Source organism: Actinomyces minihominis, from assembly GCF_900187855.1.
Taxonomy (GTDB): domain Bacteria; phylum Actinomycetota; class Actinomycetes; order Actinomycetales; family Actinomycetaceae; genus Scrofimicrobium; species Scrofimicrobium minihominis.
Genome location: NZ_FYEG01000001.1, coordinates 1 through 57,671 on the forward strand (window position 1 = coordinate 1; position 57,671 = coordinate 57,671).

Consider the following 57,671-nt stretch of genomic DNA (forward strand, 5'->3'; position numbering starts at 1 on the left):
CCGGACCCCAACAATGGGACACCCAAACCAGCCCCGAAGACGGACTCTGGACACGAAAAGGCTGGGCAGGAAGATGGCAACCCTAACGACACGCCCGGCTAAAACACCACGTTCTGGCCATTAACCCGCAACCTAGCCCCCGGAGGGGCCGGGGAAAGCAAAAGACCCAGTCCAGATGGACTGGGTCTTTCTTTTAGTAGCGGGGGCCAGATTTGAACTGACGACCTCTGGGTTATGAGCCCAGCGAGCTACCGAGCTGCTCCACCCCGCGTCGGTAAATACAAGTCTACGTGGGGTGAAGAGGCAGTCGCAACCGCCGCAAGCGTGTTATCCCTCACCAAGGTTGGACGCCGAACTATCACTGACATGTGCAAACACCTAGACAGCAGAGGCGGGCAGTTCCATTGGAATGGCCCTGCCCGCCTCTAGCTTCTAACTGTTAGTTGCCGTCAGTTGCTGTCTCGGCATTTTCTCCGAGGGTACCGAAGGACTCATCTGCGCCACTCTGGGCGCCCTCGCCGGCTGCCGGCGGGTCGTTAGCCAGCTCCTGGAGGCGAACCAGCTCATTGAGTGCTGCATCGAGAGCTTCCTGAGCCTTGCCGTAGGCAGTCCAGTCACCGGCCTTCATCGCAGCATCAGCGGCGAGCATCGCATCCCGGGCCTTGAGAATCGCATCGTTCAGAGCCTGTTCGCTCGTTACAGGGACTGTTGGTTCTGCACCCTCTTCACCCTCTGCACCTGGCTCAACCTCACCGTCACCGGTGGTTGCTTGTGCATCACCCGCGAAGGTCTGATCGAGTGCTTCGTTCAGGGTGGCGGCAAAGCCCACCTGTTCACCGAATGCTGTGAGGACGTAGCGCAGGACGGGGTACGAGGTGGATCCGGTTGACTGAACGTAGACCGGCTGAACATAGAGCAGGCCGCCGCCCACAGGAAGCGTCAGAAGGTTACCTCGGATAACCGAAGAGCCCTGCTGGCTCAGCAGGTTTAGCTGAGTGGCAACAGTCTGGTCAGTGTTGAAGTTGTTCTGAACCTGTCCTGGGCCCGGAACGGTCGTGGAGGAAGGCAGTGCCATCAGACGCAACTTGCCGTAATCCTCCCGGACTTCTCCCGGGGTGTTGCCGGTCTCAGAGTCGACCGCGAGGAATCCTGCCATTGCCGCACGACGTGATTCCCCACCACCCGCGGGCACGTAGACCGAGGTCAGCGAGAACTCCGCGCTCTCCTGACCCGGCATCTGCATGGTCAGGTAGTAGGGAGCTTGAACCTGCTGAGTACCGGTAGCAGTATCTGTTGCGGTAGTTGTGGGGTCCTCTGAGAGACGCCAGCGGTCACCACCGGTGTAGAACTCAGCGGCCTCTGTGACGTGGTAGGTCTCAAGTAGAGAACGCTGAACCTTGAACAGATCCTCCGGGTAGCGGAAGTGGGACATTAGGTCACCCGAAACCTCTGACATGTCCTGAATCATTCCCGGGTAAACACCCTTCCATGAGGCAAGGATGGGGTCTTCAGAATCCCAGGTGTACAGGGTCACTGAACCGTCATAGGCGTCAACCACGGCCTTCACCGAGTTGCGGATGTAGTTCACGGTGTCTGAGCTAAACATTGACGCTCGATCGGTCCTCGAGTCAATCGTTGCCTGTCCCAGGGAGACCCGCTCCGAGTACGGGTAGTTGGCCGAGGTGGTGTACGCATCAACGATCCACACCAGGCGCTTAGGCGTCGACTCATCGCCATCCATATCGACGACTGCGGGGTACGCCTTCTGCTCGAGGTTCAGGTAGGGAGCAACCTTCGCAACGCGCAGCATCGGGTCGCGGTCATAGAGAATCTGCGACTCAGAGTTAGTCTGCTGCGAGAAGAAGATGTCCGTGGAACCGAACTTGATGGCGTAAAGCAGCTTGTTCCAGGGGTTACCGACCGAGGGTCCACCATCTCCGGAGAAGGTTGTCTGAACCTGACCCGAAGGGGCGTTGTCATCCGGGTAGTCAAGTTCCTGAGGTACGGCGCCTTCAGGAGCACCGACAATAGAGTACTCAGGCGAGGTCTTAGAGAAGTAAACCCGTGGTTCGTAGTCGCCCATTTCTCCGACTGACGGAATGGAGGACTCCCAGAACGCGGGGGTGCCATCGGGACGAACCGTGTTGCCATAGGCCGCTACGACACCGAAACCATGGGTGTAAACAGTGTGCATGTTGACCCATGTCTGCTGCTCCGGCTGGAGGCCGCTCTGGTTGATGTCACGGACTGCAATGACGGTATCCCGTCGATCACCATCAATGGTGTAGCGGTCAACTGAAAGCTTGGAGTCGAACGTGTAGTAGGGGCGCGACTGCTGCAGCTGACGCACCGTCGGAGAGATGACCATAGGGTCAAGGAGACGAATCTGCGAGGTGGCCTCAGCATCTCCGCGAAGCTGTCCGGGGGCAACATCCGTCTTGGCCGCATAGGTCTGGTAGTCGACCTCATCCAGCCCAAAGGCCGCAAGCGTGGCATCGATGTTGCGCTGGATGTAGGGGGTTTCCATCTGGCGGGCGTTCGGAGTGACACGGAACTGCTGGATCAACGCCGGGTAAGCCCCGCCTACGACAAGCGCTGAGACCACCGTGACGGCAACACCAACAGCGGGAAGGCGCCACGTACCTCGGAAGGCAGCGATGACGAAGAGGACGGCAACCAGCAGGGAGATTACCGCAAGGATCATCTGTGCTGGCAGAACCGCATTGACCTCTTTATAGAGTGCGCCATCCACCAGTTCCCCGTTTTTGAGGACGAGGGAGTAGATCCCAACCCAGTAGCGCAGCGCAACGACCAGTGACAGACCTGCACCGAGCAGACCAATCTGCATGCGCGCACTGTTGGTCATGTTGAATCGGGGGCTGAAAGTGATTCCACCGTAGAGGTAGCCGATGACGATGACGGCTAGAACAGCAACCACCAGTGTGTTCAGCAGGAACGACAGAACGATCTCGAGGATCGGAAGGGTAAAGACATAAAAGCTAATGTCTATGCCGAACTGAGGGTCGACCTCACCGAACGGGGTACGGTTCCACCACACCAGGAATGTCTGCCACTGGGAGGCCATTCCCGCCGCGGTCATGAAGGAAATTACCGCCGGAATACCCCAGAAGACCACCTTGCGGAACGGCTCCAGTGCCGCCTGGTACTCACGCAGGTTCGAACCGCTCTGGCCAACGAGCCGCTGCGGCCTCGTCCGATAAGCCCATGTCACAGCTCCCATGAGGGCTGCGAACTGAATGGCAAATGTGATCACAAACAGGCCTGCGGTTGCACCCCAACGGGTCCAGAGAACGCGGGCCGCCCCCAGCTGGTCAAACCAGAGGACCTCGGTCCAGATCTGTGAGGCCGCGTAGATGAGAACACCGAGAATGACGATGATCCCGATCGTGATTGTGAGCGGGTTGCGCAGTGCAGCCTTGATTGAAACTTGCTCACCACTTGGAGGTCGTGGTCTCCGGTTGGCGTCGTCTGGTTCCGGCGTTGCCGTCGGGAAGAATGTCACCGCTATCCTCTCTTTGGGGCGCGATTCGAAAGATGTGCTCTAGAGAATCAGGGCCATTCTACCCCTGCTCTCCCCTGCCACCAGCAAGCAGATACTATTGCCGCCATGAGCGAAAACAAGCAACCAGAAGAGCGGCACGACGAATCCGTCAACGTCGAGTTCGTGCTCCCCCCTGCCTCGGCAGCACTACGTAAGGTGACGGAAGAGATTGAAGCCGGGGCTGCCCGCCTCGGCTGGGATCGTCCCCCGGCTGTCTACGCCCTTGTTCCCACCCGGCAGCTTCTTGAGACTCCCGATATTCCCGAGGACGTCCTCAACGACCTTCGTGAGGCGTGGGACGGCACGTCAGAGCACCTTTCAGCTATCCTTCAGGACTCGATTCCGAACGATGAACTTGAAGAGACCCTACCCAAGCTGGCGTGGCCCGAGACGGTGTTCGGGTCAGCCCTGACGGTTGAGCGCATCATTGTTCCCCCCGAGGTCGAAGACGAGGCGCCTGAGGATCCGGAGGCCGCGCTGGAGTTCATCAGCAGCCACCCGGCCCGAACCGATGTTCGCCTCACCATAGGCGTGACCCGTGATGGTGACTCGTGGTGCGCCGTCCGAGCCCGCACCTTTGATGATCCAAACCGCGTTGGTAAGGGGGAGAACCTGGTGCCCGCGCTGGTGGAGGCCCTGAAGATGGGCTTTGCACCCGACGAACGCTCAGCCTGAGATCAGGTTGGGTATCGACCTAACTGACCGATATGGGGCAGCCCGGTAGATCAGCCCCCTGCCCCGCGGCGATTGCCTCCACGGCTCCCACGGCCTCAGCCAGTGTCCTCACGGGCACAGCGCTGAGGCCGTTTGGTTCCCGACCGGCTGCTTCCGCACAGTTCTCTGCGGGAAGCAGGAACCACTCCGCCCCGTCACGTTGCGCCCCATACATCTTCTGCACCACCCCGCCGATGGGAATGACGTTGCCAACGAAGTCCAGTGCGCCGGTGGCAGCAACCGTCTCACCCCCAGTTATTCCGTCGGGTGTCAGGCGGTCGATGATCCCGAGGGCGAACACGAGCCCAGCCGAGGGTCCACCAACACGTTCCAGGTGGATAACGACATCCATGGCCAGCTCTGTGTTCGCACCCAGATAGATTCCCATCTTTGAACCTTCAACAGGCTCTTCGCCCTCGGGAACGACCGGTGCACTGGTCACGATGTTCACGGGAAGAACTTCACCCTCACGCAAAACGGTGACCACGAGGGTTGTCCCGGGCTCGGTCTCCTCGAGCAGCGAAAAGGGTACCGAGGGCTTATCGACCTCGTGGACAAACCCGTCCGAGGTCTCAATAGAAACCAGGATGTCGCCCTCAAGCAGTTTGCCTTCAGCGTCACTTCCCTCGGACGTTCCCACCACAATCATCTCGGTCACCATTGGGGCACCCAGGTAGTCCATGGCCGCGATTGCTGCCGCAGAATGGGAGGACTCCATCTGGGCTGCGCCCGCACTGGCCACGTCCTCGGCGGTAGTTTGAGGCGCGTAGAGGTCGGAGTACTTCCGTACCGTCGCCCCGGGGGTGAACCACGACTTCACGATGTCACCAACGCGAACCGTGGTCCCCGGACCGCCCAGGGTTGAAACCGTCACCATTCGAAGTTCGCCATCATCCTCGCCTTCCACGCGGACAGCCAAATCGTCAAAGTCACCAGACTGAGAGAACTCGAGGATGGTGGTGTCGCCCTGGTCCCCCAGAACGTTGATTGTTGGTCCCGGATACTGGATGACGTATCCAACCGGAACCAGCGACACCAGCACCAGGAAGATGATTACAGCGAACGTCGCCGCGACTATCTTGGTCCAGCGGGTCACCCACAGCTCTTGATGGTCCTGCGATGATGGTGCGGAGATCGTTTCCATTCGGCAATTGTGCCCCATGGAGGTGATCCGTATTTCGGCCGAGGGCGTAAGGCCCGCTATCCCCGGTGAAGATAGGCTTTAACCATGGACCAGAACCCAAACTCTTCTTCGGATAACAGCAATGATCCCCTCCGGGAGTTCCTTGAGTCACTCCTGGGTGAAGGTGCGGCCTATGATGCCCTTGAGGCGATGCGCACACAGGGATTCGACCTCTCCGCATTTCCAGGACTAGGTTCGCCCCAGGAACTTTCTCAGGCCCTGGGCCAGATGCGTTTCATGATGAACTCCTCCACCGAGCCGGTGAACTGGCGCATGGTGGATGAGCTGTCACGCCAGCAGGTTTTCCAGTCCGGTGATCCGCGCCTTACAGCAGCCCAAGCCCAGGGCGTGCGCCAGGCTCTTTCAGTAGCCGATCTCTGGCTGGACCCGGTCACAGCTTTCGCTGTTCCCGGAGTAGCTCGTGAGGCATGGAGCAAGGTGGAGTGGATCGACCAGACACTACCCGCCTGGAAACGGATCTGTAATCCAATTGCTGAGAATGCCTCGAGGGCGATGGCCGACGCGATGCAGACCGAACTCGGAGACGGTCATGGCCTGCCGGAGGGGATGGATGGGTTGGCCCAGTCAATCTCCTCCATGCTGCCCAAGATGGCGGCCATGGCATTTGCCGCTCAGATTGGTTCCGCGCTTACAGAGATGGCAAAGGAGGCGCTGGGCACCACGGACTCCGGGCTGCCCCTCACCGAGGGAAACGTGACGGCTCTGATCCCTGCCAACCTGGGTGAGTTTGCGGATGGCCTCGACGTTCCCTTTGAAGAGGTCGAGCAGTTCATGGCCGCTCGGGAATGTGCCCATGCCCGACTCTTCGCCTCCGTCCCCTGGCTCAAACACGATCTTCTCCTCGCTATTGAGCGCTACTCAAGTGAGATCTCTATCGACCAGGAAGCCATCATGGACGCGGCTCGTTCGGTTGACCCAAGTGATCCTGAGTCCATCGAGCTGGCCATGAGCGACGGGGTCTTCTCATCTGTTCCAACCGAGGCTCAGAAGAGTGCTCAGGAGAGGCTGGAGAGCCTGCTCGCCCTCATCGAAGGATGGGTCGAGGTCGTCACCACAGAGGCAATCAGCCCCTACCTTCCCCATGCAAATCAGATGCGTGAAATGATGCGTCGCCGCCGCGTTACAGGATCTTCCGGTGAGATGCTCCTGCGTCGCCTCGTGGGCATTGAACTTCGTCCTCGACACACCCGCAGCGCCGCAACCATCTTCCGCAGGATTCAGGAGGCCGACGGAGCTGAGGCCCGCGACGCACTCTGGTCCCACCCGGACCGGGTCCCCTCTCCCTCTCACCTTGCCGAACCAGAGACGTTCTTCGATGAGAAGCCCACCGATCCCGAACTGAGTGAACTGGACAGCCAGCTTTCAGCTCTCCTCGAAGGAACCCTGGGTTTTGACGACTCCGTGCCGAAGAGTATGCGAGGTGAGGAACCCGGTAGTCCCGCGGGCTCAACTGAAGCGGACTAACTTTCCACAGCCCACCGCAAAAGACGAGTTATCCACAGGCTGGCAAATTCTCGGACAGAACATTGCTTTCTGGGTCAAGGTTAGGGAACGAGAACTTTCCTAACCTAATTATCCGGGCGGTGATTTGATGAGGACGCTACGTCCCCAGACATTTATCGGAGAGATTGAGCCGGGCAAACTCCAGGTGGGCTCGGCCATTCCTCGAACCGTTATCTTCTCTGACCTGTCTAAGTCAGAGGTCGACTGGGTCCGCGGCCTTGCTTCACCCCCTTCCCGGTCCAACAGAAACAGCTCGCCAGCAGGGACACCGACGCTCCGTCTTTCTGAGCGTCAGCATGAGATCCTCACAATGCTGGACTCCGTGGGGCTTCTCGCAGAGAAAGTCAACCCACTCGCAGACCTGCGTATGCGTATCTCGGGCCTGGACCGCATTGGCTCAAGGATTGCCATCCTGCTCGCTGAAGAGGGCGCTCGAGAGATTGAGCTGCGGGACCGCAGGGTCGTTGATGAGGTCGCGCCTCCGGCATTCACAGAGTCCGAGTTCGGTAAGAGAAGGCAGAGTGTCCTCTCCCGCTACCTGCGAGAACGCTACTCGGGTCTGCGGGTCGGGGGTCTCGGAACCCCTGACCTGGCAGTGATCTGCTCCCCCGGTGTTTGGGACCACGGAGTTCTGGGTCGGCTCCTCTCTGAAGACACACCCCACCTTCCCGTAGTCCGTCGTGACCGTGAGGTACAGGTGGGTCCCCTGATAGTTCCGGGAGTCACGGGATGCGCGGTGTGCGTGGACCTAACGGTGCAGGACTCCTACCCGCTGTGGGCAATGTCGGCACTGGCAATCGCGGCTGCTCCCCCTCCGTACACCCCGGCCCATATGTGCCTCACTGCGGCCGGCCTGGCCGTGATGCTCATTAACAGTGCCGCCACCGGGGATGCTCCTTCCGGCGCAAAAACACCCACGGGGGTGCAGAGCGTTTCGCATTCCTTCACGGTTGGACCGACGGGGGTTGAGGTACGCGAGTGGTACCCACACCCGAGGTGTTCCTGCGGAATCGGTCCCATCACGATCCCGGCACCGGCGCCGGTGGCCGCCTAAACTACTGGGATCCACCCTCCTGCCTAATCTGGCAGGTAACCGCGAACCATTCTCAGAAGAGGGGTACCCCAGTTCTCAAGTTTGACGGCGCCTATCCCCCTCAGTGCTCCGAGCTGTTTCAGTGTGCGCGGCTTCGCCTCCGCAACACCACGCAGGGCGGCGTCCGTGAGGATCGTGTAGGCGGGTTTGCCCACCTCACGAGAGACTCCCAACCTCCACTGCCGTAGTTCTTCGAACAGTTCTCGGGTCTCTTCGTCCGCACTGTCAAGGAACAGCTTGTTGAGGTCGCTGGTCTTCGGCTTTCCGATAGAAGCAGGCTTGCTGCCAGAGGCTGTCCACCTCCCGCGGGATGCATTCTCTCGGGGCCACATTGGACTGAGGAAGCGACTAACGGCGCGCTTGCCCTTGCGGTCAGCTGACCGCGCTAGGGAATAGGAGATACAGAGGTGCTCGCGAGCCCGGGTGATTCCCACGTAGAGAAGGCGGCGCTCCTCCTCAACCCCCTCGGCTGTCGTTGCGAGCGAGATTGGCATCAGCCCCTCTGAGAGCCCGGCAAGAAACACGGCGTCCCACTCAAGCCCCTTGGCCGCATGGAGTGTCGAAAGAACCACTCCTTCAACCGTGGGCGCCGCCTTAGAAACCGAGCGCTCTTCAAGCTCCGAGACAAACTGTTCTGGAGACCTGTCGGGATTGCGTCGAGCGAGCTCAAGCAGTGCGTCAAGGTTGGCCCAGCGGTCGCGCACAGCTCCCGCCGTCGCGGGGGCCTTCTTTTGCCACCCCAGCGTCCCAATCACCTCGGCTACCATCCCCACCAGGTCTGAGGTTTCCTGTCCTGCCAAGGTACGGACTCGGGCTTGCTGGCGGATGAGGAGGATGGCGCGCTTGACCTCTTCTCGGTCAAAAAAGCGACTGCCACCGTGAACTTGAAACGGAATCCCGGCATCGGAGAAGACCTCTTCAAACGCCTCGGACTGCGCGTTCACCCGGTACAGGACGGCGATCTCTGACAGTGCCACACCCTGCTGGCGCAAGCCCCTAATCTTCTCAGCAATGCCCTCGGCTTCCGCGAGGTCGTGATCGTAGCGATCGTAGGTCACAGCCGGTCCCATGGGTCTTTGAGCCTGCAGCCTGACGGCCCCGGGGAGCCCGGGGGAACGGGACTTACCATCCATTCCTTTAGCGCTGGCAACCACCTGGTTAGCCAGCGCTACCACCTGCGGGGTCGAGCGGTAGTCACGGACCAGCTGCACCACGCGAGCCCCCTTCATCCGCTTCGGAAACTCTTCTAGGTACCTGGCTGACGCGCCTGTAAACGAGTAGATGGTTTGGGCGACATCACCGACCACACAGATGTCAGTGCGCTCCCCTCTCCAGAGGTCGAGCAGGTGCTGTTGGACAGGGGAAACATCCTGATACTCATCCACAACGAAGTTGCGGTAACGCGCCCTTACCGACCGGGCCACATCCTCACGATCTTCAAGCATCCCGCACTGCAGCAGCAGAACGTCCTCGAAATCAATTGCGTTGCGATCTGACTTGGCCTGCTCATACGCCTCATAGAACCTGGAGAAATCAGGCAGGTCGAGGTCCGCAGGAGGGGTTCTACCCATCTTCCTCGCGTAGTCCTCATACCCTTCTGGACCCACCATCGACACTTTGGCCCACTCAACCTCTGCAGCCAGGTCCCGGACAACCAGACGGTCAGCCCGAACCCCAACCCTGCTGGCAGCTGAGGCAACAACACCAGCCTTATGAGGCATCAGGTTCGGCAGCGGCCCACCGGTGACCCGGGGCCAGAAGTACCCCAGCTGCTTCAGTGCAGCGCCGTGAAATGTCATGGCCTGGGCGCGGCCAGCACCGAGCTCTCGAAGTCGCACCGCCATCTCTGCGGCGGCCTTCGACGTAAAGGTCACGGCTAGAACGGTGCCTGGATCAACGGCCCCGACAGCATTGCCATAGGCGATGCGGTAGGTGATAGCCCGCGTCTTTCCGGTCCCCGCACCGGCTCGAACGCAGAGTGGGCCCGAGACCTGCAGTGCGACCTCCCGCTGCTGTGGATCAAGGGCGTCAAGCAGCTCTTCAGGACTGCCCTGGCCGATCATCCCAGACCACCTTCCAGCCAGGCATTGATGACGGTGTGGGCCACCGCGGCTGGACCGGGCAGCACAACGGCCCCCTTTGCAACCGCTTCTCGAAGTTCTTCGCGGGAGAAGAACCGGGCCCGATCTATCTCTTGCATATCAGGCGTCGGTTCTGTCATGTGCGTCTGAGCCGTGTAGGTGAGCATCAGGGAGCGGGGCCTGGGCCACGGTTGAGAACCAATGTACTGCAGGTCAAATACCTCCAGCGCCACCTCTTCTCGCAGCTCTCTCACGACGGTTCGTTCGGCACTTTCACCCGGGTCGACGTAGCCGGCGGGCAGCGACATGCGCAGTGGAGACCAGTTGGTGTTGTGAACCAGGAGAAGGCGGTCATCGGGGTCCAGCACCGCCGCGATGATTGCCGGATCCGTCCTCGGGTACTCAAGGTGACCGCATTTTCCACACTGGGCTGTCCAACCAGCCGAGCGAACCTTTAGCCCACCCCCGCAACGGATGCAGAACCGTGTCGCACGGTGCCAGGCCAGCAGGGCGGTGGTCTGGGTGGCAAGCAGCGAAAGTTCATGATTCGCGAGGTGAGGGGCGAACTGCATCAGTTCCATCCACCTCACACCCTCTGGCAGGAGACGTACTAACCCACCCTGGTCCAGGTCCTCTTCCGAAAGTGTGATCGCAACTCTGGGGGCTCCATCAAGATCCCGTCCCATGAACCAGATCCGATCTGGCGCCACCGTGGAAACTAGATCCCGCAACCCCTCCCCTACGGGAGTCCACAGCACCGTCGCTTCGCCCTCACCAAGAACCGCAAACTCACCTTGCTCGCGCGCCACCACGACCATCGTCATCCCGGTTAGTTCCATCGCGTCCGTTGCAAAGGAGTCGCGATGGTAGGTCGCAGAGTCAAAATCTCCGCGGGCGAGGGCAAAGTCAAACATCATGGATCCACCGTATCGTCTCCCTCCGACAGTTCGGCACCACCGTCCTCATCCTCGGGATAGAGGCGTGACACATGAACTGTGAGCCCGGCACCAAATGCGCAACCGCCTAGGATGAACCCATGACGAAGACAACACGTAAAGACGGCCGCGCGGTCGATGAAGCACGTCCCGTAAAGATCACCCGGGGTTGGACCTCGACCGGAGAGGGTTCAGTCCTCATCGAAACAGGTGGCACCCGGGTACTTTGCGTCGCCTCATTCACCGAGGGTGTTCCGCGCTGGCGCAAGGGTAGCGGCCAAGGGTGGGTAACCGCCGAGTACGCCATGCTCCCCCGCTCAACCAACGAACGTAACCAGCGCGAGTCTGTCCGCGGCAAGATCGGTGGCAGAACCCATGAGATCTCCCGACTGATCGGCCGAAGCCTGCGTAGCTCGGTCAACCTTCAGGCACTCGGTGAAAACACGGTGGTTATCGACTGCGACGTCCTTGTTGCCGACGGGGGAACCCGCACCGCTGCAATCACAGGCGCCTGGCTCGCCCTCCATGATGCCGTCACCTGGGCTGTTGACCGGGGAATCATCCCCAAGAGCAACCAGCACAGGGTCCTCACCGACTCTGTCGCCGCTGTCTCGGTTGGCATCGTTGACGGACGACCCGTCCTCGATCTGCCCTATGTAGAAGACGTGGCAGCTGAGACAGATATGAACGTGGTTGGACTCGGCAGTGGCGGACTTGTTGAGGTGCAGGGCACAGCTGAAGGAACCCCCTTCAGCAGGGGTGAACTGACGCAAATGCTGGACCTGGCTGAGAAGGGTCTCCATCGGCTCAACTCGCTCCAGGCCAGGGCCATCCTCACTCCGCTGGGCATTGAGATCTCCAGCGAAGAGCTGGGCCTGTGAGCACACCCACCCTTGTCATCGCTACGGCCAACTCCCACAAAGTAGAAGAGATCACCGCTCTGCTGAGCTCGCTCCTTCCCGGGTTCAGCTCAGCTTCCGTCGCGACGATGGCGGACTTTGACGTTGACTCTCCGGTGGAGGACGGGCTCACTTTTGCGGACAACGCCCTCACAAAGGCTCGTCACCTGGCCCAGCAGACCCAGCTACCAGCCCTCGCCGATGACTCCGGGATCTCCGTCGCTGCCCTCGGCGGATCCCCCGGGGTGTTCTCGGCCCGCTGGGCAGGCAGGCACGGTGATGACGAAGCAAATCTCAACCTACTTCTAGCTCAGCTCAGCGACGTTTCGGACGAACATCGTGCGGCCAAGTTCGTCTGTGCTGTCGCCCTCGCCCTCCCGGACGGAACCGAGGTGGTTACAGAGGGAACCGTCGAGGGCAGACTAGCCCGCTCACCTCGCGGCAAAGGAGGGTTCGGTTACGACCCAATCTTTATTCCCCGGGGGTTTGACAGGACGACGGCCGAGCTAACTCCCGCTGAGAAGAACAGTATCTCGCACCGCTCCCGAGCTATCCGGGCAATGGCACCCCACCTGGCCGAACTGATCGGCTAGATCACCCAGGTGGTGCCCGTACGGGCGATGTCGATAGTTCCTAAGTACGAGGAGCGTGCCTCTGTACGGGCCACCTCGGGATCAGTCCACGGTTGAATATGTGTGAGGACGAGGTGCTTCACGTTGGCCTCTGTCGCTAACTCGCCCGCCCGAACCCCGGTGAGGTGGATTCCCCGGGTCTGGAGCTCTTCGGTGAAGCCGCACTCCGCCAGGAGGATATCGACCCCCTGGGCCATTTCAGTCATTTGCTCGCAGCTGTCCGTATCACCGGTGTAGGCGATCGTCACGACCCCACTATCCTCGGATGACGGCCCCTCAATGCGGAAGCCGTAAGACTCAACCGAGTGGTAGCCGGGGAATGCCGTGATAGTCATCGGACCCACACGGATGACATGCCCGGCAGAGAGAGGTTCAAATGCGAAGCACCCCTCCATTTCCTCCGTGGTGGCGTAGCCGTCAATCTGCATGATCCGCTCAAAAATACCGGGCGGTCCGGCCGTTAGCAGGGCCGGCTTCGAACCCTCCGGGTGCCACTTGAGGAAGACGTAATAGGAGATGACGTCTGCCAGGTGGTCGGCGTGGCCGTGAGAGATGAACAGGCCATCGACCTCCTGCGGATCAATATGGTTCCACAACTCACCGAAGGAACCCGGGCCCATATCGAGGACGATCGAGTAGGTGCGCTTCTCTCCGGTCTTATCATCGACCCCGTCTGCCTGAACCAGGTAGCTGGATGAGGGCGAGGACGGTCCGGACATTGATCCGGTGGCACCTAGAATTGTTAGCTTCACAGGCGCTCCTCATTTTCTGTGGTCGCCGCGACCCCCCGCGCACTCTTTGCGCCTTCAACCTCAAGTTCCACGGTGAGCGGCTCAACCCCGGAGACCTCCGGTCCCAAGAATCGGCGGGCCAGGGTCGAAAACTCAGGGTTGGGAGCAGTCGAGTAGAAACGGTACTTCGGGGTGTCACCGGGTTGGCGTGGGGAATGAAGCAGGTCGAGGTCAACGAGGGAGGAGTAGGTTGCATTCGCTGTTGCTTCCGACGAGGCCACCAGCCGCACGCCGGGTCCCAACTCTCGTGCCAGTACACCTGTCAAAAGTGGGTAGTGGGTGCAACCGAGGATCACCGTGTCCACATCGGCCTCAACCAGGGGTGCCAGGTACTCTTTTGCGGCGGCCGTGACGGCCTCCCCTGTCGTTTCGCCGCGCTCAACAAACTCCACAAACTTTGGGGCACTGCTCTGGGTCACCCTGATCCCTGGAACAGCGCCGAGCGCGTCAAGGTAGACCCCTGAGCGAACGGTCGCAGCAGTACCGAGGACGCCGATGCTGCCGTTACGGGTGGTTGCTGCTCCCCCGCGGGCAGCGGGAGTCACAACTTCGATAACCGGGATGCCCATCTTGACATAGCGTTCCCGGGCATCCCTCAGTGCGGCGGCCGTCGCGGTATTGCAGGCAATTACAAGCAATTTGCAACCCAGTTGAACCAGCTGATCCAGGCCCGCAAGCGTCAGCTTCCGAACCTCGCTGAGTCTGCGTGGACCGTAGGGGGTATGGGCACTGTCACCGAGGTAGACGATGTCTTCATTGGGAAGTTGATCAATGATGGCACGAGCTACCGTCAGGCCGCCCAGGCCTGAGTCAAAAACTCCGATTGGCGCATCATTCACGATTCTGACTTTATGACAATTTGGTGGGGTGCGGTTAGAAAGGTTCGTGAGTCCTCCCACCTCGTGACGCGTTCCATTCCCGGAGCAACGGTGGTGTATCTGCCAGATAGTTCGTGTCACACCTTGGTCCCGGAAGGGCTACCGTTAGCCTATGGCTTCTTCAGATTCCACTGCCCTGTTGACCGACAAGTATGAACTGACGATGGTCGATGCCGCGATTCACTCCGGTGTTGCCAACAGACGCTCTGTGTTTGAACTCTTCGGGCGCAGGTTCAGTAGCTCCCGCCGCTACGGGGTCGTCGCGGGAACGGGACGCATTCTTGAGGCGCTGGCACGCTTCCAGTTCGACGACGACCAGATCGCGTGGCTCGAAGACCAGCGTTTCCTCAGTAAGGAGGCGCTTGATTTCCTGGCTAACTTTACGTTCTCCGGAGATATCTACGGCTATGCCGAGGGCGAGATCTATTTTCCGGGCTCCCCCCTCATCACAGTAGAGGGCACTTTCGCAGAGGCGACCCTGCTCGAAACGCTGCTCCTTTCCGCGCTGAACTTCGACTGTGCGGTCGCCTCTGCGGCATCGCGCATGACCATCGCAGCCCACGGGCGTCCCTGCATCGACAGGGGGGCCCGCCGCACCCACGAGCGGGCGGCGGTCTCAGCCGCTCGAGCTGCTGTCATTGGCGGGTTTACTGCCACCTCCGACCTCGAGGCCGGGCGCCGCTATGGAATCGATACCGTCGGCACGTCAGCACACTCATTCACTTTGATTCAGGACTCTGAAAAGGATGCGTTTGCCGCGCAGGTCGCGACCCTGGGCCCCGATACCACGCTCCTGGTAGACACCTATGACATCCACCAGGGGGTGATCAATGGTGTTGAGGCGGCCCGCGCTGCGGGTAGTGAGCTGGGTGCGGTCCGCATTGATTCGGGTGACCTCGTTGCCCATGCCTTCCAGGTCCGCGAGCAACTCGATTCCCTGGGGGCCCACTCAACCAAGATTGTCGTTACCTCAGACCTTGATGAGTACGCGATTGCCTCTCTCGGAGCTGCCCCCGTTGACACTTACGGTGTGGGCACAAAACTCGTCACAGGATCCGGTGTCCCGACCGCCGCCCTCGTCTACAAGCTTGTCGAACGTGAGGGTCAGGACGGTGAGTCGGTCCCCGTTGCGAAGCTCAGTGAGTCGAAGGGAACCGTGGGTGGTCGCAAGGTTGCCGGGCGCCTCTACAGCCCCGACGGCCGCGCGGTTCAGGAGGCCCTGGTCATGGGCGCCTCACCTGAAGAGGACACCCGTCGCCTGGAAGACGCGGGGGCCCGGCTGCTGCAGGTTCCCCTGGTGAAGAACGGGGAGATTCTTACGGAGGGCTGGTCGCCGGAAGCTACCCTGCAGGCCCAGGAGCGCCACCGACTCTCCCGTAATGAACTGCCCTACCAGGCGTGGCGACTCTCAGATGGTGAACCCGGGGTTCGCACCCGCTACTACGACGCTGAAACACCGATCGAACGGTTCTAGGCCGAAGTTAGCGGGCGCGGCGCCCAGCCCAGCTAGTCGGCGAAGGGCCAGTTTTTACCCTGGTTACCAACCTCATCGCGCAGTGCTTTGCAACGTGGGCAGACAGGGTACTTCTTTGCGTCCCGGGTGGGAACCCAGACCTTCCCGCAGAGCGCGACCACCGCCTGGCCCGTGATCGCAGCCTGATTGGCACGGTCCTTTCGCACAAAGTGCGCGAAGCGATCCGCGTCCCCGTCACCCTTGCTGGGCTTTACCTTCGGCAGTTCGAGGACGTCTGAACCTCTCAGAGGTGCCTGCTGAGTCATGGCTGTCAGTCCTCGAGGGCGGAGAGAGCCTGCTCGCCCTCATATGCCGCGCGGTAGTAGTCCTTCAACTTCAGTTTGGAAGCTGCGGCCTCATCCACCAGGATCGTTGCATCATTGTGGAACTGCAGGACCGATGCCGGCCACAGGGCACTGACGCCCCCCTCGACAAGAGCCGCAACGGCGTCTGCCTTCTGTTCGCCCTGGGCAACGAGTACCACGGACTTGGCGCGGCCAATGGTTGCCAGCCCCTGGGTCAGGCAGAATCGTGGCACCTGGTTGATATCTCCGTCGAAGAAGCGAGCGTTATCCACGCGGGTCTGCTCGGTGAGAACCTGGGTGTGGGTGGTCGATGCCAGTGACCCGCCCGGCTCATTGAAGGCGATGTGTCCGTCGGTACCAATGCCAAGAATCTGCAGGTCAACACCGCCAGAAGCGACTATCTTCTCCTCGTACTCATCAGCGGCCTTCTTGGGGTTCGACGCGTTGCCGTCCGGGCCGTTAACCGCACCGTCGGAAAAATCAACCTTGGAGACAAAAACCCGCTTGATGAACTCAGCGTACGACTCAGGGTGACCCTTAGGCAGGCCGACATACTCATCCAGCAGGAACGCGGTGGCGTCCTTAAAGGACACCTCTTCGGCCTCATAGCGGCGGATCAGCTCATCGTAGACGGGAACTGGCGATGAACCGGTGGCAAGTCCCAGAACTGCGTTCGGCTTATCTGCCAGCAGGTTGGTGTAAAGGTCAGCGGCGGCCTTTGCGATCTCTTCGGTCGACGACAAGATGACGATGTTCATTCATAGCTCCTGAAGCGGGGTTGGTAGGTACTACCGTCCAATCTTAAGCCCGTAGCGGGGGTCTTAAGCCCGTAGCGGGGGTGAGGAAACTTTTCCCCACCCCCGCTACGAAGGTTTACATTGTGTTCCGCCATTTCCAAACCCTCCGGTCATGAAAAACGGCGACCCACACTACTTTCCGACAGCTGCCTTAAGCGTCGAACCTGCGGTGAGCTTCACGCCAAAGCCGGCAGGAATCTGAATTTCCTCACCGGTGCGCGGGTTACGACCGGTGCGAGCAGCACGCTCGACGCGCTCAACCGACAGCAGACCGGTTACGCGAACCGACTCGCCCTCTGATAGAGCATCAATGATTACGGACTGGAACGCTCCAAGGGCGGAATCAGCCTGGGCCTTGGTCAGACCCGAACGTTCAGCCATCTGTGCAACGAGTTCAGTGCGATTGATCGACATTAGTCATCCTCTTGGTAGGTGAAGCAACTCAAGCCACTGACGTGACATACGGAAACGCTACACATCAAAGGGTGGTTTGTCAGGTCCCAACCGTTGAAATGCCGCGCATTGTGGCAAATTACGCCAGGTTAGGCGCCGATCTCTTCAGCAAGCTTCGCCAGCAGCCTCGCGCCGAATCCGGTTGCGCCCCGACGAACCCAGCGATCATCCTTCGAACTGACCGATGGACCGGCGATATCGACGTGGACCCAGGGCACATCTGCAACGAAGTTCGACAGGAACAACCCGGCCGTAATACTGCCCGCTCCCCTGTTGGATAGGTTGGCGTTTTGCAGGTCCGCCAGCGGTGATTCCATGTTCTTCATGTAACGCTTGTGCAGCGGAAGTTCCCACACCATTTCACCGGTAGCATCTGCGGCCTGTTCGACCTCATCCAGCAGTGCGTCACTGTTGCCCATCACGGCCGCAACGTCATCCCCGAGGGCGATGATCTGAGCGCCGGTCAGGGTCGCGATGTCAACGATCCACGCCGGGTTGGTTTCGGCTGCCAGAGCCAGCGCATCCATGAGGATGAGGCGCCCCTCAGCATCGGTGTTGGTTACCTCAACGGTCTTGCCATTGCGGGCAGTAATGATCTCACCAACCCGCATGGAGTTGCCCGAAATCATGTTGTCCGTGGTGGGCAGCCAGGCATCTACCGGCGTGGTGACCCCGAGGTCGACCAGGGCGGAGAAAGCACCCAGGATGGCTGCGGCCCCACCCATATCTGTCTTCATATCAACCATCGAAGAGGCGGGCTTCAGACTGAGGCCTCCCGAGTCGAAGGTGATTCCCTTGCCAACCATGGCGAGGCGCTCGGCAGAAGCAGGAGTCTCGGCCGGAACGAAGCGCAGTTTGATGAGGCGAGCTTCGTACTCGGAACCGCGGTTGACCCCAACGATGCCCCCACAGCCCATCTCAGCTAGTTCGAGACGATCTATGACCTCGGCCTCAAAACCGAACTCATCGGCAAGGCGGACCGCAACTTCAGCGAGGGTGCGCGGGGTCAGGTGCGCCGGGGGCGCGTTCGTCAGGTCGCGGGCGATATAGGTTGCACGCGCATAAGCCACGGCACGGCGCAGCACGACCTCGAACAACTCGGTTACATCAGCCTCGCCCCCGGCAACCGTCAGGGAGGTCAGAGGCTTAGCCCTATCTTCTTCGTTCTTGAACGACGACAGGGAGTAGTTGGCGAGGAGAACACCCTCAACAACAGCCTGAGCCTGGGTCGGAATGGTCGCTTCGGGCAGAACCACACAAACCTGGGTTCGCTTTCCAAGAGCCCCGGAAACAGCGGCCCCGGCCTCACGGTACGCATCATCATCCAGACCGTCTTCGTCACCCAGGCCCACGAAGATAGTGGTGGCACCGGTCGTGGAAGGAACGGTCATCGTCTGGCCCAACTTGGCTTCAAACCCGGCCGCCGCCAGGGAAGGGAGGTCCCAACCTTCGACCGGGACAGCTGCCGAATCGGAGGCTACCAGGTAGGCAACTGCGCAGGCCGAGTCGGTCTTGCAGGTAATGTCCTCTTCCGACGCGAGATAACGCAGCGACAGATTGCTGAGGGCGCTCAGGCCGGGAAGTAGATCGATGTTGTAAGAATCGTGAACCGAAACCACGGAATAAACCACCTAACAGAGATTTGGTGCGGCAAACTGCCGCCACCCTCCATGTTAGGCGACCTCCAACCATGACGATAGGCCACCGGTGAGCGCGGTATCGCTCACGTTGGGACCCAACTGGGACGAAGTGGCCGGTTAGCTCCGCAGAGGATCTGGCAGGATCTAGGCGTGTTAACACTCTCTGAAAACCTGGATTTGCAAGCCACCACCGCGGTGGCCAAGGTCGCCTCCTTGAGGAAACCCGGTCGACTCTTCGTCTCGGGAATGATGGCGGGCATCTACATGGGTATCGGCGTGATCCTCATGGTCTCAACCGCCGGCCCCCTTCTTGCCGCCGGCGACGGCTTCGGAAAGCTCGTCAGTGGCCTGGTTTTCGGGGCTGCCTTGACCCTGACAGTTTTCGCTGGTGCTGACCTCGCGACCTCGGCCATGATGATTTTGCCCCTGGGTGTTTTGATGAGGACGACGCGCCTCGGTCAGTCTGCCGCCGCGCTCGGGTTCATCGTCCTCGCCAATGCGGTCGGTGCCCTCTTTTTCGGGGCCCTTATCGTCGCCTCCGGGGTACTGGTATCAAACCAGGCTGCCGGGACCATGCTTTCAGACATGCTGGCCAGTAAGGCCGCTGAGAGCCCCCTGGAACTTTTCACTCGCGGCGTCCTTTGCAATGTACTGGTCTGCCTTGCCATCTGGATGTCATCCCGGGTCAGGTCAGACGGCACGAAGATTGCCCTCATCTTCGTGGCTATCACCGCGTTCATTGCCTCGGGATACGAGCATGTGGTCGCCAATATGACCACCTACACCATCGGAATCCTCACCGGCGACCCAAACGGAACACTCGCCCTTTACGGGTACAACTTCCTCTGGGTAGGCCTGGGGAACCTGGTCGGAGGCGCGGTGGTGGTCGCCTTCGCCTACTGGGTTATCGGAGGGCGTCCTCGCCTCGAAATCCTGATCGAAGAACCTACGAGCAAGAGCGCAACCGTCAAATAGTGCCGATTTCGTCCCGGGACCATCCCTATCGTGACATGGTGGAGTAGCAGGCGAGCCACACGGGTTAAATAGCCTAGCGAATGATTGCGCACGTTTAAGGAGTGGACCATGTCCGACCAGGCCGAGGTAGTCAAACCTAGGAAACAGAACGCCTTCACAAAAGGTGTCACCGGATGTTTCTCGCCCGAAGCCATGTTCGCAACCATGGCCATCGAGTTCATTGGTGCGGCCTGGATCGCACTGCGTTACAGGTTAAACCGAACCGGGCTGCTCACCATCTCCCTCCTCGTGTTCCTGGGAATTTTCCAGCTCGCCGAGTTCCTGGTTTGCGAGACGGTGGTGACCGGGCTCTCCTGGGCTCGAATCGGCTACATGTCTATCACCATGCTGCCGCCCCTGGGCATCAGCCTGGCCATGTCGATTGCAGGCAAGAAATCCCTGATCGGCCAGATCGTCATGTACGTGGCGGCCGGGCTCTTCATTTTCTACTGGGGATTCACAGGCTGGGGCATCACCTCGGATAAGTGCGAGGGCAACTACGTCTTCTTCCAGGCTGCCAATGACGCCATGTGGCTCTACGGCACCTACTACTACGTCCTCCTGGCAATCGGTACCTTCCTATCGTTCTGGTGGGGAAGAAAGATCGCTGAGCGGAAGACGCGCCTCGCCCTCTACTGGCTGGCTGTTGGCTACCTGGTCTTCATCATCCCGACCACCGCTGTCGCCGTACTAGATCCCGCCACCCGCTCCTCAATCCCCTCGGTCATGTGCGGCTTCGCTGTACTGCTCGCCCTGGTCCTCATCTTCGCTGTCATTCCGATGGCCGGCACCAAGCGTCCCTGGGGAAATGCAGCTGTTGAGGACGACGGTGCCAAGAAAGACGATGACGAACTGGTCGGATAGGTAGAAGCAACCCACCTGGCCCGCATGAAACCACCGCCTATCGTTAGGCTACTTTTTCGCTCTCTTGGCAATATTTGCCATTTCTGACCGGCAAAGCTGAGATTCATGGGGCTGCCCAAAGGACTAACTGATAGCCGCTCTTCGTTGTAATCACGGCAAAAAGCCCGGAACCACTAGGGTTCCGGGCTCTGCTGGTGGAGATGGCGGGAATCGAACCCGCGTCCGACGGTTGGCCCCGAGATCTTCTCCGGGTGCAGTCTACAAACTATTTCTCGGCCCTCGGCGAAGTGCAGACGCTCTACCGAATAGGCTCAGTCAACTTAGTGTCGGGTTCCGCCCGCTGACAATGCGGAACCCCAGTGGCTTCCTAAACGACGCCAGGAACCGGGGAAGAAGCAATCCCCGGGCTGACGGACTTTAAGGGTCCTGCTGCGCTACTAGGCAGCGAGGACGAAGTCAGTGCTCTTTTGTTTGGCACTTAATTGGTTGTACGCATCGTTAACGAGCAAAGCGCACGTTCTCGACCCGCTTCCCCTCGATCGACAACCGCCGTCGAAACCGATCATCCCCTATTGAGTTTTCAACATTGGACAAGGCGTCTCCACCAAGTCCAACACTCAAATATACAGTGATCTAGGTCGAAATGCCAGACCCAGTTCTTCTCCAGTGGAGGCTCGCGGCGGTCCTACCGACTACGGTCTGGGCGCTTCAGGTAGTTACTCATCGCCCGGCGCGCTTCACGCTCATCCTGCTTCTCTCGAAGCGCCTGACGCTTGTCCCATTCCTTCTTGCCCCGGCCAAGACCGAGTTCAACCTTGGCCCGCCCCTCAAAGAAGTAAAGCTCCAGCGGTACAACCGTGTAGCCCTTAGCTGCTGAGCGCTCAGCCCAACGGTAAATCTCGTGTTTATGCAGCAAAAGCTTACGCTTGCGGGTCGGGGCATGGTTGTTCCATGACCCCTGTGAATACATGGGGATGTTGACCCCGTACAGCCACGCCTCTCCCCCGTTGAACTCAACCCATCCGTCAACGATCGAGGCGCGGCCCATTCGCAGAGCCTTCACCTCAGTACCACCCAGGGCGATCCCGGCTTCTAGGGTGTCCTCAATCTCGAGGTCGTGGCGAGCCCGCTTGTTTCGAGCGATCGTTTTCTTGGCATCAGAGAGTGCCTTCTTACGCTCTCCCTCGGTGGGTTTTGGCTGCTTCCAGTTCTTCGACATGGGTCAACCCCACCTTTCCCGATTGAGAGCCTCAGTCCGACGTCAGTAGCGAATCTTTGCCAAACGGCAAGACAACCCCACCACTTTACATATAGTCGAGGATATTGACAGGGGTGCCGTCAACGTACAGTGAGAGATGCAGGTGGCATCCCGTCGAGTTACCGGTGGTGCCCGTAAACCCAATCACCTGCCCGGGCTGAACCGATTGCCCGCTGGAAACCGCTACGCGTTCCATGTGACCGAACTGGGTCACCATGGATGAGCCGTTCACCAGTCCGTGGTTAATCGTCACCTGGTTGCCCAGTCCATCAATCCAACCCGCATAACTAACCACCCCGGCTCGGGTGGCAAGTTGTGGAACACCGCAACCCGGACCAAAGTCCGTGCCGTCATGAAGCCTGGGAATGTTGAAAATCGGGTGGATCCGCCAACCGAAAGTTGAGGTAATGGGTACCTGGTAGCTGAAGGGATAGCCGAAGAGTGCCGAGGACGAACCTCCCGTAGGAGGTCGACTCTCGATTACGAGGTCGTTCTCAGCATTCTCCCGGTCGATCCGCGCGATGTCAGCAGAGGCTGCCACCAGGGCTGCATCAAACTCTTGAATCTGCTTTTCGGCGTCTCCCTTACGGGCCAACCAATCCTTCTCAGCCTGAACCTGACTCTTCTGCAGGGTCTCAAGTTCGTTTAGCTTCCCCTCAACCGCAGCCTTTGCGGCCTCAGAGACCTCCAGAGCCGCTTCTGCTTCGACCTCTAGGAGGCCGATGCGTTCTGTAACTGCAGTCTGGCGCTCCTGCTGATTCCTCTGCACCACAAGGGAAGAACGAACTTCATCGAGCGCCTTTGACTGCACCCTGCCGAGTGCGCTGGCCGCAGCCGCGCGACTACTAATCTCTGCCGTACCTTCGGATGACATGACAACCTGCATGGGGGAGGTCGAAGTCCCCCGGTAAAGTTCGCGAGCCATACCGCCAACTGCCTGAGTCAGGTACTGCTCATTCTCTTTGGAGACCCCGACTGTCTCTGTCAGGCTCTGAAGCTCAGACTCCGCTTCATCGAGCTCAGCACGCACAGAACTGAGATGACGCTGGGCTGCTGCCAGTTCGGCCTCGGCATCGGCAAGCGCAATCTGGGCGTTAGCCACATCAATCTTGGTCTGTTCGGCCTGCTTGAAAAGTTCAGCGAGCTCCCTGTCAATCCCCAGAACCTCGTCCTTTAGGGAATCGACCTTGGCCTGGCTCTCATCCCTGCGCTTCACCGCATCTTCCCGCTGGTCTGCATTCGCACCGGGAACAGGCATGGCCAGGACCATCATTAGGACAAGCGCAGCCGCACAGACGGCAGCAGCGATCTGCACCCAGAGTCGGCGCGTTTTCATCTGCTTCCTGGAGCGCTCAGAAGTCTTCATTTGTCACACTCGCGTGTACTTGGCCAAGGAGATCGCTGATGCCACCAAGGCTAACAGAAGGGCTGCCCCCACCAGTAGGGGGGTAATTAACCAAACATCGGAGTAGCTGATGAAACGAGCCCATGTGAATGAGCCTGCAAGCCAGTTGTTAACCAGCAGGTGCACCCCCCCAAACAGGGAGCCAACGGCAAGACCAGCACCAACGAGAGCTGCGACTGCGCCCTCAATCATGAACGGAGCCTGGATAAAGAGGTTCGAAGCTCCCACGAGTCGCATGATTTGGGTTTCACGTTCACGACTCATTGCGCTGAGGCGAATAGTCACCGTGATTAGCAAGACGGCTGCGACCACCATGATGGCTGCCAGGGCAAGCGACAGCATCTTGGCCTTTTCGATGACGTTAAACATTGGTTCAACTAGTTCACGCTGGTCGCGGACTTCGGAGACACCGGGGCTCCCCCCGAACTCCTCCTGGATGATCTCGTACTGTTCGGGATCAACCAGCTTCACCCTGAAGGAGAACTGGAGCATGTCCGCACTGGTCCAGTCGGCCAGAGCCGTATCGCCGTAAGCCTGCTGAAAGGCTTCAAAAGCCTCCTCCTTGGTCTCCTCATAGACAGTCTCGACATACGGTTCGAGGTCGGCTGAGGCGAGACGGGTACGAACCTCATCAATCTGCTCCTCAGTCGCTTCCTGGAGATCACAGGAGGGAGCACGATCGTCGATGGCGCACATGTAGATCGAAACCTCGATCTTGTCGTACCAGTCGCTCTTAAGCATGTTCACCTGGATCTGTGCCAGCGCTGCCACACCCACAAAGAGCAACGAGACATAGGTGACGATAACAACGGCGACAGCCATGGCCTTGTTTCGAGCGAGACCCTTACCGGTCTCGGAAAGTACAAATCGCAATCGCATGGTTAGCGTGTCCCCCCGTAGACGCCACGGTTCTGGTCACGGATGACGCGTCCGTCCTCAAGCTCAATGACGCGCTTACGCATCTGGTCGACAATCTTCGAGTCATGGGTGGCCATGACAACGGTCGTCCCCGAGCGGTTAATTCGATCAAGTAGGCGCATGATACCCAGGCTGGTCTCGGGATCCAGGTTTCCAGTGGGCTCATCGGCTAGCAAAAGCGGCGGACGGTTCACCATGGCCCGCGCAATTGCCACCCTCTGTTCTTCACCGCCCGAAAGCTCACTTGGGAGCCGCTCCTCTTTGCCCTGGAGCCCAACCATCTCAATCACCTCGGGCACAGCGGCCGCAATGGTATGCCTCGGCTTACCAATCACCTGCATGGCAAGGGCAACATTCTCGTAGACGGACTTTTGCGGGAGCAGCCGGAAGTCCTGGAACACGGTTCCCACCTGTCGGCGCAGCTTGGGAACGCGCCACTGAGACAGTTTTGTCAGATCCCGACCCAGTACCCACACCTCGCCCTTGGTAGCACGCTGTTCCCTGAGGGTGAGCTGGAGGAAGGTTGACTTACCGGAGCCGGACTTACCGACCAGGAAGACAAACTCTTCACGTTCAATCTCAAGTGACACGTCATCCAGGGCCGGGGCGGCGCCCCGCGCGTACACCTTGGTGACATTTTCGAAACGGATCATCTCTCACTACTCGCAGACTGGTTTGTCGAGGTCGGCGCCTAGGCGCATACCACTAAAGAGTAAGAGCGCGCCGTCCTCGAAATGAAGAGGCGCGCCCTGTTCCATGGTGTTCACATAGTCACCGAACTAGTAGTCCCGCTGGATGTTCTTCCTCCAGCGGATGCCAGCATTGATAAAGTCGTCCAGTTCGCCATCAAACACCGCCTGGGTGTTTCCGGACTCATGTTCCGTTCGCAGGTCCTTGACCATCTGGAATGGCTGGAGGACGTAGGAGCGCATCTGGTCTCCCCAGGATGCCTTGACATCACCCTTAAGCTCGTCTTTCTTCGCCTTCTCTTCCTCATGCCTGAGGATGAGCAAACGTGATTGAAGAACACGAAGCGCTGCCGCCCTGTTCTGAATCTGAGACTTCTCGTCCTGCATGGAGACGACGATTCCCGTCGGAAGGTGAGTCATTCGAACGGCCGAGTCAGTGGTGTTCACAGACTGCCCACCGGGTCCCGAGGAACGGAAGACATCGATCTTCAGATCAGCCTCCGGGATCTCAATCTGGTCGGTCGTTTCAATGAGGGGGATGATCTCAACCGCCGCAAAACTAGTCTGGCGACGACCCTGGTTGTCAAAGGGACTTATTCGTACCAGTCGATGCGTCCCCGACTCAACCGAAAGGGTTCCGTATGCGTATGGTGCCTCAACCTCAAATGTGGCCGACTTTATTCCCGCTCCCTCGGCATAGGAGGTGTCGAGGACGCGTGTCTTGTAGCCCTTGCGTTCGGCCCAGCGCAGATACATGCGCATCAGCATCTGAGCAAAGTCAGCAGCATCAACCCCGCCGGCTCCCGAGCGGATCGTCACTACAGCGTGTCGCTCGTCGTACTCGCCGTCGAGGAGCGTGCGAATCTCAAGATCTGCAATGTCCTTCTGGAGCTTGGTGATATCGGCTTCGGCCTCATCCAAGATCTCTTGCTTCTCTGCTACTTCATCCGACTCTTCCGCCATCTCGACCAGTGCTTCAAGGTCATCGATGCGGTCAATGACCTTCTGGAGACGCTCTAGGTCTGCCTGGTAGTGGCTCAGCTCCGAAGTAACTTTCTGGGCCGCATCGACATCGTCCCACAGATCGGGGGCAGCAGCGGCTTCAGACAGACGGGCGATTTCGGAGCGGATGTGCTCGGGATCTGAAACTGCCACGATGTTGTCCATGGTGGTTCGTAGCGCGTCAATGGCCTGGGGGAAGTCTGTACTCACATGTGAAGCCTAACCGATGACTTTTCGCGTGGGATCCTCCCTCTGCATGAAAGGCGGGATAACGTGGGTTCGTGACGACTGAACGCTACGCCCCAGCCCCCGTAACAGAGCTCGAACTCGCGGCACTCGGTGCTGCCGCAGTACCCACCCTTCAGGTCCGTGGTATTCGAGGCCCCATGAGGTCATCGGACTCTGGTCAATGGTTGTCCCTGGTTGATAACGGTGGCGGTGTTTGGCTTGCCTGGGCGCCATCATTTGCCTGGACGGAGCAGAAGGACAGCCGCCTTCACGCCATTGTGGAGATACTGCGGAAAGCTTCAGTTGCACATGCGATCCCCTTTACACCCGCGGGGATCGCTGGCTCGGTACGGCGTAGCGGCGGCGGTCAGGTCATCGTCTTTGAGCACCCTGGAGGAGTTGAGCTTACAGATGAGTCACTGAGTGAGATCTCGCTCCTTCCCAAGTCACTGGGCTCTTCACTTGCATGCCTGCATGAGCTTGATGCTCCTGAATACGCGCGCGCCTCGGGTCAGGCCGCTAATGCGCGTCAAACCAGACGTGCTCTCAAAGGACTAGTTGAGACGCATTCCAGCGCGATTCCTGCTCGCCTCCGTTCCAGGTGGCTTGATGCTCTCGAGGACGACTCCCTGTGGAACTTTGCAGCGGTACCTCTGCACGGCTCGTTGAGCTCCGAGAACGTCTTTGCAACCCCGGGTGGTGCGGTCCTAGGACTGAGCCGGTTCGATGGTGCGGCTGTTGGCGACCCTGCTCAGGACCTGGTTTGGCTCATGGTCAATGCCTCGGATGAGTTTCTCCGGGTGTTCCAGGCTGCCTATGCGAGCGGTCGTGCTACAACCGATCTTCATCTTCTTACCAGGGCTCAACTTCTCTCTGAGTTGGAAACACTGCGCTGGTACGCCCGGGGCGTTGCAGCGGAGGATCGGGTTTGGCGTCAGCAAGGTGTCCGAGCTCTGCGAGAGATGGATGAGGAGATTGGCGACCACCGCCTAGTCCCCCACAGGCCAGAAGTCGTAGAAATCACCTTCACTGTTGACGAAGAGCCCCTGCTTCGTCTGCAGCCACCTTCGGGCGGCGGGAGCCACCAGGTCGAGTCCGGTGGTTCACGCCTCGGCTCTGAATCCCAACTCACCGAAGGAACCGAAAACGCCACCGAACTGATAAGCATCGTGGCTGACGAGGAGACGGGGCCCTACACCCCGTTCCATGACGCCCGAGGAGGTCGAAGAGAAACCCCTGGTTCGGGCAGCGTTGAAGTTCCCTAGCTTCCCGCCGCCAGCTGCGAAAGAGGTACGGTCCACGTTCCACCCGGGTAAATGAAGACCAGGGAGCAGTCGACCTCGACACCTTCGGCAGAGGCGGTACTAGCCCAGGCTTCCCTGTAGTACTCAAGCTGAACTCCGTATCGCACGCGGTCTTCTGGGGAGAGCGTGTTGCGCGGCCGAGAAGCTGTCTTCCAGTCGATGAGGTGGTAGTTGCCCAACTCATCCTGGAGAACGGCATCGATTCGTCCGCGCACAATCGTTCCTCGGTCAGAGACCGTGAACGGAACTTCAACCGCCACCACCGTGTAGCCGGAGAAGTCCAGCTGAGCCGCCGACTTTTTGAGCTGTTCCAGCAAAGCCGAGTCTTCTGGCGACAGAGCGCCCCCCACTGGCACTTCCTCGTCGTGGTCGGTGTCGGCTGCCGAGGTTGAGAGCCTCCGTAGCCGCTGTTCAATCCAGCCGTGCAGCAACGTCCCTACCCGCGCCGATCGGCTGGGCTGCTGTGGAACGGGCCGAATCATGTCTTGAGCCCCGGCGACTTCATCCACGTGAAATCCCGCTAGCTCGGTGACTGAAATGGCACGTGATTTAGAGACTTCCGCAATTACCTCACGTGGGGTGAGGGTCCCGCCGGCGAACTCTTTGGTCCTATGGTCGCGTTCGGTAAGCAGGTGTCCAACGGCTGTTGCAAGGTCCTGATCTGCCAGACCCGCCAGATGCTGGGACCTATCGCTCTCTGCGCTACTCAGGGCACGAAGCTCCTCACCAACCCTTGCTGCAGCCTGTTCACTCTGACGACGAACCGGTCCCGGGTCTCGTGGGAACTGGGCTTCTGAAAGTCCTCCCACCAAGCTAGGCCAATTGTCCTGTGGTGGAAGAGCGGATATGCGGCCTCCGGTTAGGGCTGGGGCTGGAGCCGAAGGCTCTGTGATGTCCTCGGCCCGGACCTTTGTGACTGGAGCAACCCGATGCTCTCTCGTATCAAGGAACTCTTTCCATGATCCTTCTTCAAGAGTGCTTTCAAAAAGCTCTGCCATGAACACCGAGGGGTACCGCGGCTGTGAGCCTGAACCAAACCAGGACCCAACGATGAGAAGCGCCCGCCTAGCCCTTGTTACGGCGACGTAGGCTAGCCGACGCTCTTCGTCCTGGAGGTACTGGCCTATCTCTTCAGTCAGCAGGTTGGCACGCGAACCACCGGGAAGAGATGCATCCCAAATCTCAGGATTAGGCAGGTGACCCGAATCCTCACGAAGAGGGTATGGGAGTTCTGCCGATGTGCCCCACCAGGCTTTTTGCGGCGCTGGGATTACGGGTGGGCCCAGCACACCCTTGGCTTTTGTGCTTCCCCGGCTCTTAGTCAGGGGGAACCTGCTTGAAGCCACATCAACCAGGGCAACAGCATCCCATTCAAGTCCCTTCGAGGCATGGATGGTCATGACTTGGACCGCATTGGGATCGATGTCCACCGACGGTGCCGACAAGCCCCGCTCTTTCTCTTCAGTTGCATCAAGCCAGGCAAGGAAAGCATCCATCGTGGGACGCTCGGCTTCACGTTCGTAGGTCAGGGCAACATCTGCAAAAACATCTAGTACCGCCGTTGCATCCTCAGAGGTTGGGTCGGCCGCCGCCTCCTGGTCCAGCCCCATGACGGAGCGCGCTTCCTGAACCAGCTCAGAGAGTCCGCCCGTGTTACGCAGTCTAAGTTCGCGCAGCCTGGCGCCTAGGAGTGCAACCCGTCGAGCTCCCACCGTGCTGAGGCCGGTAACCTCCACCCCTTCAGCACACGCTTCAACCGCCTCAAGCAGGACCGAGGCCTCCCGTTCCCCGGACTTTTCACTTCGTCGTCGTGCAGCCCGGCGAGAAAAATTGCCCAGTGCCCGGTAATCGCCCGACCCCAGGTCAAGACCGGCGAGAAGTCGCAACAGCTGGGTTGCCCGCCCCACGTCAGCGGTAATCTCAAGTACTGCCCGCAGATCCTTGATCACAGGATGGCCCAGAAGGGAGTCTCCGCCGACTACCTGGGCTGGAACACCGTGTTCACGCAGTGCAGCAACCACGGGTTGAAGGGCACTGCGCGTGCGTGAAAGTACCGCCACTGAAGCCGGCGTTAAACCGCCATCCTGGGAGTACTTCCTTCGGGATGCTACAACGAAATCAACCGTCTCCCGGAGGGCATCTGCAGCCGTGGTGGTGAAAACCGCCTCGGATGACCCGAGGCCCGCACCGTTTCGAGTCTGAAGCTTAGGCAGAGCTATCGAGCCCCCGGATTGTGCCCCGGCAACACGAGTGTAATTCGGCGGTGTCGCGAGCGGCTGAGCCAGAACGTTGGCAGCGCGAAGAATTGCCTGATCATTTCTCCAGGCTGTAGAGAGGTTAAGTACCGTGCGGGGGGCCGAACTTGCCGAGAAACGTTGATGGAAGTCCTCCAGTGATGCAGCAGAAGCCCCCCTCCAACCGTAGATTGCCTGGTTTGGGTCACCGACCGCGGTGACCGGATGGTTGGCGAACAGGGCTGAAAGGAACTTCATCTGCGCAACAGAAGTATCCTGAAACTCATCAAGAAAGACGATCCTGTAGCGTCGCCGCAGCTCTTCACGAACTTCAGGAACCTCTTTGACGATTCGAAGTGCTGCAATGACCTGGTCCGCATAGTCCATCTGACCCAACTCAGACTTCCTACGATCGAACTCTTCGATGATTTTGAGAAGTTCGAGGCGCTGCCGCACCGTCTCTTCTCCGAGAATGAAGAACCCGGTATAAGCCCTCTCATTCTCAGCCCTGGCTGAATGGAACTGCTGGAGGAGGCGTTTCAACCCCTTTTCAGCTTCACGAAGTGTTAGCGCCTGGTTGGCGATTGCGTCACGCAGGCCGAGCGCATTGTTGACCACCGATGACTCAGCTTCATCCTTCGGTAGGTCGCCCTCCCAAGCGGCCACCACCTCACTCATGAGTTGCCAAGCCGCTGCCTCACCGAGGTGGGAGATCTGCGGGTCAAGACCAGCCCTAGCCCCAAACTCCTGAACGATTGAGAGCGCAAAGGCGTTGTAGGTCGTTGCCTCTGGGATATTGCTGAAGGTCAGTGCAGTCTGCGCTTCTCGGGCAGGCTCGCTCAGGGGCTTCTGCGCGGCCCGCAGGTCACCCCAAGCCTCAAGCCTTGTCCGAAGACGATGCGCTAGTTCACCCGCCGCTTTGCGTGTGAATGTGAGACCCAAAATGCTTTCCCCGGGGATCCCATAGTGGGCAGAAAGAAAGGTCGCCCGAAGCGACAGGGTTTCGGTCTTCCCTGAGCCGGCTCCCGCAACAACCAGAAGCGGTAACCCCTGCTCGACACCGTTCACCATCCCTGTCGGAGGATACTGCGCCACTGCGGCCTGTTCGTCCGTGGGCTCTTGCAGACCAAGGGCAGCCACAAGTTCGTCAAGAGTGGGAGCAGAGGAAGCCCGATCACCGGCTGGCGTTCCCGCAATTCTTTCCTGCTCCACAGTCACTCACTACTCCTTGTTGAATCAACCTGCGCCGGACAGACCTGCCTAAAGGGACAGAGCCTGCATAGTTGGGGCGCTGGAGAAGCCATTACTCGTGATCCCCCGAGTCGCCCCGAAAGCTCCGCCAACTGTCGCTTGGTCTCGGCGACCTGAGCCTTACCAAATGGCGCCTGTTCACTGAGAGGCTCACTGGCCTGAAGGAACAGCAGCGCGGCTCCGCCCGGATCAAACCCTCTCTCTGCAATACCCACCTGGTACGCCGCAAGCTGGGGACTCTCGGCACCGGCTGTTTTACTACCGGGTCGACCCGTTTTGATATCGATGATCTTGGCTGAGCCATCCGGCCCTATCTCTACCCTGTCGGCGCGACCGGAAACAATGATGTCCTCAACTTCAAACCGAATGGACTCTTCCGTGAGGACCTCGCCTTTGAAGGTGGCAAAGTACGCGCCCATTTTGGCGGCCATCGCTTCCATTTCGGCGTAGATGACGCGTTCCCAGAAGGTCTGCTTAGTTAGTCCCAGCCGATCCCACTCATCCCTCAGTGCCTCAACCATCCCGGTCGAGCCGGCGTGTGGATGACGTTCAGCCAAGCTGTGCATGATCGTTCCTATAGTTGCCCCGTCCAGTGTCAAGGCCTCTTCGTGGAGTACCTGGTTGCGTCCCCCAACGTCCTGGAGAAACCACTGAAGGGAGCATTCCTGGGCTGACTGCACACCGGATGGCCCCAGCCGAACTGGCCCCTGATCAAGAATCGGGTTCTCAGTGCTAAGTGAGCCGGTCGTACCCCAGAGTGCGGGATCAGCCTGAGAGATCCCCTCTGACCACAGTAGGGCGAGGACGCGCGCCGCATCGCGCTTCTCTTCCTCAGTACTTTCTACAGAGACAAGGTGCTTGCGCATCGATGCAATCAGGGCCTCTATTGTTAGTGGCTGTCCCCTGTCACCCAGGCTAGCCCGATCCGGTTCTCTCAGCTTCACCCGCCCGCTGTCAGCAAGTAACAGGAGGAAGCTGCTCGGCGCCGTGTCCTCGTTCTCTATGCCGAGCAGGTGCACATCCCCACTGGATCGGGAAAGGGCAACGAGGAACAATCGCGCCTCTTCCACCCGTCGGCTGGCAGCAAGTGACCGCGAGTCCGCACTGACTAGAGCCGCCCTGTCAGGGAGGAACCTCTCGATACTCTCCTGGCCCCTCCAACCACGCTGTTCGGCTTCCGCTAGCACGGAGTCCAGACGCGGCAGATCCCCCAGACCTCGGCGGGATGAAGCGGGCCAGGTTCCCTCTGAAAGTCCCGCCACCACAACGAGATTCCACTGTCGACCCGCTGCCTGCGCCGGAGTGACAACCCAGACCCCAGCTTCACTAAGCCCCCTGGGGACAAGTGGGTCAGTCGCGACACCCTGACTGAGGATCTCCCGAGCGAACGTGGCAGCATCAGCCTGCGCTGAATGCCGATCACTACGTTCCTGCTCCCAAAGGTCGGCCTTCCGGAAGAGTGCCAAAACGCTATCAAGGTCCTCTGATGCCGCGCGTCCCCGGGACGAGTCCTCAAGCGCAGTCTCCCTGAGGATTGGAGCCAGCCCCGACTGGCTCCATACCGTCCAGAGCCCCTCTCCGACAGGTTGTCGGGCAGCCGTTTTCCTTTGAGTCCATAGCTTTGCCGCAACCTTCAACCGCTTGGAGACGGAGCGATCAGCCCGTGAACCGGGTTCAAAAGTTCGGTTCGAGACTGCCTCAAGAAGAGCACTTGCCCCCCGGGGGCCATCGGCCTTCTCGGTGGCGCGAAAATCCCGCAAGACACGGAACAGGGCAAGCGAGTCCGCCCTGACCAGTGGAGAGAGTGTCAGTTCAAGAGCCCTTCTATCAAGCTCAAGAGGATCCTCACTGTCCGGTTCATCCACCAGGCACTCTAGGATCGAGCGAACCAGGGGAACTCGGCCGAGAATCACAGGTCGTTCTCCGCTTTGAACCGGAACTCCATTTCGGGCCAGAGCGCGTTGAATCCCGTCCACCTCACCTGAGTGACGAACAATGACCGCCATTTCCCGCCACGGCATCTTGTCGTAAAGGTGCCCCTCACGGAGGATTGCCGCCACCTGCTCAGACATATGCGAACCCGTCGTAAGCAGTTTTGCACTGACCTGACCGCCAGCTCCAGCTCCGGCGACCTCAGGCTGAGACCCACTTTTCTGCAGTGTTCCCAACCAGCTCTCTACCCCGTTAAGGACTCTGACGGCATCGGGTGGCAGGCGGTGCTGTTGTTTCAACGCCACCCGCTGAGCGCTAAGAGCCTTGGCCAATCTGGCCCCAAGGTCGAACACGCCACCGCGATACCCCGCGGTGGCTTCATCCGGGTTCGCTGTCACTATCACCTGGGATCCTAGTTCGGACATGGTCCCAAGCAGATTGAGCGCCGAAATCGGCAGATCCTGGGCGTCATCAACAATGACTCTGCCCGGCAGTGGGCGGCGTGCCGTCACGCCCTCCGATGCCGCATCCGTATCCCAGCGCCTGAGGATATTGGCGGCAATAAGTGGAATCCGCGCCGCATCAACGTTCGCAGTTTGCTCCGAAAAGGCTCTGCCCTCTCCTGCATACTCACGGTACGCCGCACCCGCGACCGTCCAGAGGGGAACGTCAAGGGTTTCACCAAGGACCCCAAGATCCTCGGGAAGCAGGCCAGCCTGACCACTGCGGGCCATCACATTGCGCACTTCCATTCGGAAGAGCGGGCTTTTTCGCACGGTCTCAGTGAAACCCCAGCTATCGGCCCCTTCGCCCTCTAGGAAGTCGGCCAACCACGCGTCTTCAGCTGCACCGGAGAGCATCACTGGTCGCGGCAGCGCCTCTTCCCTCTCAATCAACCAAAGTCCGAGCACAAGGTAGGCGTACGAGCTGAGGGAACGAACCAGACGGTGACTGCCGTCAGCCCGAAGACCGCTGAGCTCTGTCGCAGCTACCCGCGCCCACCTCGATTCAAACAGCTGTGCGCGGCGACGGTCGGGGACGATCACAAGAGCCGGCGCCCAGCCTTCAGGCTTTCTAGGCGCCGAAACCAAAGCCTGCAGGGCCACCGTACTTTTTCCCGAACCCGGAGCTCCGGTCACGAAGGTATTCAGGCCAGCATCGACTGCACGCATAGCCTCAAGCTGACTGGCATCAAGGTCAATCCGATTGGCCATTGCGCCCCCCTTCCGTCCCAACGCGTCTTTCGCTACCAGCGAGTATCCACCACCCCTCCGACATCTGCCGCCGCGGCGGCCGTAGACTGGATCTAGATCAAATCAGATCGGTGTCAGAGAAGAGAGAACTCGTGAAGATCACATTCAATTTACGTTCCGGCATCGGCGCCCTCACCCTTGAACTTGCCGGTGACGAAGAAGAGATTATGGAGCGCATCAAGACCGCGATTGAACACGGCACCATCCTCGACCTCACCGATGTGAAGGGTGATCGCGTTGTCATCCCCGGTCAGGCGATCGGTTATGTTCTGGTCCCCACTTCGCAGTCACATCGCGTCGGTTTCGGCCGCGCCTAGAGCCGCAGCTAATCCACCGTTTCAAAAGGAAACCCCCGTACCTGTTCATTTCATCCAGAACCGCCCGGGGGTTTCTTCTTGCGTAACGAACTTTTTGAGGTCGACTACGGCTTCAAGTTGACGTCCTCAAGACGCTCTCGGTAACGCCGTGTCGCAGCCTCGAAGATGGCATCGGCCGACTCCGGATCAATCGCGAGTTCCGGGTACGTGAACAGAGTCGCCCTCGCTAAACCAAAGGTCTCACCGGCAACCCGTCGCGCCCATAGGGAAAGGCGCATCGCCAGCTGCTCGTCCTCTTCTGTGAGCGGTGCCAGATGGTGGCGCACCCAGGAACCCTGCCCGAGGTCCCAAACGTTGAATGAGCCCGAGAAAATCTGGTGTCTTTCGCTAAGTTCGTTGAGGATATCTCCGAACACGCCAAAGATCACATAGCTCTTTACACAGCGTTCCCACCAGTTTGACGGCCTGGTGCGTTGATCCAGTTCGTCGAAGAGTCCAGCGTACTGACCCGCAGCCTCAACAATCGAAAAACCCCGTTCGGTGGCATAGGCATCAAAGTCGAGGAATCGTTGATATCCCGAGTCTGCCAAGCCTGCAAGGTCGACGTGAGCCCGGGTGCTTGGCGCCTGATCACCGTCCTTGGAAAGACGGGTCATCCCCGCAAGTGCACAGTACGCAAACAGGCCTACAACGGCACTGGTACCCGGTTTCTGCTGATCCGCTTCTTCGCTAGTCATGCTGCAAGCCTATAAGCCCACAGCCCTACACGCCACGAGTCCCGCTAGACTGATCTGCGGCTGCCCGGTCGCTTTGGCGAAAAACGGGCCGGGCCCCCTTCTTGAGTTGGGTCCCCTTGAACTTATGTTGCATGAAGATAATGCGCGATCGGCTGCCTGGATTAATCGTCTAACGAAGAAACAGAGACATCGTGAGCAACGAACAGACAGCAGTTGTTGAAGAGCGGTCCTTCGCGGATTTTGGGATTCGCGAAGAGATCGTTGAGGCGCTTGCCTCCAACGGTATTACCCACCCATTCCCCATTCAGGCTCTGACCCTGCCGGTCGCCCTTAAGCGCTCGGACATTATTGGCCAGGCCAAGACAGGTACCGGAAAGACGCTGGGTTTTGGCATTCCGGTTCTTGAGAATGTCATCGCACCCGGCCAGGAGGGTTACGAGCAACTCCTCAAGCCCGGCGCACCCCAGGCTCTGATCATCCTTCCGACCCGCGAGCTCTGCAAGCAGGTCGCCGATGACCTCCGTGCCGCAGGTAAAAACCTTCCGGTCCGTATCGTCGACATCTACGGTGGCGTAGCTTTCGAACCGCAGGTCAAGGCTTTGAAAGAAGGTGTCGAGATCGTTGTGGGCACCCCCGGTCGCCTCATCGACCTCGCCAACCGCGGACTCCTTGTCCTGAACCATGTCAGCACCGTCGTCCTAGACGAGGCCGATGAGATGCTGGACCTGGGATTCCTTCCGGACGTTGAAACGCTACTCTCTCAGGTCTCTGGCGCACGACACTCAATGCTGTTCTCAGCAACCATGCCGGGTCCGGTTGTCACCCTGGCCCGCCGGTTCATGCGTCAGCCCACTCATATTCGTGCGCAGGATCCCGACGACGAGGGCGCAACGGTAGCCAACGTTTCCCAGTTCGCCTACCGCGCTCACGCCCTCAACAAATCCGAGGTCCTAGCGCGGATTCTTCAGGCTGACGGACGAGGTCGAAGCGTCGTCTTTGTAAAAACGAAACGCACCGCTGCCGCCCTCTCCGATGACCTTGAGGGCCGCGGCTTTGCCGTCGGTTCCCTCCATGGTGACCTGGGTCAGGGAGCCCGCGAACGAGCCCTGCGTGCCTTCAAGAATGGCAAGATTGATGTTCTGGTGGCCACGGACGTGGCAGCCCGCGGGATTGATGTTCAGGACGTCACCCACGTCGTCAACTACCAGTGCCCCGAAGATGAGAAGACCTACCTGCACCGTATCGGGCGTACAGCCCGGGCCGGTAATAAGGGAACTGCAGTCACCTTCGTTGACTGGGACGATGTACCTCGCTGGGGACTCATTGCGCGCACGCTCGACCTCGACATCATTGAGCCTGTCGAGACCTACCACACCTCGGAGCACCTTTACGAGGATCTGTCTATTAACCCCGATGTAACCGGCCGACTTCCACGTTCCCAGCGCACCCGGGAGGGTCTGGATGCTGAGAAACTTGAGGACGTCGATGGCAAGGGCGGTGGAGGCGGACGCGACCGAAATCGCGGTGGTCGCGGAAATAGCCGCCGAAGCTCGGGTGAACGAGGACGAGGACGCGGGTCTAACTCCGGTTCCAACTCTGATTCAAAGCCAGCCTCTCAGCGTCGCCCCCGCAAGCGCACCCGCAGGACTTCTTCCGGGTCGACTGAGGGTTCTTCAACCAAGCAGGACTAGGTACAGGGGTTGGCTGCCGGAAAGGCGGCCAACCCGGCTTTTACGACTGGTAGGCGGCCACAAACTGGAAGAATGCGTCGGCAACCAGCTGGGTGGCAATTGCGGCCAGAAGGACACCGGCAATCTTCGTGAGGACCAGGATGCCGTTGTCACCGAGCAGGCGTCCCAGGCCAACTGAGAAGCGCATCGTGAAGTAGATGACGATGTGCATCAGAACTACCGCGGTCATGACCGCAACCCATCCACCGATGGTGCCGCCGCCCTGGTTTGCCGATACCATCACAGCGACGATCGCTCCCGGGCCCGCAAGAAGCGGGGTTCCGAGGGGAACCATGGCGACATTGGTCTTGGTGTCACCGTAGCCAGCGCCGTACTCTTCTTTGCCGAGGAGCAGCTCCATTGCCACCAGGAAGAGCAGAATACCGCCGGAAAGCTGAAGGGCTTCCATCGAGATGTTCAGGCCCTGAAGCAGGTACTTACCAACCACCGCAAAACCGACGATGACAACGAATGAGGTAAGGGTCGCCTGGAACGCTGCCTGATTCTTCTTCTGCCGATCCATGGTGCGCGTTAGCGCCAGGAAGACCGGGACTGTTCCCGGTGGGTCCATAATGACAAACAGCGTTGTAAATGTCGTCGCCAAGAGTGGCAACGAGATGATGGTTTCCAGGCTCAACTGCGCACGACCTCTAAGTTTCCTTGCTTTTCAATCTCAGCCAAAATATACGGCTCTGTCAGGTTTTCCCCCAAACTATTCGGCTTACCTGTGCCGTGATAGTCAGAACCACCAGTCATTTTGAGGTTGAGGTCGGCTGCGAGCCTCTCGACGTTGAGGCGCCCTTCCGGGTCGTGGTCCCGGTGATCGCGCTCTATACCGAAGAGGCCGGCCTCAGCCATCGCGGCAATAACTTCATCGGGAACCATCCACTTGCGAGTCACTGAGAACGGGTGGGCGAGGACGGGGACTCCCCCCGCGTTCCTGATTGCGGTGACAACCTCCACCGGAGTCGGCATCGGCTGGGGAACAAAGTAGGGGCCCCGCGGGTGAAGAGCCCATTCAAACGCCGCGTTGCGGTTGGGGAAGTATCCGTTCTCAACCAGTTCATCGGCCAGGTGGGGGCGTCCCATGACGGCCCTGCCTGCCCTCTTCGCGATTGAGTCCCAGCTAAGAAGCGGGAAGTCGACCATCAGGTTCGCCACCATCTTCTGCAGCCTGACTTCGCGGGCCCCCTTGGCGCGGTCGAACATATCGTTCAGCACCTGGTCCTCCGGGTCCATGAGAAACCCGAGGACGTGAACCGAGTGCCCCTCGTGAGCAGCGGAGATTTCGGCGCCGCGGACGAGATTCACACCGCGCGCCACGGCGGCTTTGGTCGCTTCTGCCCAGGCGCCGAAACTATCGTGGTCGGTGACACCAATGACGTCCAGTCCGGCTGCCTGAGCAGCAAAAATCAGACCCTCGGGACTGTCCGTTCCATCGGAGTGGTTTGTGTGAGTGTGTAGATCGATGATCGGGGGCATGCTCGCCATCCTAAACGAGCGTGAGAGAATGCAGGAATGACTGAAGAACTAACACCCAGGTCCACGAACACAGCAGCCGGGATCACTGATTCGGCTGATCAACCCCTGGAAGAGAGGGTCAACAACCGTTCGCACCGACCGTCCTCAGCTGCATTTCGCGACTTCATGGCGGCGAACTGGGGGGAACGAACCCCCCACGACCTAGCCAGGAGCGGCGCCGCCGACTTTACGGCCTCCCGTCACGAAAAGGTGGGCTCTAAGTTCGAGGGCGAACGCCTGGTCATTCCCGCCGGAGGTCTCAAGGCTCGCAGCAACGACACCGACTATCGCTTCCGGGCGCACTCGGCATTCGCTCACCTGACGGGACTGGAGGGTGAGATGGAACCGGACGCAGTTCTCGTCCTCCACCCCCTCGATGCGGAAAATCCCGATGAAGTTTCGACTCACGAGGCAGTCCTCTACTTTGTGCCCCGGGCCTCCCGCACCTCCGAGGAGTTCTACGCGGACTCACGGTACGGAGAGTTCTGGGTTGGGGCCCGGCCGTCACTAGCCGAAATGCAGGCCGCCACCGGCATCCGTTGCGACCACATCGACAACCTGAAGGATGCGTTGGCCAAGGACGCCGGCGCTGTTCAGTTGCGGGTGGTTAGCAACGCTGACGCCCAGGTCTCCGCCCTCGTCAATGAGGTTCGTCAGCAGGCCGGTCTCCCCGCCGGGGACGATGCCACTGACCTCGATGCCGCCCTCACGGAAGCACTGAGCGAGTTGCGTCTCTCCAAGGATGCCTATGAGATCAGTGAGATGGAGAAGGCTGTCAACGCCACCAAGGCTGGCTTCGAGAACATCATCGCTAACCTTCCCCGCGCCGCCGGGCATCCCCGCGGTGAGCGCGTGGTTGAAGGTGCATTCGCCTCGGTGGCACGGGAGTACGGCAACGGCCTCGGCTACGAGACCATTGCAGCTTCCGGTAACCATGCCAACACCCTGCACTGGATGGATAACTCGGGAGCAGTCCGGGAAGGCGACCTCATCCTCGTTGATGCGGGCGTCGAGGTCGATTCCCTCTACACCGCTGATATCACGCGTACCCTGCCGGTGAGCGGAAAGTTCAACCCCACCCAGGCGAAGGTGTACGACGCCGTTCTTGAGGCAGCCGATGCGGCTTTTGAACGCGCCAAGCAGCCCGGGGTTCGGTTCCGTAACCTGCACGAGGCGGCCCAGGAGGTGCTGGCGAAGTACCTCAGGGAGTGGGGGCTTCTTCCCGTCTCTATCGAAGAGTCACTCTCACCCGAGGGGCAGCAACACCGCCGCTGGATGCCCCACGGCACCTGCCACCACCTCGGTCTTGACGTGCACGACTGCGCCCAGGCGCGCCAGGAGATGTACCAGGACGGACTCCTCGAAGAAGGAATGATCTTCACTATTGAACCCGGACTCTACTTCCGTGCGGATGACCTGGCCGTTCCCGAAGAGTTCCGTGGGATTGGTGTCCGTATCGAGGACGACATCGTCATGGACTCAGTGGGTCAACCCCGAAGCCTGAGTGCAGACATCCCCCGGACTCGTGAAGGTGTCGAAGAGTGGATTCGTGAGGTGCAGTCCCGCTAGCGGGTTTCCTCCTCAACCAGAGGCTCTCCGTCATTCGGTTCCTCCGGCTTCTGCGCATCGCTGAGTCGGACACCGAACCGGGGAGCCTCATCCGGTCGTGAACCGTACTCTGTTGGCCTCTGGTTCTCAGTTGGGACACCCTGGTGCACAGCAGCCGACTCAGGCACAACCTCGCCCCCCTCTAGAGGCTGAGGATTACCCTCCCTTTCCCCAGAGGTTTGCGGGACATGTGGCGTCACCGGTAGCGGGTTTAGCCGTTCAGCCCCTTCCCGACGGACTGGGCGACGCGGCTGGCCGGTCATGTTCCCCGGCAGTCCTGAAAGTACAGAGAAGGCTCGATCAGGCATCTCTTCAACCAGGATCGCGTAGCGTGACGCAACCATGGTGCTCTGAGCGACAAAGTTTGACCGCTTCTTCCTCATTGCCCAGGAGATACTGGTGATGAGAACGCCCAGCAGAACCCCAACTGCAATCAGGGTGATTGGAACGATGACGGGAGCACCCGGGTAGAAGAGTATCGAGAACACACCCATGAGCAGACCCCAGGTCAGTCCCTGGGTGGCTCCCGAGAGTGCAACCCGCGCCGGGGTCATTCGGCCCAGGATTCGCTCCGCGAGGTGGAGGTCGGAACCGACAATCGTGACACCGACGATAGGAATCTGGTTCTCGCTCAGCAGCTCAACCGCAGCGGTCGCTTCCTCATGAGTGCGAAAAGCCGCAACCTCCGTGCCCGCAGGCATTCGGGGTGAGCCAGTTGAAACGATGTTCCGGGCCATACACCTGTCCTTATCTGTCGGTTCCCCAACCCTACTTTCATTGGAGACTCCGGGCTAAGCTCTTCGCCCATAGCGTTGAAAACGGGTACTCCAACAGGTGGCGCCTAAACTAGGGGACATGACCGTGAACGAATCCGCTGTAATGGAAGCTCTGGGTAGAGTAATCGACCCGGAGATCAACAAGCCACTTCCCGAACTGGGAATGATCGAGGGCATCGAAGTTGATGGGGGCCATGTCACCGTCAAGGTCCTCCTCACCACCGCCGGATGTCCCCTGAAGAACACCATCACCGCAGATGTTGAGAACGAGGTCGGTAAGGTCGAGCATGTCGAGTCCGTTCGCGTCAACATGGGCGTGATGAGCGACGAGCAGAAAAAGGGCCTTCGCGAGAAACTTACCGGCCACGCCGAACGGGAGATTCCCTTTACCCGCGCTGACAACCTGACACGTGTAATCGCAGTCACCTCCGGCAAGGGCGGAGTCGGAAAGTCTTCCGTCACCGCCAACCTCGCCGTCGCGCTTGCGGGCCAGGGCCTCAAGGTGGGCGTGCTTGACGCAGACATCTACGGCTTCTCTATTCCCCGCATGCTCGGAGTCGAGCACGACCCACAGTCAATCGACGGAATGATTGTTCCCCCGATCGGCACCGACGGCGTCAAGGTCATATCGATTGGGATGTTTGTCCCCGAGGGTCAACCCATCATCTGGCGCGGCCCAATGCTGCACCGCGCGCTCCAGCAGTTCCTCGCAGATGTGTTCTGGGGGGACCTGGATATGCTGCTTCTCGACATGCCGCCGGGCACGGGAGATGTGGCCATCTCAATCGCACAGCTGCTTCCGAACGCAGAGATCCTCATTGTCACCACTCCCCAGATTGCCGCTGCCGAGGTCGCAGAGCGCTCCGGGTCAATAGCCACTCAGACCCGTCAGCGAGTCATTGGTGTGGTTGAAAACATGGCTTATCTGTCACAGCCCGATGGCTCCCGCCTGGAGATCTTCGGTTCCGGTGGCGGCGAAACCGTCTCGGCTCACCTTGCGGCACTTCTCGGCTACGAGGTTCCTCTTCTAGCCCAGGTCCCCCTTGACATTGCCCTCCGTCAGGGCGGCGACAGTGGGGTACCGATCGCAGCCCGGCAGTCCAGCGCACCTGGATCAGCCACCGCAGAAGAACTGCACAGGCTGGCCGGCAAGCTTGCCTCCCATGCCCGCGGACTTGTTGGTCGCCCCCTGGGCGTAGCCCCAATCAGGCGCTAGCAGCACAGACCGTACCCTCCGTCCGGATCCTCCCAGCGAAAGCGAAAGCGGGAGGAACTGGTCGGGGGTAGCCTATTGGTACCGAAGTGGGAAGGGGCCACCATGTCTGCCAACAAGAATGACATCTGGATGTTCAGTGAAGAGTTCGTCTCTGAACCCGCCGTGATCGCCAGTGCCCGCGAAGTCGCAGTTGAACTTGGGGCCGACCCTGTTTCCACCGCGACAGGGGCCCTTCTTCGGGCGGTGGCAGCAATGCGTAATGCCAAGGCTGTTGTCGAGGTCGGGACCGGTGCCGGTATCTCCGGACTGTGGGTCCTGTCAGGGATGAATGACCGTGGCGTCCTCACCACAATTGACCCAGAACCAGAGTTCCAGCAGTCGGCTGCCATGGCCTTCCGCGCAGCTCAGGTTCCGTCGTCACGAACCCGCTTCATCAACGGCAGGGCACTCGACGTACTCCCCCGCCTCGCGGACTCCTCCTATGACATGGTCATCCTCGACGCCCTGCCTGAAGAGACCGCGCAGTACGTCCAGCACGCCCTCCGGCTCCTACGACCCAGTGGCGCCCTGGTCATCCCGAACGCCCTCTGGTTCGGCAACGTAGCCAACCCGGCCCGACGTGACCCCCACACAGTTGCCATGCGTGAGGTGGTTCGCGAACTCCTTGACTCAGAGGACTTCCTGACCACTCTGCTTCCCACAGGCGACGGCGTCCTCATCGCGGTTCGACCGGCTCCCGCTCTCTAGCGGGGTTTCGCCGCGAGGCGCAGCGACAAAAGGGGCGACCCACCACCTGGTGGGTCGCCTCTACTTACGTGTTATCAAGGATCCTTTAGACGGCCGCCTGAAGCGCCTCTGCAAGTTCTGATGCCTCATCCGGCGTGAGCTCAATGACCAGGCGCCCCCCGCCTTCACTGGGGATTCGCATAATGATCCCGCGCCCCTCCTTGGTTGCCTCTAGTGGTCCGTCACCGGTTCTTGGCTTCATCGCTGCCATCGGATATTCCTCCGCTTCTATGATGCGTTCGTTGGGCCAGTAACTCTCTAGACCATTCTACGCGGATCACGTCCCGTCTGCGTGTCGTTCCAGGTTGTCCTTGCTGTTCTGCAGCGCTTCAATACCATTCCACATGTGTTCAACGGCCTCTTCAGCAGTGTCGACGACCTTAAAGTAGTCGATGTCGCTCTCGTTGATCATCCCCTCGGCAGCAACAGTTTTGCGTAGCCAATCGACCATCGGCTCCCAGTACTCGCTTCCAACGAGGGCGATGGGGAACCAGTCAATCTTACCGGTCTGCACCAGGGTGAGGGCCTCAAAGAGCTCGTCCATGGTCCCTAGACCGCCGGGGAGCACGATGAACCCTCGGGCGTAGCGCACGAACATGACCTTGCGGACAAAGAAGTACTTGAAGTTGATGCCCAGGTTGATCCAGGGGTTCATCCCCTGCTCGAAGGGCAGTTCGATACCGAGACCGACGGAGACACCGTTGGCTTCAAACGCACCCTTGTTGGCTGCTTCCATGATCCCGGGCCCACCACCCGTGATCGTCGCGAAGCCGTTCTGGGCCATAAGTCTGCCGACCTGCTCGGCCAGCCTGTAGTACTTCGAGTCCTTGGGGGTGCGAGCCGATCCGAACACTGACACGGCATTGGTGATGCTTCGCAGCGCAGAGAAGCCCTCGACGAACTCGGCCTGAATGCGCATGACACGCCAGGCATCCTCAGTCCGAGACTGGAGGAGCTTCTGATCGGCCATGGCACTGGGTAGCTCCCGGCCCCTCATGATCACCGGGCCGCGGCGATGTACCTTCCCTCCAGATGGCATGGTCCCTCCTTGAAGTCTTAGAAACAAGTCACACTGTCTACCAGCAAACGCTACACCCCCGACCGAATGACGCGACTTTCCCGCACTGTCGACGACCTACTAGCTCGACCTCCACTACACGCGAATCAGGGTTTAGCGGTAGATTTGGCCCATGACCAAAGAAGATCTTCCCCAGGAGCCATTTGCTCTGGCCGCTGAAGCCGCCCACGCAATCAAAAATCACTCAGGTATCGACAAGTACGACATTGCGCTCGTCCTCGGCTCAGGTTGGGGCGGTGCAGCCGACCTCATCGGAGAGACGATTGATGAGATTGATGCCGCCGATGTCCCCGGTTTCTCCGCTCCGGCGGTCGCTGGACACACCGCCACCATGCGCACCATCCGGGTTCACGGCAGCGACAAGATAGCCCTCGTCCTCGGATCACGCACCCACTTCTACGAGGGAAAGGGTGTCCGGGCGGTAGCCCACGGCATGCGGACGGCCGCGGCTCTGGGCTGTGACCAGGTCGTCCTGACCAACGGCTGCGGCGGCCTCAACGTCGAGTGGAAACCCGGACAGGTTGTTCTCATCAGCGACCACATCAACCTCACCGCAGAATCTCCACTTGAGGGCGCGAACTTTGTCGACCTCACCGACCTCTACTCCCCCCGTCTGCGGACCCTCGCTAGGACCGTCGATGCTTCGCTTCCCGAGGGCGTTTACGTGCAGTTCCGCGGCCCCCACTATGAGACGCCCGCGGAGGTCAAGATGGCGGGTGTCATCGGAGGCGACCTCGTCGGCATGTCGACCACCCTCGAAGCCATTGCGGCCCGTGAGTCCGGTCTGGAGATCCTTGGACTCTCACTGATGACGAACCTGGCTGCAGGTATTTCGCCGGTTCATCTTTCCCATGAAGAAGTCATTGAGGCAGGAACCGAAGCGGCCCCCCGAATCGCACGACTCCTTGCTGCCGTCGTGCAGAAGATGTAATAGGAAAGGCACCAAAACCACATGTCTGTTGAACTTTTCGACCGTGAAGCAGTTCTGACTTGGATCGATGATGATCCCAACATCCGCGATGCACAGGAGCTCGAGCAGCTTCTGAAACTTTCTGATGAGGGCGATGAGGGCGCTAGCGCGGAGCTCGCTGATCGCTTTTCAGGAATGCTCACCTTCGGTACTGCAGGGCTTCGAGGTCATCTCGGTGCCGGGCCCAACCGCATGAACCGTGCGGTTGTGATTCGCGCAGCAGCGGGACTGACCAACTACCTGCACTCCGTCCTTCCCGAGGGCTTCAAGGTCGTCATCGGCTATGACGCACGCTATGGCTCGCACGAGTTCGCACTTGATACCGCTGCCGTAGTTGAGGCCGGTGGCGGACACGCCCTCGTCTTCGAGAAGGCACTCCCGACCCCACTGACTGCGTTTGCGCTCCGTCATCTTGATGCGGATGCCGCGGTCATGGTGACCGCCTCTCACAACCCCCCGGAAGATAACGGCTACAAAGTCTACCTCGGTGGGCGTGTGGTCACCGGAGCCGGACAGGGCACACAGATTGTTCCCCCCTACGACGCCCAGATCCTCGAGCAGATTGAGGCTGTCCCCTCGGTATCCTCCGTTCAGAGAGCAGAGTCCGGCTGGGAGTTCATCGGTTCGGATCTTGTTGATAAGTACATCGAGCGCATCACCGAGATCGTTCCTGAAGGTCCGCGTGACCTCAAGATCGTCCTCACCTCAATGCACGGTGTCGGCGGCGAGACTGCGATGAAGGCCCTCGATCACTGTGGGTTCAAGGATGTTACCGTCGTTGCCGAACAGCATGAACCGGATCCCGACTTCCCGACCGTGGCTTTCCCGAACCCGGAGGAGCCCGGGGCTCTCGATCTCTCCTTCCGCACCGCAGCTGAGATCGATGCTGACATCATCCTGGCTAACGACCCCGATGCAGACCGTTCCTCGGCCGCTATTCCAGACCCCAACTCGGCTTCGGGATGGCGTCAGCTCACCGGTGATGAGGTCGGTTCGCTACTAGGTGAGCAGAAGGCGCGTGAGGTTGCTGCAGTCACCGATGCCGCAGAGCTGCCCAAGAGAATGCTGGCGAACTCCATAGTCTCGTCACGCCTGCTCAGCCGCATTGCCGCAGACATCGGCCTCGGACATGCCAACACCCTGACTGGCTTCAAGTGGATCTCTCGGGTTCCCGGCATTGTCTTCGGCTACGAAGAGGCCCTCGGCTACTGCGTCGACCCGGACTTTGTGCGTGATAAGGACGGCATCTCCGCAGGAACGAAGCTGGCCGCGCTGGCAGCTGCACTGAAGGCAGAGGGACGCACGCTTGGAGATAAGCTGGATGAGTTTGCGGAGAAGCACGGACTTCATGCCACGGCTCCCCTCACCATCCGCGTTGAGGATCTCAGCCTGATTGCCAAGGGAATGCAGAACCTGCGCACCAACGGACTCGAAGAGATTGCTGGTTCACGCGTGGTGACCGGCATCGACCTCGCCGTGGGCTCAGCTGACCTGCCCCCGACGGACGGTTTGCTCTACATCACGGAGCGCAACGACCGGGTCGTCGTGCGTCCCTCGGGAACCGAGCCGAAGCTGAAGTGCTACATCGAGGTTATTGAGCCTGTGGAAGAGGGATCGGTGGCGGCAGCACGGATTCGCGCTGCGCAGCGACTGGAAGCGATCAAGGCTGCGATGGCCCCCGCTATCGGGATCTAAACCGCACACACAAAGACGCCCCGCGTCGGCTTACCTCAAATGGTACTGGCCGACGCGGGGCGTCTTTGTCTACGGGAGAACTATCCCTCGAGCCCGTCAAGGACGGCTGCCGTGCCGGAGAGACCCAGGCGGCTGGCCCCGGCCTCAATCATTGCTTCGGCGGCAGCTGCATCACGCACGCCTCCGGAGGCCTTCACGCCAATGTCCGGCCCAACCGTCTTCCGCATCAGTGCTACAGCATGGGTGCTGGCGCCCCCTGCGGGGTGGAAACCCGTGGAAGTCTTGACGTAGTCCGCACCCGCACGAACCGCTGCCTCACAGGTGCTCACGATCTCTTCATCGGTCAGCGCGGCCGACTCGATGATGACCTTGAGCAGAGTCTTCGGTGCAGCATCACGTACGCCCTGGATTTCGGACTCAACGGCTTCGTAGTCGCCCTGCTTGACGAAAGCCAGGTTCACCACCATGTCAATCTCATCCGCGCCGTCAGCCGCAGCCTGAGCTGCTTCAAAGGCCTTCACCGCGGGCTTGACGGCACCCGAGGGGAAACCGACGACCACGGCCAGCTTCAACGACTCAGGAAGCTCGACCGGGATCATCGACGGTGAGACACAGACCGAGAAGGTCCCGAGCTCTACCGCGTCATCAATCAACGCCTGGACATCAGCCGCGGTGGCCTCAGGCTTGAGGAGGGTGTGGTCAACCATCTGGGCCACGGTTTCACGATTTGTCATCATTTTCTCCTAAGAGTTACTGGGACTGGCCGCATCTCGGGCCAGCCCCAGACGTTTTGGTTGCTAGGCGTCGATCCGGTCGAGGACGAGCGGAGTCAGATTTGTCGGCTCCTCGGTACTAATCTCGATGGCACCATCGAGAGCCTCGATGCTTCTTGCGAACTTTTCCGGAGTGTCAGTGAACAGGGTCAGCAGCGGCTGGCCCTTCTTGATCGGATCTCCCGGCTTAGCGTGGATTTGGATACCGGCCCCGAGGTCAAGCTTCTCTCCCTGACGGGTTCGGCCGGCGCCAAGGCGCCATGCCGAGATACCGACGCCCCAGGCATCCATCTTCTCTACGAAGCCGTCAGACTCTGCGTAGATGACTTCGCTGTGCTTTGCCTTCGGCAGAGGTGCATCTAGGTCACCGTTCTGGTCGGCCACCATGCGGCGCCAGTGGTCCATCGCCCGACCGTCGTTCAGGGCTGCTCGCACATCGACATCCGTCTTTCCGGCCAGACGAAGCATTTCTTCAGCCAGCAGGACCGTGAGGTCAACGACGTCTTTCGGCCCCCCACCTGCGAGGACATCAATGGACTCTTGAACTTCAAGCGCGTTACCGATCATGAGGCCGAGCGGTGTCGACATGTTCGTCAGCAACGCCGAGGTCTTCACACCAGCATCTGTTCCCAGGGCGACCATCGTTTCGGCCAGCTTGCGTGCCTGCGCCTGGTCCTTCATGAAGGCACCCGAACCAACCTTGACGTCGAGGACGAGTGAACCTGTGCCCTCTGCAATCTTCTTCGACATGATCGAAGAGGCGATCAGCGGGATGCAGTCAACGGTTGCCGTGACATCACGCAGAGCGTAGAGCTTCTTATCCGCGGGAGCAAGGTCTGCTGAAGCCGCGCAGATGACGGCGCCGGGACCATCGGCCCCCAGCATCTGCATCATCTTCGCTTCGGAGATTTCAGCCTCCCAGCCACGAATGGACTCCATCTTGTCCAGCGTGCCTCCGGTGTGGCCGAGGCCGCGCCCGGAAAGCTGTGGAACCGCAACGCCGAAGACGGCGACGAGCGGTGCGAGCGGGAGGGTGATCTTGTCGCCCACTCCACCGGTGGAGTGCTTATCCGCTGTGGGACGCCCGAGGTTATCGAAGTTCATCCGAATCCCAGAGTTCATCATGGCGGTGGTCCAGCGGGCGATTTCTTCACGGTCCATTCCGTTAAGGAAGATTGCCATGGCCAGTGATGCCATCTGGTCGTTGGTGACGACTCCGCGAGTATAGGCATCGATGACCCAATCGATCATTGGGTCGGGGATCCGGTGAGAATCGCGCTTGGTGCGAATTACATCAACTGCGTCAAATGGTTCTGTCTTAGCCACTAGTTCTGCTCCTCATACTCGAGATCTTCTACTGCATCTGCTACATAGACCCGTTCAAGATCAGAGGGTCCAAAGCCACCGGGGAGAACCCGGTCCATGGTCATTCGTCCCTCTGGCATCTCTACCCAGAGGCTGTTACCCCCAAACTCGAAGAGCAACTGGCGGCACCTACCACAGGGAGACGCTGCTTCTTCTAGCCCATCAACACACTTGAAGGCCACCAGGCGCCCTCCGCCGCTTCGAGCCAGGTCAGAGACCAGGCCGCACTCGGCGCAGAGTCCCACGCCATATGAAGCATTCTCAACGTTGCAGCCGGTCACGATTCGGCCGTCATCGACCAGTGCTGCTGCACCGACGGGAAAGTTTGAGTAGGGGGCGTAGGCCGTCTTCATTGCGGCCACCGCGTGCTCATGGAGCAGGCGCCAGATCTCCTCAGGAATCTGATTCTCAGTCATTCGACTTCCTTGTCATTTGGAGAGTTGGATAGTTTGGCAAGGCCCGCGCCAGTTGGCGCGGGCCTTGTTGCTATGGATAGGGAATACCTTCTGAGGCAGGCGGTCTAACCGCCCCCACAAAGCCGGCCACCGCCAGGATGGTGACGATGTAGGGAATCATCAGCAGGTACTCGGCTGGAACCGGAGCTCCGACCGCCTGCATGACCGCACCGAGGTTGGTTGCAAAACCGAATAGGAGTGCCGCGGTAAGGGCTCCGATCGGGTTCCAACGTCCCAGAATCATTGCCGCCAGGGCGATAAAGCCGTTGCCTGCAGCCATATCCTTGGAGAAAGCTAGACCCTGACCCACGGTGAAGAACGCGCCGCCCAGACCCGCAACCGCACCGCCAAGAAGGACGTTGTGCCAGCGAATCGTATTGACACGAATACCCACGGTATCGGCTGCACGAGGCTTCTCACCCACCGCGCGCAGGCGTAGGCCCCAGCGAGAGTTGAACAGCATGAACTGGAGGATGATTACGGCCGCATACATCAGGTAGACGAGGATCGTCTGGTTGAAGAGGACCGGGCCGATGATCGGAATGTCCTTGAGGATCGGGATCGGGAGCACCGGCAGCTTCATGGGCTTGTTCAACTGGCTCGAATCAGAAAGTAGAGTCGAGAAGAGGAACGACGTCAAACCAAGTGCCAGCATGTTGAGAACAACACCCACAACAATGTGGTTAGCACGGTAGTTGATCGTAAACAGTGCGAGCAGGACGCTGAGGAGCGCACCTGCAATCGGGGCTCCGATGAGGCCGAACCAAGACGAACCGAAGATCGAGGCGGTCAGCGCACCGGCGAATGCTCCGAACAGAAGCTGTCCTTCAATCGCGATGTTGATGACACCCGCACGTTCATTGATGACGCCAGCAAGGGCACCAAACACGAGCGGTGTCGCGAACATCAGGCCACCGGCGAACAGTGAGACAACCGGAAGGTTGGCCGAAGGACGACCGGCAACCGCCAGGATCAGGAAGGCGACCACAAAGGCCACGCCGACAATGACGACAAACCATCCGGGGACCGGCTTGCGGTCAACGGCCAGTTTGAATGTGACAACGGAGAAAGCGATGGCGATGACAGCCAGGATCCAGATGGACAGCGGGGCGTTGATTGTCATCGTTCCGGCCTTGAACCAGCCCGAGGCTCCGGCGAACGAAATGTTCGACTCACCCTTGACGATGATGGCCATGATGACCGTTGCCAGCGCCATGATCGCGGTGACAACCGGATCTCTCCAAGAGATGGGGAGAATGATCTCGCTGGCAACAGGAGCTGGCTGACTGTGCTTTGCAGGGGTTGAAACTACGGTGCTCATGCCTGCACTCCTTCCGTCTGAGCCGACTTCTCTTCGTGCTCGGTGTCAACCTTCTTGACGGTCAGAGCGTTTTCCCTCTTGATAGCGCGCGAAGCCCTGATGGCTTCGGAAGCCGCAATCGTCAGAACGATGATTGCCTGGGTAATGATGACGATGTCAACGGGGATTCCTGCGGAGGACTGCATGAGAGCACCACCCGCAGCGAGCGCACCGAACAGAAGTCCGGCAAAGAACACGCCCACTGGGCGCGATCGTCCAAGTAGCGCCACCGTAATCGCATCGAATCCGATACTTCCGGCAACACCACCTGTAATAGCCCTCTCGGTGCCAAGGACAGGAGCCGTGGCAGCAAGACCGGCAAGTGCGCCTGAGATGGTCAGTGTCAACATGATCACCAGGGGAACATTGATGCCCGCGGTCTTGGCGGCATCTGGGTTTGCCCCGGCAGCGCGAATCTCAAAACCGAATGTCGAGCGATCCATCAGCCACCACACGAAGATAGAGGCCAAGATCGCTGCGATCAGGCTGGCATTGAGACGGAAACCGCCTCCGAGGAGACCTGGGTACAAAGCCGTGTCGAAGATCTTCATCGACTTTCCGGGGTATCCCTCACCATAGAAGGTCGTGGTCTGCAGCATCGCGGCAAGAAACAGTGCCGCCACCGAGTTCAGCATGATGGTGACGATAACTTCGTTGGCCCCGAGGCGTGCCTTCAGAATGCCGGGGATGAAACCCCAGATCGCGCCACCAAGGATTGCTCCGAGGATGGCTACCAGCAGGTGGATGCCTACGGGGAGGTTCCAGGCGAAGCCGATGTAACCGCCGAGGAGGGCACCCATTATGAGCTGGCCCTGAACACCAATGTTGAACAGGCCTGCGGTGAAGGAAACAGCCACCGCCAGACCGGCGATGATCAGTGGGGTCGCACGAACGATCGACTCGGTCAGGGGTCGAATCGCAGCCTGGAAGCTGCTCTGACGCCAGTCGAAGATGGAGCCCCGAACAAGAGCCGTGAAGAACCCGGAGAAGGCTTCCCAAACTGCTGAGAAAAAGTCACCGGGAGCCGCGAACAGATAACCCGCTGCATGCTGCACTGCTGGGTCGAAGATAACGACGATCAGGGCGCCGATAAGGAGGGCTAGGAGGATCGCCAGTGCGATAGTGCCAGCACCGGGGCTGAGGACACCCTTGACGAACCGCTTCCACCACTGTTTGACGGGATCCGGGCCGGTGTCCGGTTCAAGTGTGGGGGGTTCTGGATCTAGAACTGCAGGACTACTCACCTTCGTTCACACCTTCCTGCGCTGCCGGGGTACCAGCCTGCTTCATTGCATCCTCGTAGGGGATGCCGGCCATCATAAGACCGAGGACTGCTCTCGGCGTGTCCGGTGGAACGATGCCGACAATTCCACCTCGGTACATCACTGCAATTCGGTCTGCAAGCCCAACGACCTCGTCCAACTCAGTGGAGACCACGAGGACAGCAGTGCCTCCATCGCGCTCTTCAACGATGCGGTTATGGACGAACTCAATGGCACCGACGTCTACGCCACGGGTGGGCTGTGCGGCCACTAGAACGTTGATGGGCCTGGACAACTCACGCGCGAGGATCGCCTTCTGTGCGTTACCTCCGGAGAGGGTCGAGATGGGGTCTTCGACATTCGTGAGGCGCACATCGAACTCTTTGGTGAGCTTCTCAGCGTTGCTCTTGATGATTCCCGGGTGCATATTGATGCCAGTTGCGTAGGGCTTCTGGTCATACCGGTTCAAGATCAGGTTCTCAGCCACCGAGAACGACGCGATCATTCCGTCGGTCTGACGATCTTCAGGAACATATCCCAGTCCGTCACGGAAGCGCTGCTTGATGGAGACGTCCTTGATGTCGACACCCGACATCGAAATAGAGCCGCCATCAATGGTGCGAGTACCGACGATGGCCTCGCAGAGTTCGGTCTGACCATTACCCTGGACGCCTGCGATACAGAGAATCTCTCCGCCACGAACCTCAAAGGAGACGTGGTCGAGAGCCGCGACACCATCGGTGTTGATCAGGGAGACACTGTCAAAGACGAGTCCAGGTTCACCCGGTTTGGCCGGGTCCTTTTCAACCTCGAGGCTCACGGGACGTCCGACCATCATTGAGGCCAGGTCCTTCTCGGAATCCGTGGGCTTGGCTGTACCAACTACCTTGCCGCGCCGAATAACCGTAATGGTGTCGGCCACCGCTCGGATCTCGCGGAGCTTATGGGTGATGAAGACAATCGAGGTCCCCGACTCTTTGAGCTGCTTCATGATCGCAATCAGCTCATCAGTTTCCTGAGGTGTCAGCACCGCCGTGGGCTCATCAAGAATAAGTACCTTAGCGTCACGCGAGAGTGCCTTGATGATCTCAACACGCTGCTGTACACCAACCGGGAGGTCCTCAATGACCGCATCCGGCTGGAGGCCGAACCCGAACTTATCGGAGAGCTCAAGAACGCGCTTGCGGGCTTCCTTCAGGTTGAGAATGCCACCAACTGCGGAGGTTGGTTCATAGCCGAGGGCTACTGACTCTGCGACTGTAAATACCGGCACCAGCATGAAGTGCTGGTGAACCATTCCGATACCTGCGGCCACAGCGTCGCCAGGTCCTGAGAATTGAACCGGTTCGCCGTCTATAAGGATCTGGCCTTCGTCCGGCTGGTAGAGACCGTAGAGGACGTTCATCAGGGTTGACTTGCCAGCACCGTTTTCTCCAAGCAGGGCATGGATCTTACCGGGCTCAACCGTCAGACTAATGGCGTCGTTTGCTACCAGCGGTCCGAAGACCTTCGTGATCCCTTTTAGCTCAAGTTCCACATCGATCCCTTCATCGTTGTAGGGGTAACCAGAGTTACTGGGGGTAGAGAATGAATTTACACATTCTCCTGTTACTACTTCAAATGCAATGTTCTGTTTTCTAGGTGTCTGTGACCAACTATATGCCGCGGACTCAAGACCTTATTGGAGTAAGGTTCCTCGGTGTCCAATTGGACGCAGAAAGCGGGGGCCCGGCAGAACCGGACCCCCGCTAACAATCACCTAAGGTGTCGCCTCATATAGTGAGTGGACTACTTAGGGGTGTTGGTGGACTCAACGACGATGGTGCCGTCGATAATTTCCTGCTTGATCTGCTCGATCTCGTCGTTCAGCTCAGGCGAAACCTTGTCCTCAAAATCGTGCCAAGGAGCAATTCCGACGCCACCGTTGGCAAGGGTGCCAACGTAAGCCTCAGAGGTCCAGGTGCCCTCAACAACGGCCTGGATTGCATCGTAAACCGCAGCGGAAATCTGCTTCATGACCGAGGTCAGGATTACCGAAGCATCGCCCGGGTTGGTGAGGGCGCCATCGGCGTCAACCCAGATAACCATGGTGCCGGGGTTTTCCTTGGCAGCTGCCAGGGTACCCATGCCGACCGGACCTGCAACAGGCATGATCACGTCAACGCCCTGCTGGATGAGCTGCTCAGAGAACTGCTTGCCCTTCGAAACATCTTCGAAGTTACCGGTAGCCATGCCGTCCTGCGCGGCCTTGTCCCAACCGATGACCTCAACCGACTCCGAGTGAACCTCGTTGTACTTGGCAACACCATCAACGTAACCATCGTTGAAGATAGCGGTTGAAGGAAGGTTCATGCCCAGGTAGGCACCAACCTTGCCGGTGGTGGACATGCCAGCTGCTGCATAACCGGCGAGGTACGAGGCCTCAGCGGTGTTGAACAGAAGTGCCTTGGTGTTGTCCAGCGGCTCGTTGAACGGGGAGTCAACCAGAGCAAACTTGGTGTCCGGGTACTGTGCAGCGGACTCGCTGATGGCGTCAGCCATCAGGAAGCCAACACCGATGATGATCGAGCAGCCGCCCTGAACCATGTTCTCAATGTTCGGGATAAAGTCGGCGTCGCTTGTGGACTCAGCCTTGTCAACCTTGATACCGAAGGCATCCTTAGCCATCATCAGGCCCTCATAGCCTGACTGGTTGAAGGACTTGTCTTCGAAACCACCGGAGTCAGAGACCATGCAGGCCTTGACGTCTGAAGTGGCTTCGGTGGCACCGGACTGTTCGCCTGAGGTACCAGCGTCGGTACCGGCATCTGGAGCAGAACCACAGGCAGCCAGGCCAAGAGCTGCAACGGCGGCTAGTGCGCCAAATCGCATCGTCTTCTTCACGTATTCCTCCTGATAAGAGTTTTCACTTATGCCCTTGTGTTCACTGGCATACGTCGCGCAGGAACAGACTTAGGTCACTTGGGTAGCCTATCGAGGTACCTCGAAGACACCTAAGGAATCGAAGGCTAGCACCGGAAAAGCAACAATTCTGTAATCAGTGATGTTTGGGTCACGTTTCAGGCCCTGATGGGAACCTCCGGGTGAAAGATCAGATGTACTTGGTTCGTCCCGTGTGCTTGAGGAAGTCCACAACATCCTTGACCTGCTGGGCGTTTTCCTTCACCGTAACAAGCAGGGCATCTTCCGTATCAATGACCACCGCGTCCGGAATTCCCACAATTGCAACCAGGCGTCCACTGGTACTAACGGCAAAAGAGCCCGGTGCAGAAATCCTCACGATCTCGGTCTCACCGCTCTCCCCTGCTTCCACAGCGCCCATCTCGGCCAGCGCCTCAAAGTCCCCGACGTCACTCCAGCCCACCGCCGCAGGAGCCGCCACAACCGCCACTCCTCCGAGCGCTGCCACGGGTTCCGCGACCGCATGGTCGATGGCGATCCTTGGCACCTCCTGCCAGAGGACGTCAATGGTTGCCACGACATCCGAGAGATCCTGCTGGTCCCAGACCTGCGCCATCTGCTGCAGCCTGTCAGCCATCTCGGGCTGAAGGTTACGAAGGTGACCGAGGACGGCTCCGGCCCCCATGACAAACATGCCCGCATTCCACAGGTATCCGGCCTCCACGTACCTCTCGGCGATGCTCAGCGGAGGCTTTTCGACGAACTCTGCGACCAGCGAGGCGCCCTCGGAAACAGTCTTGTCAGTCGGTTTGATGTACCCGAAGGCCGTTGACGGAAAGGTAGGTTGGATACCGATGGTGCAGATATAGCCGGCGCGAGCGGCCCCTGCGGCTTCGAGGACTGTTGCCCTGAAAGCATCCTCATCGCCTATGGCATGATCTGCGGCGAATGAACCCACGATGGCATCGTCGCCGTAACGCCGCGCGATCAACGCGGCCGCCAAACCTATGGCCGGCATTGAGTCCCGCCCGGAGGGTTCCACCACGACATCCACGTCGAGGTTCGCATCCAGGAGGCCGGCTTTCTGCAGTCCTGAGAGCTGCGCCTTCACCGCGTCGGCGTGAGCCTGCCCGGTGACGACCGTAATTGACGCCGAGATCGGCGCAAGCCTCAGGGCCGTAGCCTCGAGGAGTGTTGTCCCCCGACCGAGGAGGTCGAGGAGAAACTTGGGATGTCCCGCGCGCGAAAGCGGCCAGAGCCTGGTTCCTGATCCCCCTGCGGGAATAATGGAATGTAGACGCCTCGTGGAATCTACTTGGCTCTGGCCGCTTTGCATGGGACTCCTCCCTAAGGATTTAGCACTTTCATGCCACCTTAGACGGCTGCCTCAACTGCTGCCTCTGCATCGGCAACTTCCTCTGCCTCTTCCTCGGCGTTCTCGGTGATCGCGTTGACCGAAAGGATGTCGCGCTCGAGCAGTTCGTCGTTCACCTCGACACCCTCAGGCAGGGTCAGGTCAGAGACGCGAACGACCGCCCCTTCGGTGAGACCCTCAATGGAAACCTCGATGTGCTCGGGAATCGAGATTGCCGGTGCAGAAATGACCAGGCTGAACTCTTCCTGCTGCATCTGTACGCCCGGAGCCAGCTCGCCGACCAGGAGGATCGGAACCTCGACCTCAACCCGCTCCTTGGCGGAGACTGCGAGCAGGTCGATGTGAAGGATGTTGCGGCGAACCGGGTGACGCTGGATGTGCTTCACGAGTGCCAGCTGCTTCTTGCTGCCGTAGTTGACGGTGATGACTGCGTTTGCCGAATCCTTGACGATCAGGAAGATATCGTGACCGGGCAGATCCAGGTGAACCGAGTCGAGCTTGTGGCCGTAAAGGACCGCGGGGACCAGACCCTCGCGGCGTGCGCGGCGTGCCGAGCCCTTGCCAACTTCTTCGCGGATGGTCGCCTTGATGCTGTTTTCAGTTACAGCTGCCATAGTTCCTCTTTTCTATGCGTCCCATTTGGGACTGCCGGGTCAGTCAAGACCACTGGGGCCTCGGCTGACGTCCATGTCATGCCCGACGACCCCTCTGAAAAGAGGCGTTCAATCCTGTCGATCACGGAGATCAAGTCTCCCTCGCCAGGCAACCCCTCAAGATTACGAGTACAACGAGGGTGTAATCAACCCGCATCTAGCGGAATGCGTCACCCCGAAGCACAATTCTTCGCGGTGACGCATTCGCTTGAAACTATCTAGGCCTCGCCATCAAACATCGAGGTGACCGAGCCGTCCTCAAACACCTCATGAATACCACGGGCCAGAAGTGGAGCGACCGAGAGAATCGTCAGCTGCTCGAACTGCTGCTCCGGGGTGACAGGCAGGGTGTCCGTAATGATGACCTCAGAGGCACCCGAGCCAGCGAGCCGCTCAGCGGCCGGATCAGAGAGTACACCGTGGGTGGCCGCAACGATGACCTCGGCAGCGCCCTCCTGGAAGAGCACACGAATAGCTTCCGTGATCGTTCCACCTGTGTCGATGAGGTCGTCAACGATGACGCACTGTCGACCTCGAACGTCACCAACAACCCGGTTCGCTACGGCGACATTCGCCTGCGAGGTGTCACGGGTCTTGTGGACGAACGCCAGCGGGCAGTTACCGAGCTTGGCAGCCCACTTCTCTGCCACACGAATACGTCCGGCATCGGGGGACACAACCGCGACCTTCTCGGGATCAATCCTCTGGCGCACGTAGTCGACGAGGACGGGCATCGCCCAG

General features: G+C 59.6%; 49 protein-coding genes, 1 tRNA gene and 1 other RNA gene (1 of these 51 running past the window's edge). 16 read left to right on the forward strand and 35 right to left on the reverse strand.

The window, feature by feature from the left end:
• Nucleotides 1-197: 197 nt before the first annotated feature.
• Nucleotides 198-271: transfer RNA gene (locus CS903_RS00005), tRNA-Met, on the reverse strand.
• A 168-nt stretch (nt 272-439) separates the two neighbouring features.
• The gene (locus CS903_RS00010) at nt 440-3,442 is read right to left on the reverse strand and encodes a UPF0182 family membrane protein (RefSeq protein ID WP_099331863.1); all 3,003 of its coding nucleotides are present in this window, start codon (nt 3,440-3,442) and stop codon (nt 440-442) included.
• Between the two features lie 186 nt (nt 3,443-3,628).
• On the opposite strand from CS903_RS00010, the gene CS903_RS00015 reads away from it, so the two are divergent.
• Complete coding sequence (locus CS903_RS00015) at nt 3,629-4,237, forward strand: PPA1309 family protein (RefSeq protein WP_242491674.1); 609 nt, start codon at nt 3,629-3,631, stop codon at nt 4,235-4,237.
• A gap of 19 nt (nt 4,238-4,256) precedes the next feature.
• On the opposite strand, the gene CS903_RS00020 is transcribed toward CS903_RS00015, so the two are convergent.
• On the reverse strand, nt 4,257-5,420 hold the full coding sequence (locus CS903_RS00020; RefSeq protein WP_164996621.1) for a YlbL family protein: 1,164 nt from the start codon (nt 5,418-5,420) through the stop codon (nt 4,257-4,259).
• 84 nt (nt 5,421-5,504) lie between these two features.
• On the opposite strand from CS903_RS00020, the gene CS903_RS00025 reads away from it, so the two are divergent.
• Nucleotides 5,505-6,944, forward strand: a complete 1,440-nt coding sequence (locus CS903_RS00025) for a zinc-dependent metalloprotease (RefSeq protein WP_099331510.1) — start codon at nt 5,505-5,507, stop codon at nt 6,942-6,944.
• Between the two features lie 127 nt (nt 6,945-7,071).
• The gene (locus CS903_RS00030; RefSeq protein ID WP_099331511.1) at nt 7,072-8,037 is read left to right on the forward strand and encodes a hypothetical protein; all 966 of its coding nucleotides are present in this window, start codon (nt 7,072-7,074) and stop codon (nt 8,035-8,037) included.
• A gap of 23 nt (nt 8,038-8,060) precedes the next feature.
• Here the strand turns inward: CS903_RS00030 and CS903_RS00035 are convergent, their stop codons facing one another.
• Nucleotides 8,061-10,139 carry an ATP-dependent DNA helicase UvrD2 gene (locus tag CS903_RS00035; protein ID WP_099331512.1) on the reverse strand — a complete coding sequence of 693 codons (2,079 nt, stop codon included), beginning with the start codon at nt 10,137-10,139 and terminating at the stop codon, nt 8,061-8,063.
• Nucleotides 10,136-11,074 (reverse strand): NAD(+) diphosphatase, encoded by a 939-nt coding sequence (gene nudC, locus CS903_RS00040; RefSeq protein WP_099331513.1) that lies wholly within the window; start codon nt 11,072-11,074, stop codon nt 10,136-10,138. Before nudC ends, CS903_RS00035 begins: the two co-directional genes overlap by 4 nt.
• A 119-nt stretch (nt 11,075-11,193) precedes the next feature.
• Here nudC and rph point away from each other — a divergent pair, with 119 nt between their 5' ends.
• Together rph and rdgB are read left to right on the forward strand one after the other, a co-directional pair.
• Nucleotides 11,194-11,973: a ribonuclease PH gene (gene rph / locus CS903_RS00045; protein WP_099331514.1), complete on the forward strand. Its 780-nt coding sequence runs from the start codon at nt 11,194-11,196 to the stop codon at nt 11,971-11,973.
• A complete protein-coding gene (rdgB, locus tag CS903_RS00050) occupies nt 11,970-12,584 on the forward strand; it encodes an RdgB/HAM1 family non-canonical purine NTP pyrophosphatase (RefSeq protein ID WP_099331515.1) in 615 nt (204 codons plus the stop codon). The genes rph and rdgB overlap by 4 nt, the downstream gene beginning before the upstream one ends.
• Here the strand turns inward: rdgB and CS903_RS00055 are convergent.
• Complete coding sequence (locus CS903_RS00055) at nt 12,581-13,375, reverse strand: MBL fold metallo-hydrolase (RefSeq protein WP_099331516.1); 795 nt, start codon at nt 13,373-13,375, stop codon at nt 12,581-12,583. The two genes, rdgB and CS903_RS00055, sit on opposite strands and share 4 nt — an antisense overlap.
• Nucleotides 13,372-14,253: a glutamate racemase gene (gene murI, locus CS903_RS00060; protein ID WP_099331517.1), complete on the reverse strand. Its 882-nt coding sequence runs from the start codon at nt 14,251-14,253 to the stop codon at nt 13,372-13,374. The genes CS903_RS00055 and murI overlap by 4 nt, the downstream gene beginning before the upstream one ends.
• A 151-nt stretch (nt 14,254-14,404) precedes the next feature.
• Here murI and CS903_RS00065 point away from each other — a divergent pair, with 151 nt between their 5' ends.
• Complete coding sequence (locus CS903_RS00065) at nt 14,405-15,766, forward strand: nicotinate phosphoribosyltransferase (protein ID WP_099331518.1); 1,362 nt, start codon at nt 14,405-14,407, stop codon at nt 15,764-15,766.
• A 32-nt stretch (nt 15,767-15,798) separates the two neighbouring features.
• Here CS903_RS00065 and CS903_RS00070 read toward each other — a convergent pair whose 3' ends face one another.
• From CS903_RS00070 to CS903_RS00085, 4 genes are all read right to left on the reverse strand, one after another.
• On the reverse strand, nt 15,799-16,071 hold the full coding sequence (locus tag CS903_RS00070; RefSeq protein WP_099331519.1) for a DUF3039 domain-containing protein: 273 nt from the start codon (nt 16,069-16,071) through the stop codon (nt 15,799-15,801).
• 5 nt (nt 16,072-16,076) lie between these two features.
• Complete coding sequence (gene nagB / locus CS903_RS00075; protein WP_099331520.1) at nt 16,077-16,868, reverse strand: glucosamine-6-phosphate deaminase; 792 nt, start codon at nt 16,866-16,868, stop codon at nt 16,077-16,079.
• Between the two features lie 171 nt (nt 16,869-17,039).
• On the reverse strand, nt 17,040-17,321 hold the full coding sequence (locus tag CS903_RS00080) for an HU family DNA-binding protein (RefSeq protein WP_099331521.1): 282 nt from the start codon (nt 17,319-17,321) through the stop codon (nt 17,040-17,042).
• A 128-nt stretch (nt 17,322-17,449) separates the two neighbouring features.
• Nucleotides 17,450-18,991, reverse strand: a complete 1,542-nt coding sequence (locus CS903_RS00085) for a leucyl aminopeptidase (protein WP_099331522.1) — start codon at nt 18,989-18,991, stop codon at nt 17,450-17,452.
• A gap of 159 nt (nt 18,992-19,150) precedes the next feature.
• On the opposite strand from CS903_RS00085, the gene CS903_RS00090 reads away from it, so the two are divergent.
• Nucleotides 19,151-19,975 (forward strand): formate/nitrite transporter family protein, encoded by an 825-nt coding sequence (locus CS903_RS00090; protein ID WP_099331523.1) that lies wholly within the window; start codon nt 19,151-19,153, stop codon nt 19,973-19,975.
• Between the two features lie 108 nt (nt 19,976-20,083).
• A complete protein-coding gene (locus tag CS903_RS00095; RefSeq protein WP_099331524.1) occupies nt 20,084-20,878 on the forward strand; it encodes a hypothetical protein in 795 nt (264 codons plus the stop codon).
• Between the two features lie 192 nt (nt 20,879-21,070).
• Here CS903_RS00095 and ssrA read toward each other — a convergent pair.
• The 6 genes from ssrA to prfB all read right to left on the reverse strand — a co-directional run bounded on the left by ssrA (nt 21,071) and on the right by prfB (nt 26,360).
• Nucleotides 21,071-21,448, reverse strand: a transfer-messenger RNA (tmRNA) gene (gene ssrA, locus CS903_RS00100).
• 115 nt (nt 21,449-21,563) lie between these two features.
• On the reverse strand, nt 21,564-22,097 hold the full coding sequence (smpB, locus tag CS903_RS00105) for an SsrA-binding protein SmpB (protein WP_099331525.1): 534 nt from the start codon (nt 22,095-22,097) through the stop codon (nt 21,564-21,566).
• Between the two features lie 85 nt (nt 22,098-22,182).
• Nucleotides 22,183-23,502, reverse strand: a complete 1,320-nt coding sequence (locus CS903_RS00110) for a M23 family metallopeptidase (RefSeq protein WP_099331526.1) — start codon at nt 23,500-23,502, stop codon at nt 22,183-22,185.
• 3 nt (nt 23,503-23,505) lie between these two features.
• Nucleotides 23,506-24,420, reverse strand: coding sequence for a permease-like cell division protein FtsX (gene ftsX / locus CS903_RS00115; protein ID WP_099331527.1), 915 nt, complete (start codon nt 24,418-24,420; stop codon nt 23,506-23,508).
• 2 nt (nt 24,421-24,422) lie between these two features.
• Nucleotides 24,423-25,112, reverse strand: a complete 690-nt coding sequence (ftsE, locus tag CS903_RS00120; RefSeq protein ID WP_099331528.1) for a cell division ATP-binding protein FtsE — start codon at nt 25,110-25,112, stop codon at nt 24,423-24,425.
• Between the two features lie 126 nt (nt 25,113-25,238).
• Nucleotides 25,239-26,360 (reverse strand): peptide chain release factor 2, encoded by a 1,122-nt coding sequence (gene prfB, locus CS903_RS00125; protein WP_099331529.1) that lies wholly within the window; start codon nt 26,358-26,360, stop codon nt 25,239-25,241.
• 71 nt (nt 26,361-26,431) lie between these two features.
• Here prfB and CS903_RS00130 point away from each other — a divergent pair, with 71 nt between their 5' ends.
• Entirely contained in the window at nt 26,432-27,643 is a 1,212-nt protein-coding gene (locus CS903_RS00130) for a phosphotransferase (protein ID WP_099331530.1), read from the forward strand.
• Here the strand turns inward: CS903_RS00130 and CS903_RS00135 are convergent.
• Nucleotides 27,640-31,134: an ATP-dependent DNA helicase gene (locus CS903_RS00135; protein WP_129587544.1), complete on the reverse strand. Its 3,495-nt coding sequence runs from the start codon at nt 31,132-31,134 to the stop codon at nt 27,640-27,642. The genes CS903_RS00130 and CS903_RS00135 overlap by 4 nt on opposite strands.
• Complete coding sequence (locus tag CS903_RS00140) at nt 31,131-34,313, reverse strand: PD-(D/E)XK nuclease family protein (RefSeq protein WP_099331532.1); 3,183 nt, start codon at nt 34,311-34,313, stop codon at nt 31,131-31,133. The genes CS903_RS00135 and CS903_RS00140 overlap by 4 nt, the downstream gene beginning before the upstream one ends.
• 131 nt (nt 34,314-34,444) lie before the next feature.
• Between CS903_RS00140 and CS903_RS00145 the strand changes: the two genes are divergently transcribed.
• Nucleotides 34,445-34,669: a DUF3107 domain-containing protein gene (locus CS903_RS00145; RefSeq protein WP_099331533.1), complete on the forward strand. Its 225-nt coding sequence runs from the start codon at nt 34,445-34,447 to the stop codon at nt 34,667-34,669.
• Nucleotides 34,670-34,773: 104 nt separating this feature from the next.
• On the opposite strand, the gene CS903_RS00150 is transcribed toward CS903_RS00145, so the two are convergent.
• Nucleotides 34,774-35,406, reverse strand: a complete 633-nt coding sequence (locus CS903_RS00150; protein ID WP_099331534.1) for a ferritin-like fold-containing protein — start codon at nt 35,404-35,406, stop codon at nt 34,774-34,776.
• A 191-nt stretch (nt 35,407-35,597) separates the two neighbouring features.
• On the opposite strand from CS903_RS00150, the gene CS903_RS00155 reads away from it, so the two are divergent.
• Complete coding sequence (locus tag CS903_RS00155; RefSeq protein WP_242491675.1) at nt 35,598-37,097, forward strand: DEAD/DEAH box helicase; 1,500 nt, start codon at nt 35,598-35,600, stop codon at nt 37,095-37,097.
• Between the two features lie 40 nt (nt 37,098-37,137).
• Here the strand turns inward: CS903_RS00155 and CS903_RS00160 are convergent, their stop codons facing one another.
• Together CS903_RS00160 and CS903_RS00165 are read right to left on the reverse strand one after the other, a co-directional pair.
• Nucleotides 37,138-37,773 carry a MarC family protein gene (locus tag CS903_RS00160; protein WP_207203705.1) on the reverse strand — a complete coding sequence of 212 codons (636 nt, stop codon included), beginning with the start codon at nt 37,771-37,773 and terminating at the stop codon, nt 37,138-37,140.
• Nucleotides 37,770-38,618, reverse strand: a complete 849-nt coding sequence (locus CS903_RS00165) for a PHP domain-containing protein (RefSeq protein WP_099331536.1) — start codon at nt 38,616-38,618, stop codon at nt 37,770-37,772. Before CS903_RS00165 ends, CS903_RS00160 begins: the two co-directional genes overlap by 4 nt.
• A gap of 36 nt (nt 38,619-38,654) precedes the next feature.
• On the opposite strand from CS903_RS00165, the gene CS903_RS00170 reads away from it, so the two are divergent.
• Nucleotides 38,655-40,226 carry an aminopeptidase P family protein gene (locus CS903_RS00170; RefSeq protein WP_207203706.1) on the forward strand — a complete coding sequence of 524 codons (1,572 nt, stop codon included), beginning with the start codon at nt 38,655-38,657 and terminating at the stop codon, nt 40,224-40,226.
• Here CS903_RS00170 and CS903_RS00175 read toward each other — a convergent pair.
• Nucleotides 40,223-41,002 (reverse strand): YflT domain-containing protein, encoded by a 780-nt coding sequence (locus CS903_RS00175; protein WP_099331537.1) that lies wholly within the window; start codon nt 41,000-41,002, stop codon nt 40,223-40,225. The genes CS903_RS00170 and CS903_RS00175 overlap by 4 nt on opposite strands.
• A 118-nt stretch (nt 41,003-41,120) precedes the next feature.
• On the opposite strand from CS903_RS00175, the gene CS903_RS00180 reads away from it, so the two are divergent.
• Together CS903_RS00180 and CS903_RS00185 are read left to right on the forward strand one after the other, a co-directional pair.
• Nucleotides 41,121-42,257, forward strand: coding sequence for an Mrp/NBP35 family ATP-binding protein (locus CS903_RS00180; protein ID WP_099331538.1), 1,137 nt, complete (start codon nt 41,121-41,123; stop codon nt 42,255-42,257).
• A 102-nt stretch (nt 42,258-42,359) separates the two neighbouring features.
• Entirely contained in the window at nt 42,360-43,004 is a 645-nt protein-coding gene (locus CS903_RS00185) for an O-methyltransferase (protein WP_099331539.1), read from the forward strand.
• Between the two features lie 85 nt (nt 43,005-43,089).
• Here the strand turns inward: CS903_RS00185 and CS903_RS00190 are convergent, their stop codons facing one another.
• Both CS903_RS00190 and CS903_RS00195 read right to left on the reverse strand, forming a co-directional pair.
• Nucleotides 43,090-43,254 carry a DUF3117 domain-containing protein gene (locus CS903_RS00190; protein ID WP_099331540.1) on the reverse strand — a complete coding sequence of 55 codons (165 nt, stop codon included), beginning with the start codon at nt 43,252-43,254 and terminating at the stop codon, nt 43,090-43,092.
• A 66-nt stretch (nt 43,255-43,320) separates the two neighbouring features.
• On the reverse strand, nt 43,321-44,082 hold the full coding sequence (locus tag CS903_RS00195; RefSeq protein WP_099331541.1) for an LOG family protein: 762 nt from the start codon (nt 44,080-44,082) through the stop codon (nt 43,321-43,323).
• Nucleotides 44,083-44,233: 151 nt separating this feature from the next.
• On the opposite strand from CS903_RS00195, the gene CS903_RS00200 reads away from it, so the two are divergent.
• Both CS903_RS00200 and CS903_RS00205 read left to right on the forward strand, forming a co-directional pair.
• The gene (locus tag CS903_RS00200; RefSeq protein ID WP_099331542.1) at nt 44,234-45,052 is read left to right on the forward strand and encodes a purine-nucleoside phosphorylase; all 819 of its coding nucleotides are present in this window, start codon (nt 44,234-44,236) and stop codon (nt 45,050-45,052) included.
• A 21-nt stretch (nt 45,053-45,073) separates the two neighbouring features.
• Nucleotides 45,074-46,786, forward strand: a complete 1,713-nt coding sequence (locus tag CS903_RS00205; protein WP_099331543.1) for a phospho-sugar mutase — start codon at nt 45,074-45,076, stop codon at nt 46,784-46,786.
• 80 nt (nt 46,787-46,866) lie between these two features.
• Here CS903_RS00205 and deoC read toward each other — a convergent pair whose 3' ends face one another.
• From deoC to CS903_RS00255, 10 genes are all read right to left on the reverse strand, one after another.
• The gene (gene deoC, locus CS903_RS00210) at nt 46,867-47,520 is read right to left on the reverse strand and encodes a deoxyribose-phosphate aldolase (protein WP_099331544.1); all 654 of its coding nucleotides are present in this window, start codon (nt 47,518-47,520) and stop codon (nt 46,867-46,869) included.
• 63 nt (nt 47,521-47,583) lie between these two features.
• The gene (locus CS903_RS00215) at nt 47,584-48,885 is read right to left on the reverse strand and encodes a thymidine phosphorylase (protein ID WP_099331545.1); all 1,302 of its coding nucleotides are present in this window, start codon (nt 48,883-48,885) and stop codon (nt 47,584-47,586) included.
• Nucleotides 48,885-49,340 carry a cytidine deaminase gene (locus tag CS903_RS00220; protein ID WP_099331546.1) on the reverse strand — a complete coding sequence of 152 codons (456 nt, stop codon included), beginning with the start codon at nt 49,338-49,340 and terminating at the stop codon, nt 48,885-48,887. Before CS903_RS00220 ends, CS903_RS00215 begins: the two co-directional genes overlap by 1 nt.
• A gap of 70 nt (nt 49,341-49,410) precedes the next feature.
• Nucleotides 49,411-50,700: an ABC transporter permease gene (locus CS903_RS00225; protein ID WP_099331547.1), complete on the reverse strand. Its 1,290-nt coding sequence runs from the start codon at nt 50,698-50,700 to the stop codon at nt 49,411-49,413.
• Nucleotides 50,697-51,983, reverse strand: coding sequence for an ABC transporter permease (locus CS903_RS00230; RefSeq protein WP_099331548.1), 1,287 nt, complete (start codon nt 51,981-51,983; stop codon nt 50,697-50,699). Before CS903_RS00230 ends, CS903_RS00225 begins: the two co-directional genes overlap by 4 nt.
• Nucleotides 51,976-53,538 (reverse strand): ABC transporter ATP-binding protein, encoded by a 1,563-nt coding sequence (locus CS903_RS00235; RefSeq protein WP_099331549.1) that lies wholly within the window; start codon nt 53,536-53,538, stop codon nt 51,976-51,978. Before CS903_RS00235 ends, CS903_RS00230 begins: the two co-directional genes overlap by 8 nt.
• A gap of 251 nt (nt 53,539-53,789) precedes the next feature.
• A complete protein-coding gene (locus CS903_RS00240; protein WP_207203707.1) occupies nt 53,790-54,884 on the reverse strand; it encodes a BMP family lipoprotein in 1,095 nt (364 codons plus the stop codon).
• Between the two features lie 208 nt (nt 54,885-55,092).
• Complete coding sequence (locus CS903_RS00245; protein WP_099331550.1) at nt 55,093-56,238, reverse strand: mannose-1-phosphate guanylyltransferase; 1,146 nt, start codon at nt 56,236-56,238, stop codon at nt 55,093-55,095.
• A gap of 38 nt (nt 56,239-56,276) precedes the next feature.
• Entirely contained in the window at nt 56,277-56,891 is a 615-nt protein-coding gene (locus tag CS903_RS00250) for a 50S ribosomal protein L25/general stress protein Ctc (RefSeq protein ID WP_099331551.1), read from the reverse strand.
• 257 nt (nt 56,892-57,148) lie between these two features.
• Nucleotides 57,149-57,671, reverse strand: the 3' portion of a protein-coding gene (locus CS903_RS00255) for a ribose-phosphate diphosphokinase (RefSeq protein ID WP_099331552.1). Its footprint extends 458 nt past the window's final position; only the last 523 of its 981 coding nucleotides appear in the window; its start codon lies beyond the right edge, outside the window; its stop codon occupies nt 57,149-57,151.

Coding starts and splice junctions, on each gene's coding strand:
- CS903_RS00015 (WP_242491674.1), top strand. CDS start 3,629: ATGAGCGAAAACAAGCAACCAGAAGAGCGGCACGACGAATCCGTCAAC.
- CS903_RS00020 (WP_164996621.1), bottom strand. CDS start 5,420: ATGGAAACGATCTCCGCACCATCATCGCAGGACCATCAAGAGCTGTGG.
- CS903_RS00025 (WP_099331510.1), top strand. CDS start 5,505: ATGGACCAGAACCCAAACTCTTCTTCGGATAACAGCAATGATCCCCTC.
- CS903_RS00030 (WP_099331511.1), top strand. CDS start 7,072: ATGAGGACGCTACGTCCCCAGACATTTATCGGAGAGATTGAGCCGGGC.
- CS903_RS00035 (WP_099331512.1), bottom strand. CDS start 10,139: ATGATCGGCCAGGGCAGTCCTGAAGAGCTGCTTGACGCCCTTGATCCA.
- nudC (WP_099331513.1), bottom strand. CDS start 11,074: ATGATGTTTGACTTTGCCCTCGCCCGCGGAGATTTTGACTCTGCGACC.
- rph (WP_099331514.1), top strand. CDS start 11,194: ATGACGAAGACAACACGTAAAGACGGCCGCGCGGTCGATGAAGCACGT.
- CS903_RS00065 (WP_099331518.1), top strand. CDS start 14,405: ATGGCTTCTTCAGATTCCACTGCCCTGTTGACCGACAAGTATGAACTG.
- CS903_RS00070 (WP_099331519.1), bottom strand. CDS start 16,071: ATGACTCAGCAGGCACCTCTGAGAGGTTCAGACGTCCTCGAACTGCCG.
- nagB (WP_099331520.1), bottom strand. CDS start 16,868: ATGAACATCGTCATCTTGTCGTCGACCGAAGAGATCGCAAAGGCCGCC.
- CS903_RS00080 (WP_099331521.1), bottom strand. CDS start 17,321: ATGTCGATCAATCGCACTGAACTCGTTGCACAGATGGCTGAACGTTCG.
- CS903_RS00095 (WP_099331524.1), top strand. CDS start 20,084: ATGTCCGACCAGGCCGAGGTAGTCAAACCTAGGAAACAGAACGCCTTC.
- smpB (WP_099331525.1), bottom strand. CDS start 22,097: ATGTCGAAGAACTGGAAGCAGCCAAAACCCACCGAGGGAGAGCGTAAG.
- CS903_RS00110 (WP_099331526.1), bottom strand. CDS start 23,502: ATGAAGACTTCTGAGCGCTCCAGGAAGCAGATGAAAACGCGCCGACTC.
- ftsX (WP_099331527.1), bottom strand. CDS start 24,420: ATGCGATTGCGATTTGTACTTTCCGAGACCGGTAAGGGTCTCGCTCGA.
- ftsE (WP_099331528.1), bottom strand. CDS start 25,112: ATGATCCGTTTCGAAAATGTCACCAAGGTGTACGCGCGGGGCGCCGCC.
- CS903_RS00140 (WP_099331532.1), bottom strand. CDS start 34,313: ATGGCCAATCGGATTGACCTTGATGCCAGTCAGCTTGAGGCTATGCGT.
- CS903_RS00150 (WP_099331534.1), bottom strand. CDS start 35,406: ATGACTAGCGAAGAAGCGGATCAGCAGAAACCGGGTACCAGTGCCGTT.
- CS903_RS00165 (WP_099331536.1), bottom strand. CDS start 38,618: ATGCCCCCGATCATCGATCTACACACTCACACAAACCACTCCGATGGA.
- CS903_RS00170 (WP_207203706.1), top strand. CDS start 38,655: ATGACTGAAGAACTAACACCCAGGTCCACGAACACAGCAGCCGGGATC.
- CS903_RS00175 (WP_099331537.1), bottom strand. CDS start 41,002: ATGGCCCGGAACATCGTTTCAACTGGCTCACCCCGAATGCCTGCGGGC.
- CS903_RS00180 (WP_099331538.1), top strand. CDS start 41,121: ATGACCGTGAACGAATCCGCTGTAATGGAAGCTCTGGGTAGAGTAATC.
- CS903_RS00185 (WP_099331539.1), top strand. CDS start 42,360: ATGTCTGCCAACAAGAATGACATCTGGATGTTCAGTGAAGAGTTCGTC.
- CS903_RS00190 (WP_099331540.1), bottom strand. CDS start 43,254: ATGGCAGCGATGAAGCCAAGAACCGGTGACGGACCACTAGAGGCAACC.
- CS903_RS00195 (WP_099331541.1), bottom strand. CDS start 44,082: ATGCCATCTGGAGGGAAGGTACATCGCCGCGGCCCGGTGATCATGAGG.
- CS903_RS00200 (WP_099331542.1), top strand. CDS start 44,234: ATGACCAAAGAAGATCTTCCCCAGGAGCCATTTGCTCTGGCCGCTGAA.
- CS903_RS00205 (WP_099331543.1), top strand. CDS start 45,074: ATGTCTGTTGAACTTTTCGACCGTGAAGCAGTTCTGACTTGGATCGAT.
- deoC (WP_099331544.1), bottom strand. CDS start 47,520: ATGACAAATCGTGAAACCGTGGCCCAGATGGTTGACCACACCCTCCTC.
- CS903_RS00220 (WP_099331546.1), bottom strand. CDS start 49,340: ATGACTGAGAATCAGATTCCTGAGGAGATCTGGCGCCTGCTCCATGAG.
- CS903_RS00225 (WP_099331547.1), bottom strand. CDS start 50,700: ATGAGCACCGTAGTTTCAACCCCTGCAAAGCACAGTCAGCCAGCTCCT.
- CS903_RS00245 (WP_099331550.1), bottom strand. CDS start 56,238: ATGCAAAGCGGCCAGAGCCAAGTAGATTCCACGAGGCGTCTACATTCC.
- CS903_RS00250 (WP_099331551.1), bottom strand. CDS start 56,891: ATGGCAGCTGTAACTGAAAACAGCATCAAGGCGACCATCCGCGAAGAA.